This window comes from Pseudomonas sp. PVC-5-1, from assembly GCF_057444345.1.
The window spans coordinates 3,499,668-3,550,660 of sequence record NZ_CM172024.1; the positions used below are offsets into that span (position 1 = coordinate 3,499,668).

The following is a 50,993-nucleotide window of genomic DNA, read 5'->3' on the forward strand; positions in this document are numbered from 1 at the left end:
GCGCCTGGCCCTGCTGCGCAAGCGCTATGAGGCGGGGTTGCTGAGGTTGATCGCACCGCAGGCGAAGTTGCAGGGGGAGGCCCTTGTGGCCACGGCGCATGTGGTGGCGACACTGCTGAACCAGTTGCCGGGGCTGTTGAAGGCCTTGCCCGAAGAACAGGGGCTGGGGTTGATGGAAAGCATGCTGGTGGGTGGGCTGGAGCGGACACTGCGCTAGCCTGCACCGGCCTCTTCGCGGGCTTGCCCGCTCCCACAGGAAACCCGCAGGCTTCAAGATTTGCACAGAACCTGTGGGAGCGGGCGCGCCCGCGAAGAGGCAAACACAGTCAGCGCAGGAGCGACTGGATCTGCTCGTGCAAGGTATCCAGGTCGAACGGCTTGGCCAGGATCGGTGCCTTGCGGGTGATCGGGCTGCCGGACTCGAGAATCTCCGCCGGGTAGCCGCTGATGAAGATCACCTTCAGGTCCGGCCGCAACTTCACCGCCGGCTCGGCAATGTCCACCCCGGAAATCCCGCCCGGCAAGCGGAAGTCCGTCACCATCAGGTCGAGGTGCGGCTTGCTCGCCAGGATCGCGAACGCCTGCTCGCCATCCTCGGCCACCAGCACGTGGTAGCCCTCGCCTGCCAGGTAATCACGCAGGATCATGCGAATCGCCGGTTCGTCCTCGACCACCAGTACTACATCTTGTGCATCTTCACTCATGTCAACGCCTTGAAATACTTACAGCTGGCCATCAGACCCCAGGCTCACGCAGAGGTTGCCCTTGCCTGGTCGTTTTGTTGTTCGCAGGTTGCCAGTGGCAATTGCAAGGTGAAGGTGGCGCCTTTGCCCTCTTCACTCTCCACCAATATGCGCCCGCCATGGGCCTGGACGATCTGCTCCGATATGTACAGCCCCAGGCCCAACCCACCACTGGCCTGCTGGGTGGCGACCCGCTCGAACTGCTGGAATATGCGCTGCTGGTTGGCCACGCAGATGCCGATGCCATGGTCCTGCACCTGCACGCAGGCCTGGCCGTCCTGCTCGAACACCCGCACCTGTACCGGTTTGCGCTCACCATAACGCAAGGCATTGGACAACAGGTTGGCCAGCACCTGCTCGATGCGAAACTCGTCCCACTCGCCCAGCAGCGGCTCGCAGCGTTGCAACTCGATATGGGTGTCCAGTGCGCTGGCCTGGGCGGCAAAGTTCTCCACCAGGCCGCGCACCAGCAGGCCCAGGTCGAACGCCTTGGGCCGCAGCGACAGTTTGCCGGTGCGGATGCGCGATACATCGAGCATGTCTTCGACCAGGCGGATAAGGCTGTTGATCTGCCGCTCGTCGCGCTCGACCATGGCCTGCAGCTTGTCGACGCTGAAGGCGGCAAGGTTGCCGCGTGCCAGGTGCAGCTTGCGCAGCTGGGTTTCCAGGATCAGGCCATTGAGCGGGGTGCGCACCTCGTGGGACACGATCGACATGAAGTCATCGCGCATGCGCACGGCATGCTCCAGTTCACCCCGCGCCGTCTGCAGCTGGGCCAGCAGCAGCTCCTGCTCCTGGCGGCTGCGTTCCAGGGCCTGCAATTGGCGGTCGAGCACCTTGCGCTGGCGGTACAGGTCGACGAACACCGACACCTTGCTCTTCACCGCCAAGGTGTCGAGCGGCTTGTGCAGAAAGTCCACCGCGCCGCTTTCATAGCCTTTGAACGCGTAGTTCATCTCGCGCCCGGCGGCAGTGACGAACACGATGGGGATGTTGCGGGTCTTTTCCGTGCCGCGCATCAGCTCGGCCAGCTCGAAACCGTTCATGCCCGGCATCTGCACGTCGAGAATGGCCAGGGCGAACTCGTGCTCAAGCAACAGTGACAACGCTGCCTCGGCCGACTGGGCCTGGTGCACCTCGCGGTCTTGGCCCTGGAGCAGGGCGTCGAGGGCCAGCAGGTTTTCTGGCAGGTCGTCGACGATCAGCAGTTTGGCGATGGTGTGGCTTAGCATGCGCTGGGTTCCAGGGCGGCGAGCAATCGCTCGATGCCACTCAGAGAAAGAATATGGTCGGGCTGGTGCAGGGCCAGTGCGGCCTCCGGCATCAGCGCCACCTGTGCGTCGCAAGGGTCCTGGACCACGGTCCGGCCCCCGTTGCGCTTGATATAGGCAAGGCCTTCTGCGCCATCCTCGTTGGCCCCGGTGAGCAACATGCCTAGCAGGCCGGCACCATAGGCATCGGCCGCCGACATGAACAGGTAGTCGATCGCCGGCCGGGAAAAATGCACCGGCGGCTCCTGGCTCAGCGACAGGGTCAGGTCACGCTCCACCGACAGGTGATAACCCGGCCCGGCCACGTAGATCTGCCCGGGGCGCAGCGGCTGTTTGTCACAGGCCTCGCACACTGGCCGCCGCAGGCGACGTTGCAGCACCTCGGCCAGCTGGCTGTGGCGGTCATCCGGCAGGTGCAGCACGCATATCACCGGAATGGCGAAGCCGGCCGGCAACGCGCCCAGCACACTGAATAGCGCTGTAACGCCGCCGGCCGAGGCGCCGATCACCATCGCGCGTACGCCTTTCATGACTTGCGGTAGATCCGTTCGGGCTTGACCAGCGGCTCGAAGCGCTCGCTGTAGGCGGAGAAATCCACCGATTCCTTGCTGCCCAGCACCAGGAAGCCGCGGTGGCACAGGGACTCGTGGAACAGGCCCAGGGCGCGGTCCTGCAGTTCCTTGTTGAAGTAGATGAGCACGTTGCGGCACGACACCAGCTGGGTTTCGGAAAACACGCTGTCGGTGGCCAGGCTGTGGTCGGCGAAAGTCACGTTGTCCCGCAGGGTGCTGTCCATGATGGCGTTGCCGTAGGCTGCCGTGTAGTACTCGGCAAAGTCCCGTCGGCCACCGGCGATGCGATAGTTTTCGGCGTACTCGCGCATGCTCTGCATCGAGTAGATACCCTGCTTGGCCTTGTCCAGCGAATGCGGGTTGATGTCGGTGGCGTAGATGATGGTGCGCTCCAGCAGGCCCTCCTCGCGTAGCAGGATGGCCATCGAATACACCTCCTCACCCGTGCTGCAGCCGGCAATCCACACCTTGATCGACGGCCAGGTGCGCAGCAGCGGCACCACTTCGTTGCGCAGCGCCAGGTAGTGCCCCGGGTCGCGGAACATCTCGCTGACCGGGATCGTCAGGTACTGCAGCAACTGCATGAACATGCCTGGGTCGTGCAGCACGCGCTCCTGCAGCGCCGACACCGTCAGGCAGTCGAACTGGCGCAGCGCATGCAGGATCCGGCGCTTGATCGACGCGCCGGAATAGTTGCGGAAATCGTAGCTGTACTTGAGGTAGATGGCCTCGATCAGCAAGCGGATTTCGATATCGGTGTTACGTTCGCTAGTCAAATTCGCTCCAGTTGCGGCAGCCACACACGGATCAGCGAGAACAAGCGGTCCAGGTCGATCGGTTTGGCCAGGTAGTCGTTGGCGCCGGCCTGCAGGCAACGCTGCTGGTCATCCTTCATCGCCTTGGCGGTCACGGCAATGATCGGCAGCTTGCGCCAGCGTTGTTGCTGGCGGATCAGCCGGGTGGCCTCGAAGCCGTCCATCTCCGGCATCATCACATCCATCAACACCAGGTCGATGTCGTCATGCTGCTCCAGGCGCTCGATGGCCTCGCGGCCGTTGCGGCCGATTTCGACGATCGCGCCCTTGTGCTCCAGCGCGCTGGTCAGGGCAAAGATGTTGCGCACGTCGTCGTCCACCAGCAGCACCTTGCGGCCTTCGAAAACCTTGTCGCGGCTGCGCGCGGTCTTGAGCATGCGCTGGCGTTCGTTGGACAGCTGCGACTCGACCTTGTGCAGGAACAGCGTCACTTCGTCGAGCAGGCGCTCCGGCGAGCGGGCGCCCTTGATGATGATCGAGCGCGAATACTTGAGCAGGTCGGCTTCTTCTTCGCGGGTAAGGTTGCGCCCGGTATACACGATCACCGGCGGGAAGGCACGGATGTCTTCGGCGGTCATGCGCTTGAGCAACTCGTTGCCAAGCATGTCCGGCAGCTTGAGGTCGATGATCATGCAGTCGTAGATATTCTCGCGCAGCAACGCCAGGGCATCCTGGGCCATGGCCACAGCGGTGATCTCGACATCGTCGTCGCCGATCAGGCGGGCAATGCTCTCGCGCTGCAGGTCGTCGTCTTCCACCAGCAGGATGTGCTTGAGCTTCTGGGTCAGCTTGGCCTCCAGCCGGGCGAAAACTTCCTTGAGTTGTTCACGGCTGGTGGGCTTGACCGCGTAGCCGACGGCACCCATGTGCATGGCGGCCTCGACGCGGTCCTCAACGGAAATGATATGCACCGGGATGTGCCGGGTGCTCGCTTGCTCCTTCAGGCGTTGCAGCACGGTCAGGCCGGAATGGTCGGGCAGGCGCATGTCCAGCAGGATGGCATCGGGGATGTACTGCACGGCCAGTTCGAAGCCCTCGTCGGCGCCCTGCGCCACCAGGCAGCTGTAACCCAGCTCGTGGGCCAGGTCGAAGAGGATGCGGGCGAAGTTCGGTTCGTCTTCGATCACCAGGATGCAGCGGTTGCCGAACGGCGCGCGCTCACGGTCATCGGCAAACGCTGGTGTCGGGCGTTTCGGTGCCGCCACCACTGGTGCCTGCGGCGCGGGTGGCAGGCTATCGACCGCAGGGCGCAGGCTGAGCGGCTCGATATCCTGCTCCACGCGCTCATAGCGCTCCGGCAGGATCAGGCTGAATACACTGCCCTGGCCGGGGCTGCTGTCGACGCTGATCTGCCCACCCAGCAGGTGCGCCAGGTCGCGGGAAATCGACAGGCCCAGGCCGGTGCCACCATAACGGCGGTTGCTGGTGCCATCCACCTGGTGGAATGCGCCGAAGATCGCCTGCTGCTGGTCGGCGGCGATGCCGATACCGGTATCGCGCACGGCAAAGACGATGCCGGTGCCAGGCTGGTAACCGATGTTCAGGCTGACCTGGCCGCGCTCGGTGAACTTGATGGCGTTGGACAGCAGGTTCTTGAGAATCTGCTCCAGGCGCTGGCGGTCGGTGAACAGCGTGGCCGGCACCTGCGCCTCGGTGGTCACCTCGAAGGCCAGGCCCTTGTGCCCGGCCAACGGCTCGAACATGCCACGCAGGCCTTCGACCAGGCGTTCCAACTGGGTGCTTTCGGGGCGCACTTCGAGCTTGCCTGCTTCCACCTTGGCGATGTCGAGAATGTCGTTGATCAGGTTGAGCAGGTCGTTGCCGGCCGAATAGATGGATTCGGCGAACTTGACCTGCTCGTCGCTGAGGTTGCCCTCGCCGTTTTCCGCCAGCAGCTTGGCCAGGATCAGCGAGCTGTTCAGCGGCGTGCGCAACTCGTGGGACATGTTGGCGAGGAATTCGGACTTGTACTTGCTCGAACGCTGCAGTTCCTCGGCGCGCGCCTGCAGCTCGTCCTGGGCCTGGAGCAGTTCGTCGTTCTTGCGGTCCAGCGCCTCGGTGCGCTCCGACAGCTGCTCGTTGGTCTGCTCAAGCTCCGCCTGCTGGGTTTCCAGGTGGGCCTGGGACTCCTTGAGCACGCGGGATTGCTCTTCGAGCTCTTCGTTGGCTGTTTTAAGTTCTTCCTGCTGCACTTGCAGCTCTTCGTTCAGTTGCTGGGTTTCGGCCAGCACCTCCTGCAGGCGCTGCCGGTAACGGGCGCTTTCGATGGAAATACCGACGTTGCCACGGACCCGCTGCAGCATCTCTTCGTCACGCTCCTGCAACGGCCGCAGGAAGCCCAGCTCCAGCACGCCGTTGATCTGCCCGTCGTCGCTGGAGGGCATCAGCATGGCACTGCGCGGCAGGCCCCTGCCAAGGCCGGAACTGAGGTGGAAATAGTCTTCAGGCAAGTCGTCCAGACGCAGCAGCCTCGCTTCGCGCACGGCCTGGGCCAGCAGCCCCTCGTGGTCACCCAGTACCTGCTCGCGCGCCTGCTCCTCGGCATCTAGGCCATAGCTGGCAACACGCACCAGGCGGCCATGTTCGTCACGCACGTACAACGCGCCTACCACGCTGCCCAGGTAGCTGGCGAAGAAACGCAGGATGTTGTCACCGAGCATGGGCAGGGTCAGCTGGCCGAGCACCTGTTCGGACAGTTGCGTCTGCCCGTTGCGCAGCCAGGCCTGATGCTCCAGGCGTTCGGCGGCGCGCTGCTGGGCCTGGAAGTTTTCGTCATAGGTAGCGGACAGCGCCAGCAGGTCGCGCCGCCCGAGGTAGGCCAGCAAGGCGCTGAGGCCGACGATGAACAGCACGAAGGACGACATGACCGTGACGGTCACACTGTTGACCCGCTCGTTGCGCGCCATGCGCAATTGTTGTTCGCTGCCGATGAGGTTGTCGAACTCCTTGCGGATCTCGTCGGTCAGGCGCTTGCCGCGGCCGTTGCCGATCAAGGCGCGGTAATCACCCTGGCTGCGGCGCAAGTTGATCATCTCGCTGCCGAAGGTGTTCCACGCTTGCTGCAGGGCGATCAGCCGGTCGATGCGTTCGACCTGTTGCGGGTTGTCCTCGACCATGCCGCGCAGGCTCTGCAGGCTGCCGAAAATGCGCGGCTTGGCCACCTCGTAGGGGTCGAGGAAACGCTCATCGCCGGTGATCAGGAAGCCACGCATGCCGGTTTCCATGTCGATCGACAGTTTGACCGCTTCGTTGGCATTGCCGATCACCCGGTCGGTGTGCTCGACCCACTGCAAGGCCGAAAGCAGGTAGTTGATCACCGCAACGAAGGCCACGGCCCCCAGCAGGCCAACCCCCAGGGGTAGGCCGACGTTGCGGCTCAACAGCTTGCGGAAGCTTCGCTGGTCCATCGAGGCTGCTTGAATCATGTGAAAACGCCCGAGCTAAAAGTCCATTGAAAGGTGTGGCGGATCTGTCGTTGTCATTATCTGCCACTGCGCCGTCCTGTTAAGCGAGTCTAACCAGCTTTGCCGGGTCTGGCAGGGCATTTAGCCAGTATTTGAAGGCAGCGTGCGCCAAACGTTCCATCTGATTGCAGTGCCCGGTATCCTCGGGAACTTCTGCTGCCATCTGGAGCACAGATTAAAGACATTCATTAGCACAGGATCCGAACCATGCACCTTCTGGTAGTCGAAGACGACGACATCGTACGCATGCTGATGGTCGAAGTGCTCGACGAACTGGGCTACACGGTCATCGAGGCGGACAGTGCCGGCGCGGCGCTGCGCATTATCGAGGACCCGGGCCAGGAGTTGGCGCTGATGCTGACCGACGTGGGGTTGCCAGACATGGGTGGCGAAGAGCTGGCCGGCAAGGCGCGCGAGCTGCGGCCGCTGTTGCCGGTGCTGTTCGCCAGTGGTTATGCCGAGAACGTCAATGTACCGGAGGGCATGCACCTGATCGGCAAGCCGTTCAGCATCGACCAGTTGCGCGACAAGGTACAGGCCATTCTGGGTAACCCTTGAAATCGGTGTCGCCTGGTTCGCGGAATACCTGTGGGAGCGGGCGAGCCCGCGAAGAGGCCGGCACAGGCTGTAGCTGACTACAGCTCCCTGCGCAACAGGTAGCTATCCATGATCCACCCCTTGCGCGCCCGCTCCCGCTCACGCACCTCCATTATCTGTGCCTTCACCGTTTGCAACGGCCCGGCAATCAGCACCTCATCAGCAGTCCCAAGGTACGCGCCCCAGTAGATCATCAACGCCGGGTCATCGAGCCGGGCAAACGCGCACTGCCCGTCGAGCATCACCAGCACATTGTCGATCTGCCCCTGCCCGGCCAGGCGCCGCCCTGGCAATACGGTCAACGGCTCACCGATGCGGTTGAGCGGCACCTGATGGCGCGCAGCCAACGCCTGCACGCTGCTGATGCCCGGAATGACCTGCAGGCGCAGCGCCACACCACGCTCGCGGACCAGGCCAAGGATGCGCAGGGTGCTGTCGTACAGCGTCGGCTCGCCCCACAGCAGAAAGGCGCCGGTTTCACCGTCGCCTATCTCCTGTTCGATCAGTTGGGCATACAGCGCCGCACGCTGCCGGTGCCAGTCCTGCACCGCGCCCAGGTAGTCATCGGCCTGGCCATCGCGTGCAGGGTCGGCCACCTGCACCAGGCGGTAGCCGCCCTCGGGCCGGTAGCGTTGCAGGATGGCCTTGCGCAGGCGCAGCAGTTCGTCCTTGTCGCCGCCTTTGTCGAGCACGAAGAACACACTGGCCTGGCGCAGTGCATCGACCGCCTCGTAGGTGACCTGGCGCGGGTCACCCGGGCCGATGCCGATCAACAACAGGTCTTTCATTGCCCTGCCCTTTGCGGGAACCAGCAGCCATTGTCAGGTGGCTGCCGGTATTTGGCAAAGCGCCCCGTCAGAAGATGGAGAAGTTGTAGCTGACGATGACTCGTGTCTCGTCCATGTCACGCGCCCACTTTTCATAATTGCTGCGGTAAGTGGAATTACGCAGGCGCACGCTTACGTCCTTGAACGTGCCACTTTGCACCTGGTACTTGAACTCGGTGTCGCGCTCCCATTCTTTGCCTTCGGCCGTACTGCCCGGCACCTTGATATTGTCACCGTTGATGTAACGGGTGAAGAAGGTCAGGCCAGGCACGCCCAGGGCCTTGAAGTCATAGTCATAACGCACCTGCCAGGAACGCTCCTGGGCGGCGGCGAAGTCGTTGACCTGGGCGTAGTTGACCAGGTACGGGTTGGTGCCATCCAGGTATGGCATGGCACTGTCACCGTACATGCGCTGCCAACCGGCACTGAGCTTGTGGCCACCCAGGCTGTAGCCGAGCATGCCGCTGAACGCGCGATGGTCGATTTCGCCGGCGCGGGCATTGCCGATGTCATCACTCTTGATCAAGCGCAGGTCTGCCGACAGGCTGCCCACCGCCAATGGCTGGCTGGCCACCAGGCCGAGGAAGTGCTGGCGGTAGATGTTCTCCAGCTTGGCCACCTGGTACTGGGCGCTGAAGCGCTCGTTGAAACGGTAATCGACACCAGCCAGGTCAAAGTGATCAGCCTCGATATCGCAGGCATAGCGCTTGTTCTTGCAATGCACGCGAATGTCCTGGCGGTCGGTGGAGTCCCGTGCGGTGTACTTGTCCAGGCGGGCCAGGGTGAACTTCAGGTCGCGCACTTCTTCGGAAGTGAGCATGGCGCCATGGAACATGGTCGGCAGCAGGCGGCCATCGTTGTACTTGAGCAACGGTACATCCGGCATCATCGAACCGTATTTAAGCACGGTACTGGAAACCTTGACCTTGGCCGCCAGGCCCATCTTCGCGTACTGGTCGGCCGAGTGGCGCGGGTCGTGACCGGAAGACGGCAACAGGCCGCTGTTACTGTCCGCCGGGCTGGAGTCAAGTTTGAAGCCGAACATGCCCAGCGCATCCACGCCAAAACCTACCGGGCCCTGGGTATAACCCGACTGCACATTGAGGATGAAACCTTGTGCCCATTCTTCGCGTTTGGACGCACCCTGGCTGGAACTGCTGTGGCCGTCACGAAAATCCCGGTTGAAATAGACATTGCGTGCTTCGACCTTTGCACTGCTGTCTTCAAGAAAACCGGCGGCCTGGGCATTGACGCCGGCACACAACAGGAACAAGCCGGCAACACGACGCCCGGGGGCGAGGGGGAAAGGGGCAAACATGGGAGAAAACATCCAGAATCAAGGCGAGTAAACAACCTGTGGCACGTGCTGGCCACGGTACTGCGAGGGGGCCGAACAATAGCCGGCCATCATCTGAAATGATCGCGCGAAGGCTCTGGCACGGGCCATTGGACCATGGTCTAAGCGCGCAACAAGACAACCGCGGAAAAACCGGACAATACCGCACGCAAAACTAGGAAAGTTCCTTGCTTACTTACAAAAAGTTTGCAGTTTACCCAGTGCCCATGAATGACTACACTCGATATCAGCGAACAGCGGAACCCACCCGCGTGGCCGGCGTTTTTATTCTTCTTCAATGTTCGTCACGCCCTGCCACGACCGACGTACAGGAGTGATTACAGTGTCCAGACTTGCAGAGTTTCGTGCTGCCGAAAAAGCGCTCCAGGAACAGATGGCGCAACTGGAAGCGTTGAAAAAGGATGCCGGCCTCAAACGCGAAATCGAATTCGAGCAGAAACTAGTCGGCCTGATGAAAAGCTACGACAAGAGCCTGCGCGATATCATCGCCATCCTCGACCCAAAGGCAGTGGCCCGGGTTTCCAGTGCAGCACCCAAGCAACAGCGCCGCGCGCGCGTGGTGAAGGTTTACACCAATCCGCATACCGGCGAGCGGATCGAGACCAAAGGCGGCAACCACCGTGGGCTCAAGGCCTGGAAAGAACAATACGGAGCCGCCACGGTAGAAAGCTGGGTACGCTGATGAAACGTCCACACGTACTTCACACTTTTTTCACAAGGGCTGGCTCAGTATCGAGACAGCTAAAGGACTAGCGACCCCATCACGCGCCCGCACATGCGGGCCTCTAATTCCAGCGCCCTGCCTTGTGCAGGGCGCTTTCATTTGCGCAATCGGCACACTGCCGTATCATGGCCAGCCTGTCTGTTTTGCCGGTGCCCTGCGCCCGGCCCCGTCTCAGGAGTTCCCATGAGCCTGCACGATCTGCAAACCCTGCCTGGCGTCACCGCCCAACCGGATGCCGCCACCGCCCAGTTCGTCTTCAACCACACCATGCTGCGGGTAAAGGACATCGAAAAGTCCCTGGACTTCTACACCCGCGTGCTGGGTTTCCGCCTGGTAGACAAGCGCGACTTCCCCGAAGCTGCCTTCAGCCTGTACTTCCTGGCCCTGGTCGACCCGGCGCAGATCCCGGCCGATGACAACGAACGCCACCAGTGGATGAAGTCTATTCCGGGCGTGCTGGAACTGACCCACAACCACGGCACCGAAAACGATGCCGAGTTCGCCTACCACAACGGCAACACCGACCCGCGCGGCTTTGGCCACATCTGCGTCTCGGTACCGGACGTACGCGCCGCCTGCGCACGCTTCGAGGCACTGGGTGTACCGTTCCAGAAACGCCTGCAGGACGGGCGCATGAACCACCTGGCCTTCGTCAAGGACCCGGACGGTTACTGGGTCGAAGTCATCCAGCCGACCGAGCTCAAAGGCTGAGCATTCATCGCTGCTCGCTCGTCGGGCCGGGAACTCCCGGCCCGTTGCTGTGGTATATGAAGGTAACTGCTTCACATGCCACAGCGAGGTAAGGACGATGCAATCTCTTCACTGTGAATATCGCAAGCACACCATCACCGCCAGCGTGATGCCCCACCCCGATTCCCCCCTGCCCTATGCCGCCGGGTGCCTGATTACCGACCCCGACGGGCACACCAGCAGGCGCATGTCGATGCCGATGAAGTTCTTCTCCGACCTCGAGAACGCACAGCATGTGTCGCTGGCCCATGGCCGGGCACTGGTCGACCAGCAGCTGGATGAGGGGCACAAGGTATTTTGACCTTGTTTATGCCTGTTCCGGCCTCTTCGCGGGCTTGCCCGCTCCCACAGGTACTGCACAGATTTCAGATCCTGTGAGGTCCCTGTGGGAGCGGGCAAGCCCGCGAAAGGGCCGGCACAGGAGTAATCAGATATCCCGGGCGTACGCCACCGCCGCCTCCACCTGCGCCAGGGTGGGTCGCACCCCGGTGTAAAGCACGAACTGCTCCAGCGCCTGCAGCGCAATCACCTCCAGCCCGGTGATCACCGGCTTATCCAACGCCCGCGCTCGTCGGATCAACGGAGTGCTCTCCGGCATCGCCACAACATCGAACACCCGCGCCGCCGCGGCGATGGCGTTCTCGGAAAACGCCAGCTCCTCGGCCTCGGGCCCGCCCGCCATGCCGATCGGCGTCACGTTCACCAGCATGGGTGGGCACAGGTCGCCCAGCTCCGCCACCCAGCGATAACCACACACATCCGCCAGCTGCCGCCCCGCCTGCTCGTTGCGCGCAACGATGATGCCTTCGGCGAACCCGGCATCGCGCAAGGCACTGGCTACCGCCTTGGCCATGCCGCCACTGCCGCGCAGGGCAAACGCCGTGGACGGGTCGACCTTGTGCTGCGCCAGCAATTGGCGCACGGCCAGGTAATCGGTGTTGTAGGCCTTCAGGTGGCCATTGGTATTGACCAGGGTATTGACCGACTCGATGGCCGCAGCCGATGGGTCGATCTCGTCGACCAGGGCCATGCAGGCCTCCTTGTACGGCATCGATACCCCGCAACCGCGGATGCCCAAAGCGCGAATGCCCGCCACCGCCGCCGGCAGGTCATCGGTGCGCATGGCCTTGTAGTAGAAGTCCAGGCCCAGCTGCTGGTAAAGGTGGTTGTGGAACCGTACACCGAAGGTGCCGGGGCGGCCGGCCAAGGAAATGCACAGCACGGTGTCTCTGCTTGGAGTTGCCGACATAACCTGCTCCTTTGTCATAACTGAAACGTTTGTTCAGCGTAACAGAGGTAACCGCTGGTCGTCCCTTACACAACCTTTACCGTTCCCCCGTGCTCAGCTGACGAAGAGTGGAGTCATAGTAATAGGACCCCACACCTGGGGTGTCCTTGCGAGGGTTTCTTCATGAACCGTCACATTCCCGGAATCGCCCTGCTGGTCGGTGCCCTGGCCATCAGCGCGCCCGCTGTCGCCCACGGTGGCCATGGCCATGGCGGTTGGTATGGCCCCGGCCCGCTGCTGGGTGCGGCCGTGGTTGGCGCCGTGGTCGGGGCGACGGTTTATGGCGGGCGTGACCGTACCGTGTACGTCGAGCGCCAGCCGGTCTACTACGGGCCGCCACCCGTGTACGTGCAACCACCGCCACCGCCGGTGTACTACCAGCCGTACTACGTGCCAGCACCACCGCCCCCGGGCTACCGCACCTACTACGGTCCGCCACCGGTGTATTACGGCCCGCCGCGGTGGTAAATGTTGATGGAACCAATGACCACTATCGAGGAAGTTAATTTCAAACCGCCCCGGCTGCTGCGTAAGGTAGGGCCATGTTTTACAGGAGGTCCACATGGCCACTATCCAGATCATGTCCGTTGTTGGCAGTGCCGTCCCCGCTTCGCTGCGTGAGCAGGGCCTGCTCGCATGCTGGTACCTGGTGCGCAACGGCGAAGCCGTAAGCGGCCCGATGCCGACCCGCGCCTCGGCCCAGGCCCTGGTCGAACAGTTGCAACCAGGCACCATGGTCGCCTGACCCGTATTTGTTGTGCGTTGCTCCCTACGCCCTTCTGGCCCGCCTACCTGGCGGGTCTTTTTTTGCCTGGGCGTTACGCCTGCACGTCCCCGCCGCAGGCAATGAACATTGCCAACAACGCGGCCAACTGGTGCTCACGCTGACCGTAGCCCGCGCCAGGCAAGCTGGCCCAGATAGGCGCGGCCTTGGCGATCGCCTGGGCAATGCGGCCAGCCTTGATCAGTGCCAAGGCACCGCGTTCGCTCAGCAACTTGATTGCCGCCAGGTCCTGGGCCTCAGGGGTAAAGCGGCCATTGAAGCCATAGGTACTCACGATGGCATCCCAGGTACCGGCCAGAATCTGGTACCGCCCAGCCGCAGAACTGTGGATGCCGTAGCTGGGCAACCACACCTTCTGCTTCGGGTGCCCGCTGTAGTCATTGAACAGTTGGCCGCCTACCAGGACGTTGTAGCCATCGTCGCTGGCAGCGATGGTCGAGGTACCTTCGGACCAGGCCAGCATGTCCAGGAACGCGAGCACGTTCGCACCGCCGACAGCGGCAGAATCCAATCGAGCCATGTTGTCTCCATGCAGAAGAAGCCCATACGCATGGGCGTGAACAGAATTTGTCTTGCGGGCCGCCTCACTCACCCTGCTTCCCGCGCAGGCGGGCGACGCCCTCGCCCTGGACGGTGACCTGCCGGGGTGGATGGCCGCCCCGACTGGTCAGCGCTTCGATCTTGCCTTCCAGGCGGCCTACAGTGATCACCAGTTCATTGCGTTCCTTGGCAAACTGATCGGCCCTGGCCTGCGCTTCCCTTCGGGCATCACGCTCGATATCGAGCAACTCGTTCAGGCGCCGGACCACGCCAATATCAGCGTTGTCCATGGCACGGTCAGCCGCATCCCTGGACAGCCACTTGCGCAGCCAGAGGAATGCGCCCAGCAACACGGTGCCTGTTCCGCCCAGCCAGGTGATGGTGCCTGGGCCGAGGTCAGTCGGATCCATGAAAACCTCATAACGAATGGTGATGTCGTAAGCCTGGAGAACAGCTTCTCGGTGGCTTTCCTTGCTTGCATATTTAATTTAGCCTACAGCTAATATCATAACAAGGGAAATTTAGCCTTGAGCATATTTAGCAGCAAGCTAAACACTGGCATGCTTCGCCCCATGGACATCTACGAAATTCGCAAGCACAACCTGGTCAAGCTGATCGGCAACCAGAGAAAGGGATCCTGCGCGGAGCGCTGGGGGATGGCGCCTGCGCACCTGAGCCAGATCCTTTCGGACAAGACAGCGAAGAACCTGGGCGATGACGTGGCCCGCCGAATCGAGGGCATCGAAGGCTTGCCGCGGGGGTGGTTCGACGCGATGGCAGTGGGCGACCAGACGCAGTCGCCGGCCGAGGCGGGTGATAGCAAGCTTTCCGCAGCAGACCTGGTCAAGCAGATGCTTGCCAGAAGCGGCAGAGGCATCCCCGAAGAAACCCGGCAAAGGCTGCTGGCCGCCGCCGAGGAGCCGGCAGATTCGACACTGGTGGCCGCTGAACCTGCTCGGCCAGGCCTGGTGGGCGACGAAGTGTGGATTGCCCACTACGACGTCCGCGCAGCCATGGGTGGCGGGCAGATCCCCCACGACTACCCCGAGATGTTCAAGGATGTTCGCGTCAGCCCAAGCCACCTGCGCGAGCTGGGCGTGGAGTTCAGCGAGCACCACCACCTGAAGATGGTGACCGGTTGGGGCCAGTCGATGGAGCCGACCATCAAGCACCGCGACCCGCTGATCGTGGACGTCAGCATCCGCGAGTTCGTCGGCGATGGAATCTACTTCTTCTCCTGGGGCGACCACATCTACATCAAGCGGCTGCAAATTGCCGACGAAGAGCATTTCGAGATGATTTCCGACAACTCGCGGCACAAGGACCGCATGATTCGCCGGGAAGAGACCTACATCCAGGCCAGGGTGCTGCTGGTGTGGAATGCGCACCTTGTGTAAGCGTCATTGATCTGACAGGGCACTGTAGGAGCAGCCTTGTGCTGCGAAGAGGCCAGTACTGATAATGCATATCTGTTGCCTGTCCCGGCCTCTTCGCGGCACAAGGCTGCTCCTGCAAAGTGGGCATTTTCCGATGTTCAGAAAGGTGCCGCCTCCTCGACCTGCTGCTCGCTGTCCTGCTCGACGATAAAGTCGTCGCGCTCCTCCACGCTGCCGCGCTCCCAGCGTACCGTCACGCTCTCGTCGTCGTTGAAGGTCAGTTCCAACTCGGGCGTCTCGGCCAGCAGGCCCATCACCTCCTCCCACTCGGCATCACCGTCGGTATCCAGGCGATGCACCGTCACCCAGCGCTGCGTCTGCGCGAGCGGGTGGTTGATCATCGCTGACACGCGCAAGCTCAGCCGCTCCATTCCGGTCATTTCCTGGCGCTGATGGGGCGTCGACTTCATGTGCTTAGACATATTCTTATCCTGACAGCTGTATATTCGTACAGTATTCAAGGGAAGCTTATCTCACCGCCAAATCAAGCGTAAAGCCCCGCTGCGGAAAATTTTCGCCAACAGGTAATTTGTCGCCCGGCGAAATAATTTTAGCCATAAGCTATTGACGATGATTTAGCGTAAGGCTAAATTCCACTCCAGCAGCCGCCACCGTGCTGCTGCGGCACCAACCGACATTTCCATTCAGGAGTTCCCCCCATGAGCGTAGATATCAGCAACCTCACCATCGCCGTTCCGGTAGCCGAATCGTCGATCAGCACCGTAGCGGTCGAACTCACCGGCAGCGAAGCGATTGCCCTGTACCCGAACTACGTGAAAGTGCTCAGCGATGGTTCGGTCCAGTTGTCTGCCCCCACCAAAGGCGCTTCGAGCAAAAGCACCCGCAGGACCCGCTGCGAGTGGTCGGAGCCGGAATACTGGAGCCTGGGCGGCGCCTTGGATCACTGGAATCGCCAGGAAATGACACTGACCAAGGTCAACTGGGCGCAGAAGGTGGTTATCGCGCAGATGCACGTCTACGGGGACGACAGCCCGCCCGTGAAGGTGTTCTGGAAAAAGGGCGACATCACCCTGGGTTTTCGGCGGACCTACAACCAGACTGACCCGATCAACTCGACGGTGCTCAAGGGGGTACCGCTGGGGGCAAAGTTCGAGGTGAGCATCCATGCCACGTCGGCAGGCGTGGTCACCGTTACCGCCAAGTGCAACGGGATGACCGGATCGTCCGGCGATCTGCAGTTCGACAGCACCTGGGCTACACAGCTATTCGAGTTCCACGGCGGGGTGTACAACCAGGTGGACTACACCGATACCACGCCCGCCGATGACGGCTCGATCTGCATCATCAGCGACCTATCGTTGATCCATGCCTGAGCCCAGGCAGCCGGCGAGACATCCCGATGCCCTGCATCCCAGCGCAGGTTGCATCGGGATGCCGATTGGCGTTGAGCCGCCCCCAAGCGCTACATACAAGCTAAGCTCCACCTTCGGGCGCTTTTTCGATGGCCCCGGCACCATGCATCTACATCGTCGCTCTCGCGATCCATACCACCTGGCCAGATTTGGCCTTGAAGAGGATGCACCCATGGCGACAATCGAGACTCAAGCTCTTGCGCAAGGTCTCTCGCAAGTAGAAAGCAGCTGGCAAAAGTATGTAATTTCCCAAAAAAATACTGAAGGCCTAAGCGGATCCGAACTCAAGGCTGCCCTGAAAGCTAGTGCGCAAGACTATAAAAGGTTTCAGAATCACAGCCAGCAATTTTATGCAGAGGTTCGCAAACGGGTGACTGATGCTGAAAAACTGGAACAAGACAAGCAACTCTACCCTCACTATTACACTTGACGGGTTGATTTGATTTTCTTGTGAACCCAGGTTAGCTCTCAGCATTTCCTGGTAGTGCCCAGCATATAGCCGGGCATTTCCTTACAGGTTTTGCCCCCTATCTCGAGGCGGTGACAGGGTCTGCAGCGGGAGCGACCTCATCGGCGACTCGACGCGCGCGGCCAACTCCCCAAGCAAGCGCTCGGGCCATAGACTCATTTGGCCGGGAGTCGAAGGCCTCCTCGTGGAGTGCCATGCCGGACCGCGCATAGATACCGATGAACACCTGCGTGCTGCCGGTGCGCGAAAGCCTCACCCGCACATCGATAAAAGTGCCGTCAACAAGGGCTTCCTCGTGAGATCGGTGGTGGAGCGTAGGGTCCGCCCAGGCCCAGTACACATCGCCGCGCACGCGCATACAGCCCTCCTGCAACCGTTTGGTGGATGGTCATTAATCCAAAAAATAGCCAAGACGAAGCGGTGATCAAGGCTGTCCAACAGGTTTGAAAGCCAACCCGACAATTGGCTGTTTGCTCCCAGATTTCCCCCCCCAAATCACTGCTGCGACATGGCGAACTGGCGAAACTGGAGACAAACGTAATTGGTACAGGATTAAATTTCGTTCACGTTGCGCCCTTTAGTCATAAGGCATTCGACAGCAAATCAGCCATACTCCAGAAATGTTTTTTGCGCTTTGTTAAGTTTTCGTGGGTGGCGAAACCCAATGAATTCGGGGGTTTCGTCTCTCTCGACCACTCTGCACCACCCGCAAAAACTCGTCTATTGGTACAAAAAATGGTACCGCCTACCGCGGCGTTCTGCCGTCCACGATTCGTCTTGGCTCCCCCCTTTCACAATCCTCTGCAGATTCAAGCGTGAGCAGGCCACTCTTCCTGATCGAGCAGCGCCCACAGTCTGGCCGACTCGACGATCTCCAGCATGTCGACCAGATCGCCGTCATCGACCTCTTGCCGCCGGCGCGCGGCATAGGCCATCTCATCGAGCACTGCCGCGCGCCCATCAGGATCAGCCACCAGGGCAACCTGGTCGTTCAACTCGGCCAGCCAGGCCTGCGGAAGCTCAGTTGCCATAATCGCCCACCGCCCGGCACCACCACGACTGCGCATACAGCACGCCATCGATTTCCTCGACACCGTTGATGTTGATCCCGAGCTGGGCCATGCCATTGAGCTTGGCGTCGTGCAGCCGGGGGATGATGTCAGGCCCGGGGGACGGGTTGAACACCCACGCCTGGGTCGATACCCGGCCCAGCGGCTCACTGTGGTGGTCGCCTATGTGGATGTCGGCCCGCAGGGGCTGGACCTTCCTGAGGTGATCTGAAGGGATGGCCACGCCCTTCACGCGACGGCGAACGATGAGGAAATACATGCGGCACCGATACTGTATAGATAACCAGTATCGTATTAAATTTATTCCGAATAGACAATCAGGCGGCCGGCTCCCGCCGACTGTCGGTTAGGAGCGACGGGACGCTGAACTCCAGCACCAAAGCGCCCAGAAAGGAGAATCTCAATGGTAACTGGTATAAGCAGGCGGATTGAGCAGTGCTTCACTCATTGCATGGAGCAAAATTATGAAGGGGCATTAGTTAATCTTTTCCCAGCCTTAGACAAGACAGCAAAGCTCAGATACCCAAACGATGGCGTTGGCGAGCGCATCAGAGCCTTCCTTCGTGATGAGATGAGCTTTATCACGGCAATATCGACCGGATCCAAAATGCACCAAGTCATGTACGATGATCTGACCATGGAGCAGGCAATCTATAAATACGGGAGAACCTCAGTGATGCACGAGGGGGAGCTTGACCCTAGGCTAAAAGTAGGCCCAGAGGGAATGTTCTCTTTCGGAGCAGAGGGGATGATGATTCCTCCCAAATACGTAATTGGGCTCGCGGTTGCAGTGGTACTTGCCCCTGAAAATAAAACTGAGCGCATGAGCAGGTCTTTCAAAATTGATATCTTGGATACTCACTGTGATATTAATGACCACTGGGGCTCACCTGGTGTAATCAAAGGCTATGTCGATAGGTGGTTCGGGTTCTGAAGCCCCTAGAGAGAGTCGTTGTCTGTTTCACATTGACTCCCGGCTATTCGGGCAAGGTAATAAGCCGCCGCCAGCTCTTGATTCGTTTCGACAGACCGGTCGAGTAGATCGGAGCGCACCATTACGGCGCGGATGGCTGCAGGCCTAGGGTAGCTAGCTCAGTGAAGTGGAGGCAGGTTTTTGCCGCGCGCCTTGGCAATCACCCGAAGCTGGTAGTCGGAAACCACCTGGAACAGAGACTCTGCCAGAAGGCGTAGGCGCTCCACTTCCTCCGCTGGCGCGCCACTGTCCTGGGCTTGGTGATACTCCCGCATGGCGTCGACGGCCTGCTGGATCAGCGGCTCTCCGGCCTCAACCATCCCAATGAAGCTGCGCTTGTCCATTGCCCGCCTCCATTCCCCAATCACGAGATGAGCGCATTATAGGAGGTAGTCGCGGGAGACGACGATTCGCTGTTTCTTCCGTGCGGCCCTGCGGGAGGCGGAGCGCAGCCCCCCCCCGAGCGCGGATCTCCTTACCACAGATCAAAACCAATGGTATTCTAAGACAATTTTTTGAATATGAAGGACTCTAGATAATGGCACAAGGCTATCTTCACATCCAATATGATCAATATGGCGACCCGCAGGTGCTGTCAGAATTCAATATTCCTCTGGATTCTGGAGAGCTCGACATATTGCGTCATGTTGTATCAGTCGAGGTCAATGATGGCGACAAATCAAAGTCCGACAGTCTAACTATTGAATGCGCCAAGGAAGCACTGGCATCAGTTGGCATCCACCAAGTAACTTGGAAAGTAGTATAAATAATTTATGCTACACAGCTAAACAGGACAAGAAGTGCAGCTAATGGAAGAGATTGTATATAATGACAGCCATTTAGAGGTATATTTTTCCCAAGGGAAATCTGATATTCTTGTAGTAACTTTCAATGAGATGGGCACTAAGCCAGGTCGAGGCTCGTGGGGTGGTGGAGCGCTGCGCAAGAACGGCCTCTCCTACCTTGGCTTTGTCTCAAAGCAACCTAACTGGTTTCCTGAAAGTAGTGTGACTACAGCCCGGAAGGCTCTTTCAGAAATAATTGAGCGGTTCGCCAAAATCATCACCTACGGTCATTCCCAAGGCGGTTATGCATCAATAAGATATGCATCTACATTTGGCGCCTCAGCAACTATATCATTTTGCCCTCAATACTCTATTGCGCCAAATAGCATGGGAGGAGCAGATAAGCGATTCTCTCTTTATTTAAAAAACACCGTGGACCACCGCGAGATCATCGAGAGTGACCAAGGCGAAAACTGTATATCGTATGTATTCTACGACCCGAAGGACTACCTAGACAAAATCAATTTTACTCACATCCGCGACACAATCAGGAACGTCAGAAAAATTGAGATGTTTGGTACAGGGCACCAGTCTGTCCGAGCCATTGCAAATAGTGAAGCTATCGGGGACATCATACGATACGCTGCTACCAGCGACTTGCCAGGAATTTTCAAATCCGTCAGAAAATCCAAACGTAAATGGCCAGCTAGGAAAATATTCCTAGCTCGTGATCTGGCCTTACGCAACAAAGACACCGCGACAAAACTGGTCGATGACTACGAAGGCCCTCTCACATCAGATGTGACACCAGGCCTAGTTCGAAACCTCTTCATTTCATGTGCACTGGACTATCTCGCAGATAACGTCGAGCGTTTTCTGCCAAACGCCAGTCAAGGTGTGAAGCTGATTCTCCTTCGAGCGTTGATCGCTACTGACAAGCTAGATCTCGCCAAAAGCTACGGGGCAGAGTGGTCTCAACAGGAAGGGGCAAGCAAATCCATTCTTCGCTTGGTTTCCGATCTGGATAAAAAATCCACCATCCAAAACAAGAAAACAACACCATTCTCTGAGAACATTTCTTTTGGCTTTGGGTGGCATGCTGAGGAGTCATGGGGGCGATGGGGCGCAGCAACCCGGTCGAGAATATTTATCAAGTCAACCCTATTGACTGGAAAAACCCGCTCAATATCAATACCAGTGTCATGTCTTTCAAGATCGAAGCAAAGCATTAGGGCTAGATATTTAGTTGACGACCGGTGGATAGGCGTCAGGGTTCGCAAAGGCATGCTGACGTTCGAAAATTGTGGTCATAGCACAACTATCGACATATTTGTAAATACGGTACATTCACCGTATAGCTTGAAGCTGAATGACGATAGAAGGATAATGGGCGTTAGAATAGCCTGCCCAAGCAAGTGGATTATAAATCATTATGTAGGAGCAAGTGTAATCGCCAGGGTTTCCAGGTTTACTAAGTCATTAATCCCGAGAGTACCCACCACTAAGAAGCCTGGGAAGTCGACGCCACTACTGACAGGAAATTAATGCGGCCGACAAGAGTTTTTCATATCCAATGCGCTGCCGTCGCTCAGCCAGCAGCGCCCGCACCTTTAGGTCCAAGCTGTCAGTTTTGCGCAGGCCAGCAGATGCCCAAGGCGGGGTAGCAACATGGGGTGCACGGCACGGTACCGGCACCGGCACCTCGACGCGCACATAGCGGATCTCTGTCTCCGCCTTTGTCGCGCAACCGGCAAGGTACAGCAGGGTTACCACCACCCCGATCCCACAGGCAAGGCCCCGAATTACGCGGCGTACAGACCAGAGAATGCCCATTCCGCTCCCACAGGTCAGCGAGTTCACCACCACCGTCATAGCCCAAGCTCCTTGTCGATAATCGAGGTGGCTGCTGCGCACTGGTCGCCGCCGGTGCGCTCCTGCTGCAGGCGGTTTGCCGCGGCGTAGTCGACCTCCGCGCTGGCCTTCGCCTTGCCAACCGCCTGCTCAGCCCAGGCCTGGCGAGCCTTTGCCGCCAGGGTCAGGTCGCCCAAGGCCTTGCCCTGCTCCGCCGCCAGCCCGCTGAGGTTGTCGCGGGCAGCCTTGCAACTGGCGACCTGGTTCTGCTCGGCGTCCAGTAGCGGCCGGAAGTGACCGGTGGTAGCCCAGGCGCCAAGCGCAATACCGGCCAGCACCAGAAGACCGGGGCCAATCGCCCGGATCACCAGCTGCTCCATGACGCCTCCCAGTCCGGAAGATCGACCGTCTGGCCAGCCAGCCCATGTGTGCAGTCGCCCAGGCACTGGATGCGGCCGTCAGTGACGAAGGAATGACAGACCTTGGCGACCTTGGTCTGCACGATCTCGCCGCGCATGATCTTGTCGTGGTCCTCCAGCGTGGTAGCTGGCGGCTCCCACTGATCCCATCGAACCAGGACCGATGGCGTGAATGTCGGGGAATCGGCGTTGCCGTTGTAGCCCCAGCGCGGGCCCGGCCCCGAGTCGACCTTCAGGCTGTGCGGTTGGTCACAGCCCCTGCAGAAGAACCACAGCGACCCGTCATGGGCCTGGCCCAGGCAGCGGCCTATCGTTTTGATGGTCATGCCAGCACCCCGCCAAGCTCAACCCAGCGCCCGAGCAGCTTGTCCAGGCGATGCGGGTTCTGCCCATAATTGTTCCCTGGCAGCGATGCCCAGATGTTCGAGCACTTGGAGATGGCCAGCGCGATGCGGCCCGCCTTGATGTCCTCCAGCGCGCGCCGCTCTCGGATTTGCTGCAGCGCGATGCGGTCCTGGTTTTCCGGCGTGAATCCACCCCCCAGGCGAAGGCTGACACGGTACGCATCCCAGTAACGCTCGAGCAGCTGGTACCTGCCTGCTGCCGTGCTGGTCACCGGCTTGCCGTTGATGGGGAAGGTCAGCTTGCGCCGCGGGTGATCGGCATAGCTCTGAAACAGGCCGCCACCGTACAGAGCGTTGTACCCGTCGTCGCTCGCCTTGATGGTTGAGGTACCTTCGGACCACGCCAGCATGTCGAGGAAAGCGAGCATATTCGCCCCACCAGCTTGAGTTTCGGTGAGTCTGGCCATGTTTTCTCCAGGCAAAAAAAAGCCCGCACTGGGCGGGCTATTTAGTGATTATTCGATTTGCTATCGAAATTGGGCAGTTCGTTACTCGACCGGTTTGCCGTCAACAAAAACTGCTGTTTTTGGCTCAAGTGGCTTCAACCGCCCCTCTTCAATAGCACGCTCGATCGCGTCTAAGGACTCTGAGACCTTGGAGTAGTCAAGGTTTCCGAGAACCTGCTTGCTCAATGAATAGTTCCACCACTTCAATGCTTCCAGGCGCTTTATCGTTTCGTCGTCAAACCGTTTCCGGACCACCTTGGCTGGCGTGCCGGCCACGATAGTGTACGGCTCCACGTCTTTAACGACTGTCGCATTCGCAGCGATAATAGCCCCGTCGCCGATCTTCACGCCTCTGCGCACGAAAGCCCGGTATCCGATCCAGACATCATTGCCGATGACGTTTCGAACATTGTTGGACGCATAGCGGTTATCAGAAACGATATCGAGGAAATCTTGAGAATGGCCCAATGTTCCTCGATCATTAAAGACGAAGCAGTGAGAGGACATCCAGTCAACTGGATGCTCAGTCGGACCTACCATTACTTCATGGGCGATCGAGCAGTAACGACCTACATCAGCGTTGTACAGTGCAACACCAACATTCCCGTAACTGAAGGCGCCGAACTTGTTCAGCCCTCCGCGAAACAGAATTTTGTCAACCACGCAAGGCAGCTCAACCTCGAGCCTCCCTCTCCCCATCCTCACAGGCATCTCTCGCTGATGCAAATCTTCGCTCTTCATTCCCCGCCCTGATGTTCAGTAAAAAACCTTGCCAAGCTACCGGTCTTCACTTGGTATGACAACCTGACTTTTGAGCAAATGGATGGCTAATTCAGCGTACTTTGCTTGAATCGGCAGAACCTACCAGGGCCTACCGCGATCAGCGCCTACGCTTGCTGCCTGAACGCAGATGCGTGTGATGTCTTCCGCGCTTAGCACTCTATCGTACCGCGCGAACACCTCCGCCTCTTGGATTCCGCCATCGTAGACAGAGGTCGAGATGCCGATGGTTGGCTGTGCCAGAGGGCTGACGTTGCCGGCGTTGGTGGTCATGCCCACATCAGTAGCGGAAATGGTGACTATTCCAAGCAAAGCGCCGGTCTTGCTATAGACAGATGCGGTAACCGTGGCGCTGCCGTCGTACGTGAGCACCGAAACCATATGGCGATTGACCAGGCCGGTTACCCGCGGCTGCAGGTCCGAGGTTGCCCCGTCTGCCGTACCGGTCCACATGCGGGCCTGAACCGTCTGGTTACCGCCTGATTGGAATGCTCGAGCGAACATCACCGGGCCCCGAACAGCCGAGGTTGAACGGTCGCGGAATGCCAGCAGTCCGATGATTGCCTCGACAGCCCCGGAAACGTTGCCGGTGATCGCTCCACCCAGGACCAGAGAGAACGGCAGGGTTGGGTCAAAGCCAGGGAAGGAAGCGATCTGCGTACCCTGCAGGCGGACGCCGCCGCCGGTGAGCCATGCATAGCCACCGCCGAAGTCACCTTCCACCAACTTCTCCAGCGCGCCTCCAGGGCGACCTTCAATGGCGTTGGCCAAGGCCGTGCCGCTCGCTTCAGTGAACAGGAACAGGTCCTGCAGCCCATCTGCGGGGAAACCGTTTTTGGTGAAGATCAGCTTTTCCAGGCCGGCGGTCGAGGACAGAACGCCCGGCAGTTCAATCAGTACAGTCATCGTCAGGCTCCTTGAATCTGCATGCCATCGTATTGGCAGGCCCAGTTGTAGAGGGGGTAGAGCTTCCCGGCGCGGGTGCCTGTCGAGAAGGTGTTGATGGCCATAGCGTTGTCGCTGTCCCGGAAATTGGTGTAGGTGTTGAGCCGGCGGAAGCTGAGCGTCTCGCCAACCGAGAAGGGCGTAGTGAGCTCGCGCACCTCGCCGGTCATGACAGTATTTGCACCGTCATAGGCAACGCTGCGCACGATCCCACGTCCGTTGTTGGACGAAAGAAGGAATGCTCCCTCGTCAGTCAGCGGCTTCAGCGTGGCGCGAAGGTCGCCTGTCACCGAGATGGTGAAGGTCGGGAAACCGTTTGGCGTTGCCGGGCCAGTGCCGATGGCGGCCACGTTGTAACTGCCCAGGTCACAGAAAGCTTGGCCAACCGCAAGCAATGCGCCGGCCGGCACGGAGGGGAACGTCATCCGCACAGTTCGCCCGTCCGCCTGAATAGCCGCAGCCGTAGCGTACTGCCGATCCGTGGGCGCGTTCAGCGTCCCGCCATAGATGGAGATCCCAAAGCCGCGCGCCTTCGCCAAGAACTCGGTGTCGATAATCAGCGGCGGCCGGGGCACATGGAATGTCAGGTCAACGTGGGTGGCATCAACCTTCCTGGCCGACAACACTCGGAGCGGCTGCCAGTCCTCACCCTCGTTCAGGACGCGGTACATCACTTTCGCGCACATATCGCCAATCCAGCGCTGGCCATCGGCGTTGTAATGGATCTCGTCGCCCCACTCCTGCGCAGAGCCCGTCAACCCATTGCTGGCATTCTTGGCGGATGCCATCTGATAGCGCGGCCCAACAAGGAAGACCAGAGGCGAGGCGTCCGCGACATCCTGCCAGGCAGTCGAGGTCAGCATGTTGTAGCTGGCCGGCGTCACGAACAGCGGTATGGGACGAGTCTGCCCGACAATGTTCCTGGCGGTGACGTCAAACTCGGTCACCATTGCCAGGGCTTTGGTAGTGTAACTGGCGACCAGGTCCGACGGCAGCAAGGTATCCCCGCTGTAGTACATGGTCATGTCGCCTTCGCTTTCACCCTGGTCGAAGATCCAGGCCGGCAGCTGGTAGGTCGCACCAATGGCCGTCGCGGCTGCTTTGGCGCGCCGAATGTCATCGATAAGCGTCGGCCAGTGGCCACCAGGCGTGCGCGCTCCGGGCCGGCCACTGGCGCCGTCGTTCTCCGGGCCAAGCTCCGTCAGCTTTCGCCCGCCAAGCCCGGAGAAGCTGATCAGAATGCGCTCAGCCAGTCCCGGGGACTCTGGCGAGAACCGAGAGGTGTTGGTGATTCGGGCCTTGTAGGCATCCGCAAAACCATTGGCGCGGGTCTCAACGGAAGCAGCTACCAGGTCAACCAACTGGAAGCCACCGGAAGCCCTGTTTTCAGGGGTATTGGGGTTGTCGGTGGCGATCCAGGTGGCCACCCCACGGGCGAACATCAGGTTGCCCCAACCAGTGGGAGCCACTGACAGCGGAGGTTTGGCCTGGTCACCAGCGATGTTGGATTGCCCAAGAAACGGCACATGCAGGATCTTCGAGGAGCCGCCCTGCCCCACACCAGGCGCATAGAACGACCCGTCGGCCCGAGACCCCGTTACGGCGTATAGGTCGCCGTTCGCATCCCGCTGGGCGAACACATAACCGCCCCATCCCTTGATCTCGACATCCTGCATGGTGGTACCACCCATACCCTCAACCATGAAGGTGCGCAGGGGCGTGCTGCGGATGGTGCCGTCAGGCATGAACGCCATCAGGTTGAGCAGATTGCCTTGGGCGTCACGGCCAGCAAAGACGCCAAGGGGGTCACCACCATCCATCCCGACGGCGGCGTTTTGGTAGGGGGACAGTTTTTGTTCGAGGCTGTCGAGATTCTCTCGGGTTTCTCGAACCGCCTGGGCGTTCGGGTAGCTGTCTACGAATACCGCAGAACCGGATTCATTCCTGTACACATTGACGTATTCGTCCTGCGCGCTGGACAGAACGCTGAAGTTGGTGCCGTCCACCGTCCCGGCCAGGCCTTCTGCCACGGAAACATAAGGCATCGCGCCGCCCAACAAGGTTGCCAGGTTGGTCATTACCATGGCGTTGGTCGGCCGCATAACGCCGCCACCAACGTCCATCATTTTCACTTCGGGCGAAAGCAGTAGTTCGTTCGTCGTCCCGACAATCCGGTCCAGCTCCTGAATGGTCTCTTGGCCGCTCATCAAATATTCCTCAATAAAAAGCCCGCACTCGGCGGGCTTGGTAACTGCTGCGGCATCATGCCGGCGGGAACTGGTCGTCGTAGGTGTACACGCGGGCGTCGTAGGGCATGCCCTTCATCGCCGTGTTGCCGTTGGCTGGGTCGGAACTGGTGATCAGCACCGGGTAGGCCCAGCGCGCGGCCGGGCCGAACAGGATATGTGGCGGTTCCAGCGGACCATCCACTACCGGTGTGAAGTCGAGCGAGTCGACCCTCACCGTGTACTGGTCCACCTGGGTGGCAGTCCATGGACCGGATAGCGTGCCGTCCAGCTTGCGCACGCCTATCCGATGCTCGCCGCCGGCGCTGAAGTCCAGCGGCTCCGACGAGGTCAGGAGCGTTCCCGACCCAGTCACCTCGAAGGCCAGCAGAATCGCGCTCTGGCACCGCTTCGGCGCGTCATCCGCAACGGCTGCAAAGCTCAAGTAGCCGCTGTTGCTGCCATCCATCTCGGTTTCCCAGGTGTAGATGTCGGTCCGGAACTTCTGATGGCCACGCCGGCGCATGCCGACCCGCCAGGCCCTGGTCCTATCGCTGACTCCCGGCATCTTGATCTTCTCGACCTTCGTGCCAAGGTCACCAGGCCACCGGCACTCGACCGTTTCCCACGCCCAAGTGATGTGGGAGAAGAACTCCACATCCACGCCGTCGAAGTCGTTGATCGACGGCATGGCGCCGCTGATCTTGAGCATCTTGGTCATGTTCTGCGGCGAGTAGGTCTGGGTCTTCGGGCCGTAGGTCACATCGAACGCGGCCCGGGCACTATCACGAACCGGGCGCAGCAGGCCCCGGAAGGTCACCAGTTCGCCGAAGCTGCACGCCAAGGCATTGTTGATCATGTCCTTGACCGTGATCGTAGACTCAAGCGTTTCGTCGTAGGTGTCGCCGCGGGCAACGCAGATGCTGTGGAAGGCCTGCCACTCGGGCAGATCCAGATCATCGTCTGTATACCCGCGCCGCTTCAGCTGGTAGATGCACCACGGCACGATGTCGCGGCTTGGCCCGGTACCGCCCTCCATAAGAGGCAGGATACGGGTTGCCTCGACGCTGACCTGGCTCTCCGACTGCGCAGACAGCCGGTCACCGCCACGGATGTTGCAGGTCATCACCGTCAGTCCCGGGTAGCTGGTGGGCGAGTTCTGCAGCCTCCCTCGAAAGTCAGTCCAAGTTGCATCATCGCGCGCCTCATCGTTGATCCTTCCTGGCCTATCTACGTAAAGCTTGCGAATACGCCCTTCTGGTCTCATGGGGTACGGAGCAGTGGTTCTATTCGTAAACCCCTGGGCATCCAGCGACCCGCCATAATGGACTTTCTCAAGAACGGTCCATTCTCCTGCGGTATTCATATCCCGATATTCGAAGGCATGGTAGGCCGGAATCTCGTAAATCTGACCCTCCCGCCCTATTCCGCACAAACCATTGGCATAAGTGACAGTCCATTCGATATCGGTGACCAGCTCACCTTCTGGGCACAGCGCGAACGGGCCGCGGTAACCGCCCTGCAGGTTCGAGGCGTCCAGCGTGATCAGACCGTTTACCGTCTGCATGGCGTTGAAGCCAGGCCAGCCCGCGTCAGTCGAGCCGGACGAGGTCAGGCGCTCAACCTCGAGAAAGCTCGTGCTGAAGGCCGTGATCCGGTACCGAAGACCACGGGGCCCTATGGTTGCGAGGCCTTGGCCCAGCGCCAGGCCCACCACAGGCGAACCGCCATCGTAGTCCAGCGTCATTTCCGCTGGCTGCTCGGGAATGGCACTGGTCGTGGCCGTGCCAGTCACCCCGACCGGAGACGATCCCAGGATGGTGGATGCGCCGGTCGCCGTGATGGCCTGGCCAGCAAATGGTGTCAGCTCAACGAAGCGCAGCATCCCGCTGCTCTGCTGCGCCTGGAATGGCGTACCGCTGAGCAGGGTATTCAGGGCAGAAACCAGGCCGGTGAGGTCAGTCGTTGCGGTGTTGAGTGTTATCGGGTAGCTGGACGCACCGCGGATCAGGCTAAAGCTCAGCGGCGTGACATCGAAGTCGTACCGGCTGGGCGCAGCAGAGCCGGTGAGCGTCGACGCAGTACCGGGGTTGGCCGGCACTGCTGGGCTGTACGGTGTGTAGCTGTGCACCACATACAGGCCAGCGTTCGCCCCTGCCACCTCGATGAGCATCCCAGCCGTTGGGTTCAGCATTTCCAGCGGGCCACGGATGATGTCGCGCCCGGCTCCACCGTCGATCACCGTGTAGGTATACGGCGCAAGCACCCGAACGATGATGCCGTTCGACCAGTCGGCCGGGAACTGGCCTGAGCCGGCCGGCACGCTGATCGTATCGCCGACGAACTGGTACGCCGAAGCCGTGGCCGACCTGGTGAGGTCGGTGGCCATGGTCAGTTCCAGGCCGGCCGAGCCGCTGGAGCTTGCCCCTACCTCTGGAACGTTGAACCAGTTGATATGGGCAGGATCTGCCGACAGGTCGGCACCTGGCGGATAGATCGTGAACGTCGCGTCGGCGCCCAGGGAGATCAGCGGGGTTTCGCCCACCTTCACCTTGGCCAGCGGCACGTCGTACTCGCCTTCGCCAATGTACAGCAGCATTTCCACGCGCTGGTCACGCGGTGCTACGTGCGCCCGGCGCGGCTGGGTCAGGTAGGACGGATAGACCCGCTGGTGCCCGGCGATCTGGCGAACTGGCTCGCCCAGCTTGACCTTGTTGCCCTTGGCGCTGGCCTCGGTCAGGGGATCCCCCTGCTGAGTGCCGGCGCTGGATGGCATGCCGGGCATTTTGGGCATGATCGACTTCAGCACCGCCTTGGCGCCCTTGAACAGGGCGAAGGTGATGGAGAATGGATCGGTGCCCTTTGGTTCGCGGTAAATCTGCAGCAGGTCGGCAGGCTTGAACTTCACCTTGTGCCACAGGTGCTGCTCGATCAGCTCATCATTGAGCACAATGCTGATTGGCGGGCTTTCCCGGCGCTCATACGACGGCGCCAGCGACTTCAACCACTCCTCGATGGACATACGGCGGTCGGTCTTCCAGGTGCCGAGCGGCGCCGTGTCACTCAGCTTGTTCGGATAGAACTCGATCATCGGTAGTACACCACTTTCGGGTGAGCGGCCTCGAACTCGCCGGTCGTCCGGAGGCAGGCGCCGCCGGGGTTTGTGTCCAGCACCTTCAGGCGCCCTTCGCTCTTCACCACTACCCCGACATGCAGGCAGAGCGAACCGCGGAACACGGCAGCAATGGCTCCTGGCTCCGGGGCGCACTCTTCCATTCCCTGGCGCAGGTCGTGATAGGCGGCGGTATTTGCCCTGAGCTTGTCCTTGCCCACGGCGCCGAGGCTGGGCAGCAGCGGCAGGCCGAACACCTGGTGGCGCACCGCGATGCACAGCCCCCAGCAATCGAAGGCAATAGGCCCCCGTGCACCCTCGCGATACGGGGCGCGCATGAATTTCTCGATCATGGTTAGAGGTACTTCAGGCCAGGTGCCAAGGTTGTGGTCAGCACGGTGCGCAGACCGTTGGTGTTGAGCAGGTCGAAGAAGCCGGCGGTCAGCTTGGCTACGTCGTCCTCATACTCCCGGCTGAGCAGCGTCATGCGGTACCGCTCTTGCGGGAACGACAGGTCTTCGGCCAGGTAGCGCCTGAAGGTGATGATGAAACGCTCATCGGCCGCCTTGGCTTCCTCAACGACTTCCTGCACCTCGCCAGTGACGTTGTCCAGGCCCAGCACCAGGTTCTGAAACGCGCTGTTGTCGTTCTTGGGCAGGGCCAGGTCCATGGCCATCGCGATGAAGGTCAGCGTTCGGCCGTCCTCGGTGGTGCACACCCGGTCTTCCCAGCCCGAGCAGTACAGGTGGGAGATGGTGCCGCCTTCCTTCCTGGCTTCGATGGTGTCCACCAGCTCCCCGCGCCCCGAGGCGTAGCACTCTTCGATCAGGCTCATCCGAAGTACTCCGTGTGCCACTTCTCAAGGATGGATTGCAGGCCGGCGTTGAACTGGTCAAGCGGCATGCCCAAGTACGCACCGAGGTACTGGTCCTCGGTGTAGACCGGGCGCTTCTTGAACTCCAGGCGAGCAGAGAACCGCCAGCGCTTGATCTGCGCCAGCTCGCCACCGGTGTAGATGCCTTTGAAGTGCACCAGGTGCACCTGCATCCCCAGCGGGGTCTGAAGCGGCATCTCGAACCACTCGACGCCAAGGTTCAAAGCCCAGGTATACCAACCCTCGAAAAGGGCGGCTTCTTCCTGGCTGAAGTTGAATGTGAACTGAGCGGAGGCCGGAGGATTGCTGGTTACCCGTCGGTACCGCGACCGCCCGGTGACCATCGGCGTAGCCCGCATCGGATCAACCGTGCTCAGGCCATACCCCTCCTGCAGAGGAAGTGGCAATTCTGCCGGGTATTGAATCATTGCCGTTCCTCAGCTGAGGTTTGCGTTTAGGTGAGAGGGCTGAGGCCCAGCGCTTCCTCGATGCGGGCGAGCCGCCTTTGCAGCAGTAGCTCTTTCTCATCAGGCGGAACAACGGGATCGGGCACAGTTGCGCCCGCCCCGATGTCGGCCTCTTCGGTTTCGGTGGTCATGGGATTTCCCTACGTTGGATTGCGCGAAAGCCCGTACGCCGCCTCGATCGCCTGGGCCCGCTCGCCCCCGCCCCAGATGTCAGCCACGAAGGCGTCGATCTGCAGCTGGCCATCGTCTCCGGTGCGCTGATCAACAGTGCCGGCTCGGGAGCGGTCTTCGATCAGGTTGACGGTGACATTGGCCGGAGCGGCCTGCTGCTGGGCCTGGCCGTTGGCCTGCACCTTGTTGAGCGAGATGTTTTCGCCGGCGAAGGAGACCCGCTCGTTCGAGTTGATCGCCTCCAGCAGTTCGCGATTGCGCGCGGTTGCCTTGGCGTTCACTACAAACTCGCCGTTACTCAGGCGCGCGGGAATGCTGTCGGATGTGCCAGAGCCTGGGCCAGACACGTATCCACCGGTAGCGAAGCCCTTGATGAGCGCAAACGCAGCCAACAGCGCGGTACCGCCGACCACCGCCGCGGCACCGAACGAGCCGATGGAGGCGACCAGTGCCGCTGGCAGCCATGCGCTAGCGGTTGTGGCCGCTGCCGCTGTCTGGGCTGTGGTCGTGGCGGTTGTGGCGGCAATGCTGGATGCGGTTGCAACACCATCCGCAGCGACCTTGGCGGTGGCCACTGCGGCAGCACCTGATGTCTCGGCGGCTGTTACGGCGCCAACCTGGGCGATCTGTTGCGCGGCGACTGCCGCCGAGGTCTTCCCGAATGCCACCTGCATGGCTTGATTGACCGCCCATTGCGCAGCCATCTGCCCGAGCGAGTTGACCACGCTGCCGACCAGGCTGCGGGTAACGTTCGTGACGGATTCGCCGAAGGTTTGACCTTCTAGTGTCATGGCCTGGAACGCGCCGCCGACACTGGACTGGATGCTGCTGAAGGCACCGCTGAACAGGGCCTGGCTCTGTCCGGCGACGTTAGCTGCGGTTGTCTGGAAGTTGGCCAGTGCCGCGTTCCAGCCATTGATAGGGCTGGAGACGGCCGCGTCGTACTGGGCGAACCCAGACTGCAGCGCCTCCAGCCGCTTGGGCAGATACTCCTGCTCGAGGTCGATCTGGGCCTGCAGTTCCTGCCGCTGCTTCTCCGTCGTGGCGTTGGCCAGTTCGGTGCGCAGTTGCAGTATGCGGTCGTTGGCCTGCTGCTCCAGCTGCACACGCTGCTGCATGCGTTGGGCTTGCTGATCACCCATGCCAACGCCAGAGGCAGCAATGCTGTACTCGCTGCGCTGCGTTGAAAGCTGCTTCTCCAATTGGGCGCGGTATTGCTCGGCCTGGGTCAGGCCCTGTGCGCCCTTGATGGCTGCCGCGTAGTTCAGAGAGGCCTGGGCCAGCGCCTTGCCGTACTCGTCCTGGCTGATCTTCCCCTTGTCCAGGGCCAGCTGAAGTTGGGTTTGTTCTTTGGTAAGGGTGCGTGCGGCCTGGGCAGCCGGGTCGTACTGGCCATACAGGCGAGCGAACGTATTTTCCGCCTCGGCCACGCCACGATTGACGTTCTTCGGAGCATTCTTCTTCGCCTCACGCTCCTTGATGTCGGAGATTTCCTTCTCGATGTTCTTGCGCGACTGGGCGTATTTCGCTTCCTCTGCAGCGGTGAACACCCCGGCAGCCACAGCCTTAGCGCGCGCTTTGTCGAGGTCGGTCAGTTCCTTGTTCAGGCGCTGGGTTTGGGTCAACGAGCTTTTGTAGGACGCATCCAATGCGTCCAGGCCCTTGCGCCCCTCCTCCTGTATGCGACGGCGCTGTTGTTCCTCTTCAAGGGTTTTCGCGTTGGTCTGCTGGATGTCTTGCCGCTGCTTCAGTTCAGCCTGAAGGCTGGCGATGCGATCGCGGGCGTCGTTGTCCTCGTAGGCGGTGTCCAGCGTGCTCTGCAGGTAGGCAATCTTCTGCTGCAGCTGAGTGATGGCCTTGCCTTCGCTCTCGACGCTATTCCTGCCGATGCTTGCAAAGGCGTCAAGAACCTCGTTGGTGGCGTCCTTGATGTTGAGCCAGCCGCGTTCGATCAGCCCCAGGTTCTCGCGGATCTTGCTGGTTCGCTGACCCATCGCTTCCGCGTATGTGCGCTCAGCCAGGTCGGCGGCAGCCACAGCATTTCCCTGATCGGACAGGGCCTTGATCTGGGCGTACACAGAGGCAGTCAGGAATCGGTATTTCTCATCCAGTTCGACGATTCCGGCCACCGGGTCCTTGCCCAGCTTGATGAACTCGGCGACCGTGTCCTCTACTGCCTTTCCGGTGACGCGCTGCATCTCGACAGCCGTCGTGGTGATGAGCTTCAGGTTGCCGGTAGTGTTCGCGCTCGCGGCGGTGAGTTGCGCCAGTGCGCCGGCCGCCTGTCCAAAAGTACCTGTAACCTTGTCCGCAGACTCGGCCAGGCCGATCAACTGGGCCTCGGAGGCTTTCGAGAAGTTTCCGGTCAGGATCAGGCTGTCGCGCAGGGCATCGGATTGCTCGGACCCTTTGTAGTAGGCCAGGGCCAGCGCACCTGCGGCGGCGGCCGCAACAGTGAATGGGTTCACCAAGCCCAGGATGTACCCGCCAAGCGCCTGTGCTGCAGGTCCGATACCGCCGAACATGTCCTTGAGCTGGCCGCCCTGTTGCAGCAGCACAGTAAGCGGAGCCTGCCCACTCTGGAGGCTCACTGCGATATCGGTGAACTGTGCCGGGACGCCGCGCAGTGCAGCCTGGTAGGCCTTGGCCGACATACCCGCCTTGTTCATGCCTTCGGCAGTCTCACCAAGGGCATCTCGCATCGTGTTGATGCGCTGCGTGTACTCGACGAACGTGTCACTCTCGACGATTCCGGCCTTCTTGAACTTGGCCAGCTTCTCCTGCATGTCGTCGAGTCGCCCCAGAGCAGCAACAGTGGGGTTGATCTGCCCCAGCAGCTGGGAAAGCTCTTTGCGCTGATCGTCGAGGCTGCTGCTCACGCCATCGGCCGAAGTCGCTGCAGCATCGCCAGCACGTTCCATGCGCTCGAGCGAACTGGTCAGGTCGTCGGCATTGCGCTTGGCGCCCCGCGAGTCGATGGTTACCGCCAGGCGGGATTCCTGCGCCATGTCATTCTCCAGGCATAAAAAAACCCGCTCGAGGCGGGTTCTTTATCGATTCGTTGTTCAGTTGTGAGCGTCGTAGCACTCTCGGTAGGCTGCATTCTGGAATTCGGAGATTGCGGTGGCCCGCTCCCTGGCGTCATCAAAAACCCGAACCTGGTAAGCCTTCATAACCATGGCTTCCGAGAACTTGCTGCCGTCTCCCACCGAGTTGACAGCATCCTTCAGCAGATCGCCATCCTGCCGCGCTTTCATGGCCTCAGCCGCAAGATCCGATATTTTCTCGCACTGATCAGGCGCTTTCGCCAAGGTAGTGCCGGTCGGCATCAAGGCAATGGCGGCAACTAGCAGCAGTCGATTCATGGCTTCCTCCAATAGATGGCCAGAATCTAGCACAGCGCTGTGCCTATCAACGCGTCTTACGCCTGCCCTTACCTTCGGATTCGGCCAGGGCCTCTTCCTGTTGCTCATCCCACCGCCGGCGGAACTCGTCGTCCAGGGCGAAGATGGCGGCATCGAACTCTTCGCGGCATATCACCGAGGGGCAGCGGTCGAGATATTCGGCAATCGCGGCCGGCGAAATAGGAGCCGGCGCGCCGACCATGCCGACGTACTGCCGGGATCGGCCGATGTGACCGTAGGCCTCGAGGATCTCGGCCACCACATCGTCGATCTCGGGCGGCTCTTGGGCCTTCAACCCGAGGCGCTCATGTTTCCAGCGCTTCTTCTCGTTCTCCGGCCCGGCCCAGTCCCTACCCCAGCGATATGCCGCTACTGCTTTTCCGCAGTGGCCTGGGCCTGCTCCTCGATGCGCTTGGCGATGTCCAGGGCGGTGCGCAGGGCCAGGAAGTAGACGCTGGGCAGCTGCTCGATCAGCGCCTTGCACAGCTGCGGGGTGTACTTGGCTGGCTCGCCCGGGCGTTCCTCGACATCGATGCCCTGCCAATCCTTGATCAGGTGCTTGGCGGCCAGGTCGATGAACAGATCGTCGTCGGTTTCGAGTTCTACATCGGGGATGGAGTCGACGGTGAAGCCAGCGGTGCCCACGCCGGCCTGCTGGTTCAGTGCGGCGAGATGTCGGCGGATCACGGCCTGGTGCGACTTGTAGATCGGGTTGGCGATGGATGCGACCAGAATCGCGGCAGTGTCCGGCCCCTTGTCGCATTTCACGGCCAGGCCGTCCGGGCCGACCTTGAAGTGCACCCAACGCTCGCCGTTGATATCCAGTTCAGGCTTTCGTGCAATGGTGATACCCATGGAATTCCTCTGCGGTAAAAGGCCCGACGCACACCGCAGGACGCGCCGGGCAAAGGTTTAGGCGGTGACGGTGACAGCGCAGGTGTCGGTCTTGGTGCCATCTGCGGCGCTGGTCGCGGTGATGGTGGCGGTACCGGCAGCCAGTCCGGTGACAAGACCGGTCTCGCTCACGCTGGCGATGGCCGGGGCGGAGCTGGTCCAGGTGACTTGCTGGCTGGCACCGGCCGGGGCTACCACCACTTCCAGGTCGCCGGTGTCGCCCACTGCAATGCTGAGGGTGGCCGGAGTGACGTCCACGGCAGCCACAACGATAGGCGCCGGCAGGCGGGTGATTGTCGGCGCCACGCGGCGGGCGGTGTAGTTCAGTTCCACCTGGATGATGTCGGTCGAGCCGCCATCCGGCCAGTCAGCGGTCACTTCCATCTCGGGGATCAGGAACTTGTAGCCGCCGTCGGCATTGCCGATGGTGAATTCCAGGCTGATCGCGTCGTTGGTCTTCTGCGCCTTCCACAGTTCGTAGGCCATTTTCGACCAGCTGATGGTGATCGCGCCGGACGGGGTGAACGTGGTGGCGATGATGTTGCCCGGGTACGGGTTGCCGTTGCCGATGCAGCGCTGGGTCTGGACGGCGTTGTCGAACTGCAGGTTGAAGCTGTCGACGCAGGCGTTGTCCTCGCCCACCTGGACGCCGTTGATCTTCAGGCCGCTGATGTCCTTGAAGCTGAAGCGGCGCTGGCTGGCCTCGGGCTGGGCGTTGATGATGAACGAGGTGTTGTCGCCCTTGTCATCCTAGGCTCGCGCGGCCATGGTCGTGGTGACTGTGACCTCGTTGTCGCCCGGGAAATCGAAGTTCATGGTGGCGACTTGCACGCCGCGGGCGATGGCCGACACACCGATGTCGGTCGCGTAGGAGGCGATCGAGAAGGTGATACGGTCGTCGCCCATGGTGAGCTGGTTGCTGGCCCAGGCCTTGCCGAAGCAGGATGCCATGAACTCGTCCAGCGCACCGAAGCGCCACTTGGTTTCGATATCGCCGCCCACGTCCACGGTAGTCTGGGCAGTGCCCTGCGACATGCGGGTGAAGCCGATTTCGTTGTTCTCTTCCGAGTTGAAGGTCGGCATCAGGCCGTTGCTGATGCGCGTCAGCACGTTCCAGTCGCCGGCCGGCGTCACGCCGGGGGTTACTTCTTTGATCCAGGCCAGCTGGACCTTGGCTCCGCTCGACATGCGGTTTCTCCTATCGATAGGCGTAAAAAAACCGCCATGTGGCGGTGGATGTTGAGGGCTCAGTAGGCCCGGTATGGGATCGACACGTTCACCTGGTACCAGCCGTGCCCGTCATCGCCGATGGTATTGGCCGAGGCCGCGTAGCACTCGAATGGCCCGGTCGGGTCGCTGTAGAACTCGAAGTGCTGCACCAGAGTGTCGGCGGCCTTGGTGATGGCCAACGTGCCCTTGCTGCTGGGCACGAACAGCTGAACCATGATGATGCCGGTGCGGCGAACGCAGGGGCCGATGCCGATCTCTGGCGCGCTGGACAGGCCTGGAACGTCCGCCAGCCTGGCCCAGATGGGTTTGCCGGATGGGTCGAACGGCCCCTGCGAGTTGTTCGGGTAGTCGACAGCGGATGCGGGAATGCCCACCCACTGCGTCATGCGGCCAGTGACGATGGCCCGGATTTGTTCGAAGGTCATGAGTAGGCCTGCGAGACGCTGTTGAACGACACCGCGTAGATGCCGGCGGGCGCTTGCTGGGAATGGCCGTCCTCAAGCGGCACCGCATAGATAAGGTTGTTCTGGATGAACACCTGCGTGTAAGGCTCAAGCCCGGTCATCACCCTTACGCCCTGCTGGATGGTCTCCGAGCCGGTAGGGTCGACATTTGCGCTGCTGGTGTACACAGGCGCGCCCACGCTGACGATGTTGTTGCCACGGAACCGCCCTGTGTCGACGGGCGAACGCAGCACGATTTCGTTGAGCATGGCCAGGGCAATGACCCGCACGCGCTGCGTCAGGGCCTCTTCGACCAGCCCGGTGAACAGGCTTGGCGGTGTGCTCCATCCCCTGCTCTTGGCCATGGCTACTTCCTCAGCTGCAATCGGTAGGTGGCTGAAGCCGGGTCGGAGCGTACCGATTTGACCAGGTAGACCACCTGCTTGGAACGGTCCATCAGGTCGGGCGCGGTGATCTTGTGCCCAACATCCGGGGTATCGGTGACCTCGTTGGCAAGCGCGGTGAGGCGCAGGTCTCCGACGAGGATATTGACGTTGTCGATCCGGCTATCTTCGTAGCGCGACAGCACGCCACGGCCCGTGTACGTCACTGCCTGGGCGGTGGTTTCTTCGGTGACAGGATCAACCACGCCTGGCCCAATGTACTCGCCCGTGAAGGCAAGTACCGCGTCGGCCAGGTCCGTATTGAACGCCTGGGCCAGGTCGGCCTGCAGTTCATCGCGAAGTCCCATATCAGCCCCTCACGATCTTGGTTTGGCCGCTGCTGTTCAGGTAATGCGCCAGCAGCGCCAGGGCGAACGACTCGCCCGCGCTGATGGTGCGGGAGGATTCTGAGTAGGTTTTGCTGCTGGAGACCCCGTCAGCGTTGACCGACTTGCTCAGCACGCCGGTCTCCTTGCTGCCGTAGATGTTCCCTGCCGCTGCCTCTCGGGCAATCTCGGCGCCGGCCTGAATCACATCGTCCGGTACCGGATCGAACTCAGGCAGGCCGAGATTGGTTAGCCAGGTGTTGGCCATCAACACCGCCCGGGCCTTCTGGTCGTCGGGCGCCCAGGTCGGCCCAAGCAGGGCGTCTACCTGCTCGACGGTGATGTAGGTGGTCATTACGCGGCCTCGTCCAGCAGCTTTTGCAGGTCTTCCAGGGTGACGGCGGCAGCGAAGTCGACGCCTTTTTCGGTCAGCTTGGCCTTCAGGTCGTCAGCCTTGACGGCATCGTCGAGCAGCTTTTGCAGTTCTGGCTTGGCAGCCTTTTCGCCGTAGGCGATGCCCTTCGCATCCAGCGCTGCACGGATCTCATCCACCTTCAACGGGCCGCCGCCCTTGGACTTCTCCTCCTTCGCCGGCTCAGGGTGCTCGTAGCCATCGGGCGCGAAACGCGCATCGATGATCTTGTAGCCCTTCTGACGCAATTCGGCCTTTCGCTCAGGGCTGACCGGGTGTTTCTCGTAAATCACTTTCTCGCTCATGGCGATCTCCTGGGAAAGCGCCCCGGAGGGCGCGGTACCGGTTACTTGGTGGCGTCACCGATGGTCAGCACGCCGGCCGAGGCCTTGATGCTGTTCGCCACCAGATCCCAGTTGGTGCCGGTGGACAGCTCGGCGTTAGTCGGCGACTTGCCGCCGTTGGCGGTGTCCCAGGTGTAGCCCTTGAGGCCCAGGCCGAAGGTGTAGTCGGCCTGCATGGTGGTCTCGATACGCTCCTTGCCGTTGGAGGTCTCGATGTTGGTGATCAGGTCGGAACCATCCATCACCACCGCGGCGCCGTCGGCCAGGCTGAGCACCTTCTGCTTGTTCGGGGTGCCGGCCTCATACAGCGCGGGGGCGTCAGTGATGATCACGGCCTTGCCGAGGATGTCGACCACCTGCACGCCGGAGAACTGGAACAGGCGCTCGGCGTTGGCCAGGTTCTGGCCGACCAGCTTGTGGTACATGGCACCGGTCATGACCTGGGCCACCAGGCGCTGCGAGGCGTCACCGAACAGGGCATGGGCGTTGTTGATCGCGACGTAGGTCACGCCAGCAGTCGCCGAAACGTCGTTGGTGGCGGTCGGCTGGTTGCCAATGGCGCCGGCCAGGGCCGAGATGGCGGTGTTCAGCTGGTCCGCCATGATGGCTTCGGACAGGTTGCGGCTGATCACTTCCAGCGCTTCCTCCGGGTTCTTCTGGATCCAGGAGAGCTGGGAAGGCTCCCACAGGATCGGACCGAAACCGCCGGCGATCTTCACCGAGTCGTATTGCTTCTGGGCCAGCGGGGTGGACGCCTGGGCGCCGTTGGCAGCGTAGCGGTCGACGCGACGCTGGGCGCCGTGTAGACCTGCCCAGAACGATTCCTGCAGGAAGTCGCCGTCGATGCCCTGGGTGGTCAGGCGGATGGCGCCGGCCGAGGATGCGTTGAACTTCTCGACATCCTGAGCCAGGGTCTCGATGGTGGTGCGCTTGAGGTATTCGTTGAATACCTTCATGTTCGAAAGGGCCATTGGGCCTCCTTATTCGCTTGCGGTCAGGCCCTTGATGGCTTCCAGGCGTTCAGCCTTGGTGCCACCGAAGTTGCCCTTCGTGGTTTTGTGCTGGCCACCGCCGTTCGGCGCGCCGCCGCCATTGGCGCCGGAGCTCTTCAGGATGTGGTCGCGATGGGGGTACTGCGAGACGAGGGTTTCGAGCGCTTCGTTGAAGTCGGCCAGTTCACCCGGGCGAGCGCGGCTGAAGATCTTCTGGCCTTGGGTGTCGTAAGCGACGACCTTGCCTTCCTCGATCTTGAAGTTGCTGCCGAAGGCGGCCTGGACCATGTCAGCGGGAACAGCCATCTTCTCGGCGATGAACTGGGAGCGCGCGAAGCTGCCGCCGATCTTCTCGGCATACAGCTGCTGCTCGAAGGTCTGCGCCTTGCCGTTGGCTTCATCCAGCTGGGTTTGGAAGGCCTTGCTGATTTCGCCTTTCACCTTCTCGATCTCGCCGGCATCCACCAGCTTCTTGGCGTCGAGGTTGGCGACGATCTCCAGGGCTTTCTTGGCGGCCGCAGCATCTTCGATGCCTTCGAACGCCTTCGCAGTTTTCTCGAAGCTGTCCGCGCGCTCGCGATGCGACTTCGCCTCGGCATTCAGCCGGGTGATGGTGTTGCGAGTGCCGACCGCATCGAAGGCGACGTCCTTGCCGTCGTCATCGGTGTAGACGGGCTTACCATCTTCGATAACTGCATACTGCTTGCCATCCACTTCAACAGTCTTGAGTTTCATTTCGTCTCTCTGGGCCATCCGGCCTGTTGGTGAGCCATCCGGCCCCAGGTCGCCCCGTCCATCCGAACCGCAGGCATAAAAAAGCCCCGCGCTGGGCGAGGCTTTGCAATTGCGCGCCACGAAATGGCGCTTTGGTGTTTTGTGGCGCGGACTACAACAGTCGATCCCGCAGCTCATCGAGCGTCAGGAACTTGCCCTTGTCGTTGTAGAAGTCCTGCAGCTTCAGCTTGTCCTGGCGCAGCAGCTTCCCCCGCTCCGGGCCGAGGATCTCGTCCTGGCGGGCGGCAGGCTGGCGTGCAAGCCATTGTGCGTACGTGGTCTGCTGCGGTACTTGGCCGTCCATGCTCGCCCGGGTCGCCGCGTCACTGATCCCCAGCGACAGAGCGCTCTTGAGGATCGGCAGCTTGGTCGATCGGCAGCAGAAGTGGATACGGCCCGGGCCGGCCAGCCACGGCACCTTGTGCCCGATCGGTCGGTAGGTGCCCAGCGTGTACGGCAGGCGGTCACGGATTCGGCAGGTCGTCGATGTCCGGTTATCCAGCGTGCTCAGCCATTCAACGTGGCTGATGATGTCGCTGTTGGCCTCGAATGCCTTGTCGCTGGCCGTCTCAGCCGTGCTGGACACAGCAGACCGGACAACCGCCTCCACCTCCCGGCGAGACCTCTGCAGGATACCGTCAGCGTACTTCTCCGCCTTGGTACCCATGATCTGTCGGACGATCTCCGGCGTCGTGCGCCCTTCAAGCACGCCAGAGCGCACGGCATCGCGGATGGACGCAGCGCGGTCAGCCTCAATGCCGGCCATCCACTCGCTCAGCAGCCGCCCCTGGAATGGCCTTGCCAGCGCAATGGAACGCATCTGGCTGAACTCAGCCACAGCAATCGGGAATCGCGCCTGCACAAGCTCAGGAACAGCCGCTGTAAGCGCAGCAGCCTGAAAAGCAATCTCGTAGCTGGCTACTCCGTCAATTACGCCTATAAGCGCCTGCTGCAGGCTAAAGAACGTCGATTGATTGATCCGCAGCACGGGCGCCAGAGCGGCATCGATCGCTGCAACGGACGCGCCGGCATCCAGGCTGTCGATGGCAGCAATGAGCGCTGCCCTCAGTTCAGGGTCCGAACTGTTCAGGATCCTGATGATCGCCACGACCTGGCTGTTGCTCAGCCTGGAGAGATCAACTTCATGGCCGATCAGCTCGTCCAGCAGCTTCTCGTTGGCGGTCTTCATCACAGCGTACCGAGAGCCGGGCCCTGGGCCTCAATCTTCGCCAGCTCCTCTTCCCAGTCGTATTCGTCACTGATCACACCGCGCCGCTGCATCTCGGTGAACAGCGTCTCCTTGCTGATCATCCCGGCATTGGCCATGGAAACCAGCGTCGGCAGCGACACCTCAGGCATGTAGTCGACATCGAAGTTGCCACGCATCTCAACCGTACCGCCCTCGCCCAGGCTTCGATAATCGGCCATGAACTGAAGCAGCTGCGCCAGGCAGTCGGCGAAGTGGTGCGCCATACGTGCCAGCGGGGACAGTTCCTGCGCCGCCTCCTCCTCCGCCTGGGTGGCGGTCTTGGTTGCCGTTTTGTCTGGCGTCAGAAGCTTGGCCCCGGCCATGCGCATCTCGTTGATCAGGTCCTGCAGCGCGGTGCGACCAGCATCGACGGCCTGGCCGGTGTGCTCGACGTATTTGAGGTCACCGTCCTTCGGCAGATCGGTAAGCTGGCCTGTGCCAACCTTGAACTCTGGCGGGATCACTTTCCCCTGGTTGTCGTACTGGGCCTGGATGCCGATGCGCACCAGGATCGGCACGCGGATAACGTGTAGGATGTTGTCCTGGTCGCTCTGGCTCTGCCAGTGCTTCACGTTCAGGTGTGCCAGTTCGATCAGCGGCGGCTTGGCCGTCATGAAGCTGGTTCGGCCGGTGTAAAAGGTGACCCACGGAATCGCGGTCAGGCTATTGGTGCCTTCCTCGTGCAGTTCCCAGGTACCGCCGGCTGCGGCCTGCTTGCCACGCACGGCCTTGGCCGACCTGCGATAGGTTCGCCAGGCGCCCGGCTCCAGCACGCGAATCTGCTCGACGCACTTGGCGCCGAACTCCCCATCCTCCTCCTCGACCACCTCGATGTAGCGGACCATGGTCAGCACGCCGCCCTTGGAGCGCCAGCCCAGCACCTGCTCAGGCCTCACCATCACCACATAGGGGCGCACACCAGCGGCCTGCTCGTCTGCTTGGGTCTTCAGCTCACCCGCTGGCGGGTGATCGACGAAGGCATGGCACAGGCCATGGCTCAGCCCCTCGGTGAAGAACCCGACCGCCCAGGAGTTGAGGTCATTGCCAGCGTGATCGATGTCCCTGGTCATCTCGACAATGGCCTCTGGCACATCGTCGCCCACCTGCAGCGGCTCAGCGAACACGCGGGAGGTCATGTTGCCCACGGTTTCGGAGTACGCCGGCAGCAGGGTCGAAAGGCGCAGGCGCTCTTTGTAAGCCTCGTCGTCTTCGGCTGGGTACTGCGGAAGCAGGGTTTTGCCCGCGTCGCGCATTGCCATTGTCCCACCCATGAGCGGCGAGATCACGGCCCAGTAGGCGCGCATCGCGTCGACAGCGGGCAGCGTGATGCTCGGGTTATCGCTCATGGTCACATTCTCAGGGATTGGGTCGTGAAGACCGGTCGTTCAATTGGGTAGTCGTGGTGGATGAAGTAGCCGCCCGCGTCGTTCGCGTGGTCCACACCGGATTTCTTGTCAGGTTCGCCGTTGGCCGCCCATACCTGCTGCTCCAGGCCGTCCGCATAGGTCGGGCAGCGCAGCGGGTTGATCAGGTAACGCCGCTCGCCATTCGCGTTGCAGAACATCGCGTTCATGGCGTTGATCCGGTCCTTCACTGGCGGGTTGGCATCGGGTGCGATCACGCTGAAGCCAGCCTGCCGCAGGATGGCAATGTCCGTCTCGCTGGCGTTCACCGACTTGCGTGACCCTCCAGAGGCGTCGGGGTAGATCCTGATCTCGCAGGTCTTCTCGTACCCGTTGCCGTTGTGCCGCCAGTAGCGCTCCTTGATGCGCCGGATCATGTCCGGGGTATCGAAGCCATCAATGAGCTCATCCACGGCCCTGGGCTTTCCGTCAGGCCGTTTGACATGGACGATCGCCGCCATCTTGCCGACGTTGAAGTCCATGCCGATGAACAGGGGCTCTCCAGGCTCTACGGTGTCGAAGCAGGAATTCAGCTTCCGGTCGTAGGCGTGGTAGATCGACCCGGAGTTCAGGTTGACGAACTGGCCGTTTAGGTAGGCCAGGATCAGCTGGGCCGGGTACGACTCCATCAGCGACGGGATGTAGTCGGGCGGCAGGTTCAGCTCGTTGTCGAACGTGCTGGCTTGCACCAGGCCATACATGCCCTGCAGGGTCGGCTTTTCACGCAGCTGCTTCACGAACTGCTGGTAGACGAACTTGAACCCCTCAGGGGTCGTCGTCACGTCCACGCCGTTCTTCAGCCCAGGCACGTTGTAGCGCATCCGGGCAATGATCTTGCGCCAGGCGTGTTCGGCCTTCAGCGCGGGCAGAACGTCGAGTTCATCGACCAGGGCATGGCCGATCTTGAAACCAACGATGGTCTGCGGCTTCTCCATTGAGCGGCAAATGGTCGTGCTGCGGTACTGGCCGCCGCTGTAGAACTCGACCTCCTTGTCGCTCTCCTTCGTCTTGACCTTCAGACCCCAGTCGAAGGCGACCTCCTCGATGGTCGGGAAGAAAATGTCGCGGATCTGCGGGTACGTCGGGGCGAAGTAGCCGGAGTCGATCCGGGGCCACTCCCACACGTGCTTGCAGAGCGCCGCGCATCCCACCCAGGTCTTGCCCGAGCCGAACCCGGCAACGAAGCCGCGGAACTTGTTCTCCATCCGAAGGAAGCTGGCCTGGGGCACGTTAAGTGACGGCATCAGGCTTCCTCGCATCCACCACATCAACCTGCACCCGGGTGGGCGGCACGTTGTCGTGGGGATTCTCGTTCTTGGTCTGGCGGTTTACGTAGACATCGCCGACCTCCTTGGCCGCCTGCTCCAGCAGCTGGGCAGTCAGGGCCATGTTCTTCATCGACTCGGCCTTCTCAGCCATCCGACCAAGCACCCGAAGACGAAACGCCCGGTTGGCAATCGGTATCTCGGCCGTCTCCTCGCGGAAGCGCTTACGAGTGTCTTCGAACAGGGTAACCCAGCGCTTGGCCAAGTCACGCCCAGCACGCTTGGTCGGGTCGTGCGCCTCACACTTCTGCCGGGTAACCTCAAGGCCGAATTCTTCTCGGACGGCTGCCGCGACTTGCGAGGGGGTATCGAAACAGGCCAGGGCCTGAACGATGAAGGCTTTCACCTCGTTGCTCAGGGCCGCCATAGGTTTTCATCCGTCGTGGGTCTGTCAGGGGTCAGGCAGACTTGAGCAGACAGGTTCCGCAGGCCCTCGAAATGTTGATCTTGGCCACCTCAGGCGGCCGGCTTGCAGCGTCGATCAGCTGCTGGACTTCTTCGCTGGCACCGTAGCGCCTCACCACCCCGACAAACTCTTCGACGTCATGGCCACGCAGGCAGAGCTTGGGCATTCCGTCCTGCCTGAACTTGGGTGCGCCGTACTCATCGGCCGCCTGGGCGATGTGGTAAAGCTCGTGTTCGACCAGGGCGCAGAACTCAGCGTCGGAGCACTGGGCACAGTAGTCCGCAGCCAGGGTGATAAGGAAGTCGGGCTCCTCATCGAACCACTCCCGCATCTGCTGCTCTTGGCGGGCTTTCTGCCATCCGCCGGCGCGGAACATCAGTTGCTCGGCCTGACCAAGAACAACCCGCCCCTGCTTGGCGAACCCGGACGAAGCCCAAAGCACGCCAATGTTGGCGTCCATCAGGTGGGCGTGTTCAGGGTTATGGATGCTGCCGGTGTCGGCAAGAATCTCGGCCTTAAGCCAATCCCATATTTCAGGGGCAGGAGCCAAGCGGATACCGAAGTCGGATAGCTCGGACAGTTCAAGCAGTGACGATGGAGGATACGGCCTATCCATAGGTCACCTTGTGTTTGAAATGATGTTGCGGTGCCGGGACGGCAGGAGTCTATTCAGTGCAGGAGGGAATACTAAGCCGAAAGGCGATTGGCTCAACGCAAGCTATGCATGGTGATTGCCCATGTGGCTGCCATGCGGCATTCCATTTCAAGCGTTCGCACGAGAGGCCGACCCGATTAGCTCTTATCATCATGCACAGTGACCCTCACACCCGTAGCAACGATCTCGTACTCCGTTTCGGAGATCTTGTTCACGGCACCACCCATTTGCATTTCGAAATGCTTCAAGCCTTCATGTCGAACCATTCCGCTCGAAGAGCGCTCGACCGTCTCGTCTTGGTAGATGTAGATGACGTACTCGACATTATCCGTGCCAAGCCCAACTATTCTTCCAACATATTTATCTGCCATGTCCGGACTCCTTGCGTGAAGCCTCAAGGTAGCCGGTGCCAACAGATCAATCCACTGCATTGGAGTGATAATCATGAATATGATGCTGGTCTGAGCGTGAGCACGCTCATGCAGCAAGGGGCGACCCGACCCGGTAGGCTCGTTCCATCGCCTCCCAGTCGGGTTGCTTGATGGTCATTCGGAAATCCTGATGCTTGAAATGGTGGCGGGTTGCCGGTATTCAATACCATCCACTCATCGCAAGGAGAGCAATATGGCAATTTTGGACCACGTTAAATACGCGACCGGGGACGCACAAGATAAGCGAGCCCTAGCGGTAAACGCCGCGCTTGAACTGATCTCTGTCCGAATCGGAGCGACTTCCCCCAATGGAAATCATCTAGACCAGGAACTGGGCAAGCTCTCAACCTATGCCGACCTGATTCAACAGGCGCTCAAGAAAGTCGAGTAAATGGCTCGTGCCGCACTCACCTGCGGCACACCTCACTTGAACCAGCCAGTAGCCTCTACTCCACAGCCACGGCAGTGAACCGCGCCGCTGGCTTGGCCTGGCTCGCGCATGATGAAAAATGTTTCGCTACCGCAGTTGCACTGGAATGACTCGTCACCTGGTTGAGGGCCGAATGGATACTTGAACGCGCCGCGATGGGTGCCGCACTCCGGACACTCCATCTGCGTGACGCCTACCGGGGCAGCCGCTACCCATTCATGCCGACAGTTCGCGCAGATGCACTCACCGGAGGCGTGCGGCTCCTCTCGCTCTCGCGGTTTCAGCTCAACCACGTTCATTCGGCCACCATCTTGTGGGTTTCGGCGTGGGCGTGGCCGTGCAACAGGCCGACCAGCAGCCCCTGCGGAAGGCCGGCTACCTTGGAGGCATCAATCGCCTTCACCAAGGCCGCATCGAACTCGGCCACCGCGCGGACGATATCCAAGCTTACCGGCAGCTCATGGCGAATTCGTGTGACGTTGCTCATGGCTACTCCCGCGCCACGAAACGGCGCATCTCTATTTTGTGGCGCGGATCAATCAGCCTTGCGGGCCGGCAGCTTGAAGTCAGTAACGCGGTCGGCAATGTTGCGCACCTTCTCCACACCCAAGAAGCCGACCCATCCACCTACAAACGTGGACATGCTCTGCGGCAGACCGAAGAACTCCAGGCCGCTGATGATCGTCAGGGTCAGGCCGCCGCATATTGCACCCTCGACCAACATCTGGCGACGGGTGCCACCTCCGTAGGTGATTCGCAGGACAGCCATGGCGCAGGAAAGGCCTGCCGCGTACAGGAGGGGCGAATGCTGGCTCAACCACGCAAGAGCAATCGCCCAGGTGTCTGGTTTATCTGGCATGTTGGACATACTCGATATCCCCTGAGGGGCGGCAAGAAGAAAAGGCCCGCTGAGGCCCTATTCAGGGACCGGGCAAACGTGCGGAGCAGCACATAACGAAAAACCCCGGAAGTTCCGAGGCTTAGAATGATAAGCGTACATCCGTTAATCTGATGGGAAGACAATTCGCCTGAACAAAAAACCGCCCGAAGGCGGCTAGCTAGTGATTTATTAGCGCTTTCCCAATTTATTGGGCGCTTCAATCAGCTCAAATGTTCTACTTCACGACTTTCGCGGATCATTTTTGACATCTTTCTCAGCAACCTTGTCGTGCCGACTATAGAGCTCTGCCTTTGAAGCCCGCTCGGTGTTGGCACCCTTACTTCCCTCCGCCCTTGGGCCTTGGGGAGATGTATTTTCGCCAGAACTTCTTTCACCCTGGCGCGATGTTTTATCTGTCATATAAACCTCTGATGAGCCCGGTTATCCGAGCTCAAATAAATGAATTACTCAGCGAGTGATCCATCATGTGTACGCATCTGCCCCCAGTCATTCTCCGGACCTTTATCAAGGCCTGGCTCGTCATCATCTGGGGTGTATCCCAGTGGATCATCAGCCTCGAGGAGCGTATGTGGCGAAAGAGCCGTACGTGCTGGGGCGCCTTTACCAACGGCGCCCAGGATGAGTCCAGCCAGTATTCTGACTACTGAACTTTTCCATATTTGAAGCTTTTTGACGTTCAGGGGACTCAGGCTCTTGTTCAGGCGTAGCGTCGGGATCTATATAATCGTCCCTATCCTCTGGGCTAGATTTGTCCAACCCCTCACGCTTTTCTGTACCTTCTTCAACTTCCGATTCAAGTCCCGGAGATCCATTTGGTTTGGTAATGTCACTAGACATAAGTACCTCTCAATAACTCAGAAAATCTGAGCTAAAGGGAGTATGCGCCCTAAGTCTGTCATAGGGTAAAATAACAGACCACCGGGACAATTAATAAGACCGGCGCAGTGCTGGGCCTCTTGAGGCCCTCTTCGGGCAATAAAAAACCCGACTCAGTGGTCGGGTTCTTTTGTGCCAATCCTCAACGTGCGCAGGAATGACAGGATGGACGCATATTGGCTCATTGGCTCAGTCGCAGTCAAGCGACATTTGCTACCAAAAGGCCTTCATGATCGAGAATGTGCTGCGCCTCCACCAGCGCGGCGTCTACCTCACGCTCCAGAGCTCGCCGAATGTCCCGCCTCCAGCGCTCCTGAGTCTTGACTGGGTGCGGGTCGTCGCTCCAGTTGTCCATCTCGTACCAAGCCGCTGGCAGAACGCTCGTACTACGCTTGCCATCGACTCCGGGCAGTTTGGGCATGGCCCAAGTCAGGATGGCGCACTGGCGGAAGCGATCCGGGGCCGGCGAGCGATGGGTGCGCGTCAGCTCCTCGATGGCCGCATGCTTGCGGTCCACGTGGGTGGAGTACTTCGCCACCAGGTGGCGCCAGTGCGATGCGCTCAGGTTCTTGTGCAGCCGGCTGAACACCATGCAGTCGATGAGGAATGCCGCTTCCTTGCCCACGATTGCGCCTTTCTGCTTAGCGGCCTGGACCTTCGGTTTGAAGTCGCATCCGCCGGCGCTGTTGATCGTCTCGGCCGCCAGTGCTCGAACCACTGCTGATACCACGTTCTGATAACTCACTGCTCACCCCCCTGCCCGCTTGGCCTTGCTCAAAATCAATTCTTCGTAGCTGCGCTTGCGGCGCACGGCGCCTGCCCATGACAGCGCCACACCAGCCACCACCATGAGGGCGGCCATAATCAAAAACCCCCACGCTGGCGTCATGCCGCGGCCCTCCTCAGGTCTTTGAGTTTTTGCCTGTACAGGGCCTTGATGGCCTGCAGGTCTTCGATGATCAGGCGCTGGGGCTTATGAGGCCCTTCGAGCCAATCCACCTGGTCGGCGCCGATGCGCTTCACCAACCGGATGCGGTACTCGATCGCGTTACCCGACAGGCTCCGGTTGCACTTCACGCACTGGCGGTGGACGTTCAGCGGCTCGAAGCGCAGCTCCGGGCAGGCGCCCACAGACCGGTAGTGGCCGGCGTCCCAGCGGCTGCCGGTGATGAGGTCGTGGTCGCTCGGGTTAGAGTCGCAGCTGATGCACGGCAGGCCGGCGTCGCGCTCGCGGATGTAGGCATTGAACGCGGTCTGTGCCTCGGCCATGTGCTCGCGACGGGTCTTCAGCTTCTCCCGGCGCTCCTTGAGGTCTTCCCGGGCCTGCTTGGTGATTGCCTTGGCCGCGACCTTCTGCAGCTTCGGGTCCTTGGCCATGGCCTTGGCACAGGCGATGCTGCACACCTTCTGCGTGGTCATGGACGGTTTGAAGGACTTGCCGCAACCTGGCGCCTTGCACTTCTTGGGCTTGATCTCCTTGATCGCAGTCATCAGCGATCCTCCCGTTTCTGCCGCTGGTAGAAGCTCGTGACTACCTCGGCCAGGAACCGGCAGCCCATCTCACTAAGCCCGCTGGCAAAGTCCGCCGCGGCACCGGCACGCCCGGCGTACTCTTGATCCAGTCGCTGAGCCACTGCGGAACAGAAGGAGCCAATATCCTCGGCGTCCATCTCTTTCACGACCTTCTCGGCCGAGAGGAACACTGTGGTTTGCGTTGTGATTCCAAGTCCGTCGCTCATGCCGCCTCCTCGCTCAGCAAGTCACTGAACACCACGCCCTGCGGCGCGAACTCGGCCACGATGCGGTCTGTGTACTGGCAGCCCTGGGCCCGATCGAACAACCGGGTCACCGGGAAGCCATCCGGCCCGAACATCGCGCACGGCCCCATCAGGCGAAGCTTCACCTCATACGGCAGATGGATGAACGACTCGGCCCAGCCGGTGCGGAACTCATCGCAGCCGGCGCGCATGATCGGCACGCCGAAGTGCAGCTTGCAGTACCGGCGCACATCCTCGATGTCGCCCATCTCGGTGCTCTTGGCGATTCGGTCGTACATGGCAAACCACAGGGCGTTCTGATCCAGGGTCCGGTCCTTGCCCGGGCGCATGGTAACCACGACGAACTTCTTGTCGCGGAACAGACGGGTGAGCATGGTCACGGCCTCGGAGAGCTTGGCCTGGCTGTTCACGCTGATCTTCTCAGTCATGCCACCACCTCCTGCAGCTGCTTATCCGCGGCACGAACCCGAGCGGTGAGCTGGCTGATCTCGTCGAGCAGACCAAGGGCGACTTCCTCAACCGTGGTCTCGCCGAGGAACTCGTCCAGCGCGTCCGTGTGGCGTTCGAGGGCATCACTGCCGGCGCGCCAGGAGGCGACAACCGACCACAGCAGGGGCTGAAGCTTTTGCTTGTCGATTGTCATGGCGCCACCTTCAGACCCTGAGCTTCGATGACCGCACGGACATCAGGGAGCCGAGCAAGGCCAACAGGGTCATGCTGTGCGAGTTCGTATGAAAGCTCGATC

67 protein-coding genes and 2 pseudogenes (2 of these 69 cut by a window edge) are annotated in these 50,993 nt (G+C 60.8%); 14 read left to right on the top strand and 55 right to left on the bottom strand.

The window, feature by feature from the left end:
* Positions 1-217 carry the final stretch of a TetR/AcrR family transcriptional regulator gene (locus AC2T3R_RS15795; RefSeq protein WP_013973110.1) on the top strand. Its footprint begins 365 nt before the window's first position, so the window shows 217 of its 582 coding nt (coding positions 366-582); its start codon lies beyond the left edge, outside the window; it ends in the stop codon at positions 215-217.
* Between the two features lie 109 nt (positions 218-326).
* Here AC2T3R_RS15795 and AC2T3R_RS15800 read toward each other — a convergent pair whose 3' ends face one another.
* From AC2T3R_RS15800 to AC2T3R_RS15820, 5 genes are read right to left on the bottom strand one after another with little or no spacing between them, the layout of a single operon-like run.
* Positions 327-704 carry a response regulator gene (locus AC2T3R_RS15800; protein WP_003256176.1) on the bottom strand — a complete coding sequence of 126 codons (378 nt, stop codon included), beginning with the start codon at positions 702-704 and terminating at the stop codon, positions 327-329.
* 44 nt (positions 705-748) lie between these two features.
* On the bottom strand, positions 749-1,975 hold the full coding sequence (locus AC2T3R_RS15805; protein ID WP_015270804.1) for a hybrid sensor histidine kinase/response regulator: 1,227 nt from the start codon (positions 1,973-1,975) through the stop codon (positions 749-751).
* On the bottom strand, positions 1,969-2,544 hold the full coding sequence (locus AC2T3R_RS15810) for a chemotaxis protein CheB (protein WP_013973112.1): 576 nt from the start codon (positions 2,542-2,544) through the stop codon (positions 1,969-1,971). Before AC2T3R_RS15810 ends, AC2T3R_RS15805 begins: the two co-directional genes overlap by 7 nt.
* The gene (locus tag AC2T3R_RS15815) at positions 2,541-3,362 is read right to left on the bottom strand and encodes a CheR family methyltransferase (RefSeq protein ID WP_003259474.1); all 822 of its coding nucleotides are present in this window, start codon (positions 3,360-3,362) and stop codon (positions 2,541-2,543) included. The genes AC2T3R_RS15810 and AC2T3R_RS15815 overlap by 4 nt, the downstream gene beginning before the upstream one ends.
* Positions 3,359-6,826, bottom strand: coding sequence for a response regulator (locus tag AC2T3R_RS15820; RefSeq protein ID WP_486743910.1), 3,468 nt, complete (start codon positions 6,824-6,826; stop codon positions 3,359-3,361). Before AC2T3R_RS15820 ends, AC2T3R_RS15815 begins: the two co-directional genes overlap by 4 nt.
* Positions 6,827-7,072: 246 nt before the next feature.
* Here AC2T3R_RS15820 and AC2T3R_RS15825 point away from each other — a divergent pair, with 246 nt between their 5' ends.
* A complete protein-coding gene (locus tag AC2T3R_RS15825) occupies positions 7,073-7,423 on the top strand; it encodes a response regulator (RefSeq protein ID WP_015270807.1) in 351 nt (116 codons plus the stop codon).
* Positions 7,424-7,500: 77 nt separating this feature from the next.
* On the opposite strand, the gene cobF is transcribed toward AC2T3R_RS15825, so the two are convergent.
* Positions 7,501-8,250: a precorrin-6A synthase (deacetylating) gene (gene cobF, locus AC2T3R_RS15830; RefSeq protein WP_486743911.1), complete on the bottom strand. Its 750-nt coding sequence runs from the start codon at positions 8,248-8,250 to the stop codon at positions 7,501-7,503.
* Between the two features lie 67 nt (positions 8,251-8,317).
* Positions 8,318-9,607: an OprD family porin gene (locus AC2T3R_RS15835; protein ID WP_015270809.1), complete on the bottom strand. Its 1,290-nt coding sequence runs from the start codon at positions 9,605-9,607 to the stop codon at positions 8,318-8,320.
* 361 nt (positions 9,608-9,968) lie between these two features.
* Between AC2T3R_RS15835 and AC2T3R_RS15840 the strand changes: the two genes are divergently transcribed.
* The 3 genes from AC2T3R_RS15840 to AC2T3R_RS15850 all read left to right on the top strand — a co-directional run bounded on the left by AC2T3R_RS15840 (position 9,969) and on the right by AC2T3R_RS15850 (position 11,421).
* Positions 9,969-10,328 (top strand): histone-like nucleoid-structuring protein, MvaT/MvaU family, encoded by a 360-nt coding sequence (locus AC2T3R_RS15840; RefSeq protein ID WP_015270810.1) that lies wholly within the window; start codon positions 9,969-9,971, stop codon positions 10,326-10,328.
* Between the two features lie 225 nt (positions 10,329-10,553).
* The gene (gloA, locus tag AC2T3R_RS15845; protein ID WP_061551716.1) at positions 10,554-11,081 is read left to right on the top strand and encodes a lactoylglutathione lyase; all 528 of its coding nucleotides are present in this window, start codon (positions 10,554-10,556) and stop codon (positions 11,079-11,081) included.
* Positions 11,082-11,178: 97 nt separating this feature from the next.
* On the top strand, positions 11,179-11,421 hold the full coding sequence (locus AC2T3R_RS15850) for a hypothetical protein (protein WP_013973119.1): 243 nt from the start codon (positions 11,179-11,181) through the stop codon (positions 11,419-11,421).
* Between the two features lie 126 nt (positions 11,422-11,547).
* Here the strand turns inward: AC2T3R_RS15850 and AC2T3R_RS15855 are convergent, their stop codons facing one another.
* Complete coding sequence (locus AC2T3R_RS15855; protein WP_015270812.1) at positions 11,548-12,369, bottom strand: shikimate 5-dehydrogenase; 822 nt, start codon at positions 12,367-12,369, stop codon at positions 11,548-11,550.
* Between the two features lie 162 nt (positions 12,370-12,531).
* Here AC2T3R_RS15855 and AC2T3R_RS15860 point away from each other — a divergent pair, with 162 nt between their 5' ends.
* Both AC2T3R_RS15860 and AC2T3R_RS15865 read left to right on the top strand, forming a co-directional pair.
* On the top strand, positions 12,532-12,876 hold the full coding sequence (locus AC2T3R_RS15860; RefSeq protein ID WP_025338687.1) for a hypothetical protein: 345 nt from the start codon (positions 12,532-12,534) through the stop codon (positions 12,874-12,876).
* Positions 12,877-12,970: 94 nt separating this feature from the next.
* Entirely contained in the window at positions 12,971-13,153 is a 183-nt protein-coding gene (locus AC2T3R_RS15865) for a hypothetical protein (RefSeq protein ID WP_003259487.1), read from the top strand.
* Between the two features lie 73 nt (positions 13,154-13,226).
* On the opposite strand, the gene AC2T3R_RS15870 is transcribed toward AC2T3R_RS15865, so the two are convergent.
* Positions 13,227-13,712: a glycoside hydrolase family 24 protein gene (locus tag AC2T3R_RS15870; RefSeq protein ID WP_486743912.1), complete on the bottom strand. Its 486-nt coding sequence runs from the start codon at positions 13,710-13,712 to the stop codon at positions 13,227-13,229.
* A 64-nt stretch (positions 13,713-13,776) separates the two neighbouring features.
* The gene (locus AC2T3R_RS15875) at positions 13,777-14,142 is read right to left on the bottom strand and encodes a hypothetical protein (RefSeq protein ID WP_013973123.1); all 366 of its coding nucleotides are present in this window, start codon (positions 14,140-14,142) and stop codon (positions 13,777-13,779) included.
* Positions 14,143-14,304: 162 nt separating this feature from the next.
* On the opposite strand from AC2T3R_RS15875, the gene AC2T3R_RS15880 reads away from it, so the two are divergent.
* Positions 14,305-15,129 carry a S24 family peptidase gene (locus AC2T3R_RS15880; protein ID WP_486743913.1) on the top strand — a complete coding sequence of 275 codons (825 nt, stop codon included), beginning with the start codon at positions 14,305-14,307 and terminating at the stop codon, positions 15,127-15,129.
* 137 nt (positions 15,130-15,266) lie between these two features.
* Here the strand turns inward: AC2T3R_RS15880 and AC2T3R_RS15885 are convergent, their stop codons facing one another.
* Positions 15,267-15,590, bottom strand: a complete 324-nt coding sequence (locus tag AC2T3R_RS15885; protein WP_039614851.1) for a DUF1654 domain-containing protein — start codon at positions 15,588-15,590, stop codon at positions 15,267-15,269.
* Between the two features lie 237 nt (positions 15,591-15,827).
* Between AC2T3R_RS15885 and AC2T3R_RS15890 the strand changes: the two genes are divergently transcribed.
* The gene (locus tag AC2T3R_RS15890) at positions 15,828-16,502 is read left to right on the top strand and encodes a polysaccharide lyase family 7 protein (protein ID WP_061551721.1); all 675 of its coding nucleotides are present in this window, start codon (positions 15,828-15,830) and stop codon (positions 16,500-16,502) included.
* A 211-nt stretch (positions 16,503-16,713) separates the two neighbouring features.
* Complete coding sequence (locus tag AC2T3R_RS15895) at positions 16,714-16,971, top strand: hypothetical protein (protein WP_015270818.1); 258 nt, start codon at positions 16,714-16,716, stop codon at positions 16,969-16,971.
* Between the two features lie 97 nt (positions 16,972-17,068).
* Here AC2T3R_RS15895 and AC2T3R_RS15900 read toward each other — a convergent pair whose 3' ends face one another.
* From AC2T3R_RS15900 to AC2T3R_RS15910, 3 genes and pseudogenes are all read right to left on the bottom strand, one after another.
* The gene (locus AC2T3R_RS15900) at positions 17,069-17,368 is read right to left on the bottom strand and encodes a hypothetical protein (RefSeq protein ID WP_085720590.1); all 300 of its coding nucleotides are present in this window, start codon (positions 17,366-17,368) and stop codon (positions 17,069-17,071) included.
* Between the two features lie 387 nt (positions 17,369-17,755).
* Positions 17,756-18,041 (bottom strand): annotated as a pseudogene (locus tag AC2T3R_RS15905) (hypothetical protein).
* A complete protein-coding gene (locus tag AC2T3R_RS15910; RefSeq protein ID WP_486743914.1) occupies positions 18,031-18,339 on the bottom strand; it encodes a hypothetical protein in 309 nt (102 codons plus the stop codon). The pseudogene AC2T3R_RS15905 and the gene AC2T3R_RS15910 overlap by 11 nt, the downstream one beginning before the upstream one ends.
* Positions 18,340-18,483: 144 nt before the next feature.
* Here AC2T3R_RS15910 and AC2T3R_RS15915 point away from each other — a divergent pair, with 144 nt between their 5' ends.
* A complete protein-coding gene (locus tag AC2T3R_RS15915; protein WP_486743915.1) occupies positions 18,484-19,014 on the top strand; it encodes a hypothetical protein in 531 nt (176 codons plus the stop codon).
* A 5-nt stretch (positions 19,015-19,019) separates the two neighbouring features.
* Here the strand turns inward: AC2T3R_RS15915 and AC2T3R_RS15920 are convergent, their stop codons facing one another.
* Both AC2T3R_RS15920 and AC2T3R_RS15925 read right to left on the bottom strand, forming a co-directional pair.
* On the bottom strand, positions 19,020-19,148 hold the full coding sequence (locus AC2T3R_RS15920; RefSeq protein ID WP_486745293.1) for a DUF2514 family protein: 129 nt from the start codon (positions 19,146-19,148) through the stop codon (positions 19,020-19,022).
* A 24-nt stretch (positions 19,149-19,172) separates the two neighbouring features.
* The gene (locus AC2T3R_RS15925; RefSeq protein WP_486743916.1) at positions 19,173-19,397 is read right to left on the bottom strand and encodes a hypothetical protein; all 225 of its coding nucleotides are present in this window, start codon (positions 19,395-19,397) and stop codon (positions 19,173-19,175) included.
* Positions 19,398-19,591: 194 nt separating this feature from the next.
* On the opposite strand from AC2T3R_RS15925, the gene AC2T3R_RS15930 reads away from it, so the two are divergent.
* Together AC2T3R_RS15930 and AC2T3R_RS15935 are read left to right on the top strand one after the other, a co-directional pair.
* Positions 19,592-19,819, top strand: a complete 228-nt coding sequence (locus AC2T3R_RS15930) for a hypothetical protein (RefSeq protein ID WP_486743917.1) — start codon at positions 19,592-19,594, stop codon at positions 19,817-19,819.
* Positions 19,820-19,862: 43 nt separating this feature from the next.
* Positions 19,863-21,383: a hypothetical protein gene (locus AC2T3R_RS15935; RefSeq protein WP_486743918.1), complete on the top strand. Its 1,521-nt coding sequence runs from the start codon at positions 19,863-19,865 to the stop codon at positions 21,381-21,383.
* Here AC2T3R_RS15935 and AC2T3R_RS15940 read toward each other — a convergent pair.
* From AC2T3R_RS15940 to AC2T3R_RS16085, 30 genes and pseudogenes are all read right to left on the bottom strand, one after another.
* Positions 21,366-21,710: a hypothetical protein gene (locus tag AC2T3R_RS15940; protein ID WP_486743919.1), complete on the bottom strand. Its 345-nt coding sequence runs from the start codon at positions 21,708-21,710 to the stop codon at positions 21,366-21,368. The genes AC2T3R_RS15935 and AC2T3R_RS15940 overlap by 18 nt on opposite strands.
* A complete protein-coding gene (locus AC2T3R_RS15945; protein ID WP_486743920.1) occupies positions 21,707-22,069 on the bottom strand; it encodes a hypothetical protein in 363 nt (120 codons plus the stop codon). The genes AC2T3R_RS15940 and AC2T3R_RS15945 overlap by 4 nt, the downstream gene beginning before the upstream one ends.
* Entirely contained in the window at positions 22,054-22,434 is a 381-nt protein-coding gene (locus tag AC2T3R_RS15950) for a ubiquitination-like system serine protease family protein (RefSeq protein WP_486743921.1), read from the bottom strand. Before AC2T3R_RS15950 ends, AC2T3R_RS15945 begins: the two co-directional genes overlap by 16 nt.
* The gene (locus tag AC2T3R_RS15955) at positions 22,431-22,919 is read right to left on the bottom strand and encodes a glycoside hydrolase family 24 protein (RefSeq protein ID WP_486743922.1); all 489 of its coding nucleotides are present in this window, start codon (positions 22,917-22,919) and stop codon (positions 22,431-22,433) included. The genes AC2T3R_RS15950 and AC2T3R_RS15955 overlap by 4 nt, the downstream gene beginning before the upstream one ends.
* Positions 22,920-23,000: 81 nt before the next feature.
* Entirely contained in the window at positions 23,001-23,699 is a 699-nt protein-coding gene (locus AC2T3R_RS15960) for a CatB-related O-acetyltransferase (protein ID WP_486743923.1), read from the bottom strand.
* A gap of 120 nt (positions 23,700-23,819) precedes the next feature.
* Positions 23,820-24,644, bottom strand: a complete 825-nt coding sequence (locus AC2T3R_RS15965; RefSeq protein ID WP_486743924.1) for a hypothetical protein — start codon at positions 24,642-24,644, stop codon at positions 23,820-23,822.
* 2 nt (positions 24,645-24,646) lie between these two features.
* Positions 24,647-26,890, bottom strand: a complete 2,244-nt coding sequence (locus tag AC2T3R_RS15970; protein WP_486743925.1) for a hypothetical protein — start codon at positions 26,888-26,890, stop codon at positions 24,647-24,649.
* Positions 26,891-26,945: 55 nt separating this feature from the next.
* Positions 26,946-29,999, bottom strand: a complete 3,054-nt coding sequence (locus AC2T3R_RS15975; RefSeq protein ID WP_486743926.1) for a host specificity factor TipJ family phage tail protein — start codon at positions 29,997-29,999, stop codon at positions 26,946-26,948.
* The gene (locus tag AC2T3R_RS15980) at positions 29,996-30,373 is read right to left on the bottom strand and encodes a hypothetical protein (RefSeq protein ID WP_486743927.1); all 378 of its coding nucleotides are present in this window, start codon (positions 30,371-30,373) and stop codon (positions 29,996-29,998) included. The genes AC2T3R_RS15975 and AC2T3R_RS15980 overlap by 4 nt, the downstream gene beginning before the upstream one ends.
* Before the next feature lie 2 nt (positions 30,374-30,375).
* The gene (locus tag AC2T3R_RS15985; RefSeq protein WP_486743928.1) at positions 30,376-30,855 is read right to left on the bottom strand and encodes a DUF1833 family protein; all 480 of its coding nucleotides are present in this window, start codon (positions 30,853-30,855) and stop codon (positions 30,376-30,378) included.
* The gene (locus tag AC2T3R_RS15990) at positions 30,852-31,322 is read right to left on the bottom strand and encodes a transposase (protein WP_486743929.1); all 471 of its coding nucleotides are present in this window, start codon (positions 31,320-31,322) and stop codon (positions 30,852-30,854) included. The genes AC2T3R_RS15985 and AC2T3R_RS15990 overlap by 4 nt, the downstream gene beginning before the upstream one ends.
* 26 nt (positions 31,323-31,348) lie before the next feature.
* Complete coding sequence (locus AC2T3R_RS15995; RefSeq protein ID WP_016487752.1) at positions 31,349-31,492, bottom strand: hypothetical protein; 144 nt, start codon at positions 31,490-31,492, stop codon at positions 31,349-31,351.
* A 9-nt stretch (positions 31,493-31,501) separates the two neighbouring features.
* Positions 31,502-34,453 carry a phage tail length tape measure family protein gene (locus AC2T3R_RS16000; protein WP_486743930.1) on the bottom strand — a complete coding sequence of 984 codons (2,952 nt, stop codon included), beginning with the start codon at positions 34,451-34,453 and terminating at the stop codon, positions 31,502-31,504.
* A 144-nt stretch (positions 34,454-34,597) separates the two neighbouring features.
* Positions 34,598-34,897: a hypothetical protein gene (locus tag AC2T3R_RS16005; protein ID WP_486743931.1), complete on the bottom strand. Its 300-nt coding sequence runs from the start codon at positions 34,895-34,897 to the stop codon at positions 34,598-34,600.
* Positions 34,898-34,943: 46 nt separating this feature from the next.
* The gene (locus tag AC2T3R_RS16010) at positions 34,944-35,231 is read right to left on the bottom strand and encodes a hypothetical protein (protein WP_486743932.1); all 288 of its coding nucleotides are present in this window, start codon (positions 35,229-35,231) and stop codon (positions 34,944-34,946) included.
* 74 nt (positions 35,232-35,305) lie between these two features.
* Positions 35,306-35,791 (bottom strand): hypothetical protein, encoded by a 486-nt coding sequence (locus AC2T3R_RS16015; protein ID WP_027907112.1) that lies wholly within the window; start codon positions 35,789-35,791, stop codon positions 35,306-35,308.
* Positions 35,792-35,848: 57 nt separating this feature from the next.
* Positions 35,849-37,018 (bottom strand): annotated as a pseudogene (locus tag AC2T3R_RS16020) (phage tail tube protein).
* Positions 37,019-37,077: 59 nt separating this feature from the next.
* On the bottom strand, positions 37,078-37,485 hold the full coding sequence (locus AC2T3R_RS16025; RefSeq protein WP_486743933.1) for a phage tail terminator-like protein: 408 nt from the start codon (positions 37,483-37,485) through the stop codon (positions 37,078-37,080).
* Positions 37,482-37,868: an HK97 gp10 family phage protein gene (locus AC2T3R_RS16030; RefSeq protein WP_486743934.1), complete on the bottom strand. Its 387-nt coding sequence runs from the start codon at positions 37,866-37,868 to the stop codon at positions 37,482-37,484. Before AC2T3R_RS16030 ends, AC2T3R_RS16025 begins: the two co-directional genes overlap by 4 nt.
* A 2-nt stretch (positions 37,869-37,870) precedes the next feature.
* Positions 37,871-38,254: a glutamate 5-kinase gene (locus AC2T3R_RS16035; RefSeq protein ID WP_486743935.1), complete on the bottom strand. Its 384-nt coding sequence runs from the start codon at positions 38,252-38,254 to the stop codon at positions 37,871-37,873.
* A 1-nt stretch (position 38,255) separates the two neighbouring features.
* Complete coding sequence (locus AC2T3R_RS16040; protein WP_486743936.1) at positions 38,256-38,627, bottom strand: hypothetical protein; 372 nt, start codon at positions 38,625-38,627, stop codon at positions 38,256-38,258.
* Positions 38,627-38,989 carry a hypothetical protein gene (locus AC2T3R_RS16045; RefSeq protein WP_486743937.1) on the bottom strand — a complete coding sequence of 121 codons (363 nt, stop codon included), beginning with the start codon at positions 38,987-38,989 and terminating at the stop codon, positions 38,627-38,629. Before AC2T3R_RS16045 ends, AC2T3R_RS16040 begins: the two co-directional genes overlap by 1 nt.
* Positions 38,990-39,030: 41 nt before the next feature.
* Positions 39,031-39,999 carry a major capsid protein gene (locus AC2T3R_RS16050; protein WP_013972416.1) on the bottom strand — a complete coding sequence of 323 codons (969 nt, stop codon included), beginning with the start codon at positions 39,997-39,999 and terminating at the stop codon, positions 39,031-39,033.
* Between the two features lie 9 nt (positions 40,000-40,008).
* A complete protein-coding gene (locus tag AC2T3R_RS16055; protein ID WP_070086169.1) occupies positions 40,009-40,755 on the bottom strand; it encodes a DUF6651 domain-containing protein in 747 nt (248 codons plus the stop codon).
* Between the two features lie 151 nt (positions 40,756-40,906).
* Positions 40,907-41,983, bottom strand: a complete 1,077-nt coding sequence (locus AC2T3R_RS16060; RefSeq protein ID WP_486743938.1) for a hypothetical protein — start codon at positions 41,981-41,983, stop codon at positions 40,907-40,909.
* Complete coding sequence (locus AC2T3R_RS16065) at positions 41,983-43,389, bottom strand: DUF4055 domain-containing protein (RefSeq protein ID WP_486743939.1); 1,407 nt, start codon at positions 43,387-43,389, stop codon at positions 41,983-41,985. The genes AC2T3R_RS16060 and AC2T3R_RS16065 overlap by 1 nt, the downstream gene beginning before the upstream one ends.
* 2 nt (positions 43,390-43,391) lie before the next feature.
* The gene (locus AC2T3R_RS16070; RefSeq protein ID WP_198748563.1) at positions 43,392-44,690 is read right to left on the bottom strand and encodes a terminase large subunit domain-containing protein; all 1,299 of its coding nucleotides are present in this window, start codon (positions 44,688-44,690) and stop codon (positions 43,392-43,394) included.
* The gene (locus AC2T3R_RS16075; protein ID WP_486743940.1) at positions 44,677-45,138 is read right to left on the bottom strand and encodes a DUF2280 domain-containing protein; all 462 of its coding nucleotides are present in this window, start codon (positions 45,136-45,138) and stop codon (positions 44,677-44,679) included. The genes AC2T3R_RS16070 and AC2T3R_RS16075 overlap by 14 nt, the downstream gene beginning before the upstream one ends.
* A gap of 31 nt (positions 45,139-45,169) precedes the next feature.
* Complete coding sequence (locus tag AC2T3R_RS16080; protein ID WP_486743941.1) at positions 45,170-45,793, bottom strand: putative metallopeptidase; 624 nt, start codon at positions 45,791-45,793, stop codon at positions 45,170-45,172.
* 176 nt (positions 45,794-45,969) lie between these two features.
* Positions 45,970-46,203: a hypothetical protein gene (locus AC2T3R_RS16085; RefSeq protein WP_026031959.1), complete on the bottom strand. Its 234-nt coding sequence runs from the start codon at positions 46,201-46,203 to the stop codon at positions 45,970-45,972.
* 253 nt (positions 46,204-46,456) lie between these two features.
* Here AC2T3R_RS16085 and AC2T3R_RS16090 point away from each other — a divergent pair, with 253 nt between their 5' ends.
* Positions 46,457-46,654, top strand: coding sequence for a hypothetical protein (locus tag AC2T3R_RS16090; RefSeq protein WP_486743942.1), 198 nt, complete (start codon positions 46,457-46,459; stop codon positions 46,652-46,654).
* A 334-nt stretch (positions 46,655-46,988) separates the two neighbouring features.
* On the opposite strand, the gene AC2T3R_RS16095 is transcribed toward AC2T3R_RS16090, so the two are convergent.
* The 9 genes from AC2T3R_RS16095 to AC2T3R_RS16135 all read right to left on the bottom strand — a co-directional run.
* On the bottom strand, positions 46,989-47,180 hold the full coding sequence (locus AC2T3R_RS16095) for a hypothetical protein (protein ID WP_486743943.1): 192 nt from the start codon (positions 47,178-47,180) through the stop codon (positions 46,989-46,991).
* Between the two features lie 48 nt (positions 47,181-47,228).
* Positions 47,229-47,561: a phage holin, lambda family gene (locus AC2T3R_RS16100; RefSeq protein WP_054830717.1), complete on the bottom strand. Its 333-nt coding sequence runs from the start codon at positions 47,559-47,561 to the stop codon at positions 47,229-47,231.
* A gap of 1,108 nt (positions 47,562-48,669) precedes the next feature.
* Positions 48,670-49,215 carry a hypothetical protein gene (locus AC2T3R_RS16105; RefSeq protein ID WP_486743944.1) on the bottom strand — a complete coding sequence of 182 codons (546 nt, stop codon included), beginning with the start codon at positions 49,213-49,215 and terminating at the stop codon, positions 48,670-48,672.
* A 3-nt stretch (positions 49,216-49,218) separates the two neighbouring features.
* Positions 49,219-49,359 (bottom strand): hypothetical protein, encoded by a 141-nt coding sequence (locus tag AC2T3R_RS16110; RefSeq protein ID WP_486743945.1) that lies wholly within the window; start codon positions 49,357-49,359, stop codon positions 49,219-49,221.
* Positions 49,356-49,961 carry a recombination protein NinG gene (locus tag AC2T3R_RS16115; RefSeq protein ID WP_486743946.1) on the bottom strand — a complete coding sequence of 202 codons (606 nt, stop codon included), beginning with the start codon at positions 49,959-49,961 and terminating at the stop codon, positions 49,356-49,358. The genes AC2T3R_RS16110 and AC2T3R_RS16115 overlap by 4 nt, the downstream gene beginning before the upstream one ends.
* Positions 49,961-50,209 carry a hypothetical protein gene (locus AC2T3R_RS16120; protein WP_039615284.1) on the bottom strand — a complete coding sequence of 83 codons (249 nt, stop codon included), beginning with the start codon at positions 50,207-50,209 and terminating at the stop codon, positions 49,961-49,963. The genes AC2T3R_RS16115 and AC2T3R_RS16120 overlap by 1 nt, the downstream gene beginning before the upstream one ends.
* Entirely contained in the window at positions 50,206-50,676 is a 471-nt protein-coding gene (locus tag AC2T3R_RS16125; RefSeq protein WP_027907135.1) for a NinB/YbcN family protein, read from the bottom strand. Before AC2T3R_RS16125 ends, AC2T3R_RS16120 begins: the two co-directional genes overlap by 4 nt.
* Positions 50,673-50,891: a hypothetical protein gene (locus AC2T3R_RS16130; protein WP_486743947.1), complete on the bottom strand. Its 219-nt coding sequence runs from the start codon at positions 50,889-50,891 to the stop codon at positions 50,673-50,675. Before AC2T3R_RS16130 ends, AC2T3R_RS16125 begins: the two co-directional genes overlap by 4 nt.
* Positions 50,888-50,993, bottom strand: partial view of a phiTE_015 family protein gene (locus AC2T3R_RS16135; RefSeq protein ID WP_486743948.1) — the final stretch only. The gene runs 221 nt beyond the window's last position; the window shows 106 of its 327 coding nt (coding positions 222-327); its start codon lies beyond the right edge, outside the window — the gene reads right to left on this strand; it ends in the stop codon at positions 50,888-50,890. Before AC2T3R_RS16135 ends, AC2T3R_RS16130 begins: the two co-directional genes overlap by 4 nt.

What these genes read in the sequence shown, in the direction of transcription:
- AC2T3R_RS15800 (WP_003256176.1), bottom strand. Translation starts at nt 704, where the DNA reads ATGAGTGAAGATGCACAAGATGTAGTACTGGTGGTCGAGGACGAACCG.
- AC2T3R_RS15805 (WP_015270804.1), bottom strand. Translation starts at nt 1,975, where the DNA reads ATGCTAAGCCACACCATCGCCAAACTGCTGATCGTCGACGACCTGCCA.
- AC2T3R_RS15810 (WP_013973112.1), bottom strand. Translation starts at nt 2,544, where the DNA reads ATGAAAGGCGTACGCGCGATGGTGATCGGCGCCTCGGCCGGCGGCGTT.
- AC2T3R_RS15820 (WP_486743910.1), bottom strand. Translation starts at nt 6,826, where the DNA reads ATGATTCAAGCAGCCTCGATGGACCAGCGAAGCTTCCGCAAGCTGTTG.
- AC2T3R_RS15825 (WP_015270807.1), top strand. Translation starts at nt 7,073, where the DNA reads ATGCACCTTCTGGTAGTCGAAGACGACGACATCGTACGCATGCTGATG.
- cobF (WP_486743911.1), bottom strand. Translation starts at nt 8,250, where the DNA reads ATGAAAGACCTGTTGTTGATCGGCATCGGCCCGGGTGACCCGCGCCAG.
- AC2T3R_RS15835 (WP_015270809.1), bottom strand. Translation starts at nt 9,607, where the DNA reads ATGTTTGCCCCTTTCCCCCTCGCCCCCGGGCGTCGTGTTGCCGGCTTG.
- gloA (WP_061551716.1), top strand. Translation starts at nt 10,554, where the DNA reads ATGAGCCTGCACGATCTGCAAACCCTGCCTGGCGTCACCGCCCAACCG.
- AC2T3R_RS15850 (WP_013973119.1), top strand. Translation starts at nt 11,179, where the DNA reads ATGCAATCTCTTCACTGTGAATATCGCAAGCACACCATCACCGCCAGC.
- AC2T3R_RS15855 (WP_015270812.1), bottom strand. Translation starts at nt 12,369, where the DNA reads ATGTCGGCAACTCCAAGCAGAGACACCGTGCTGTGCATTTCCTTGGCC.
- AC2T3R_RS15860 (WP_025338687.1), top strand. Translation starts at nt 12,532, where the DNA reads ATGAACCGTCACATTCCCGGAATCGCCCTGCTGGTCGGTGCCCTGGCC.
- AC2T3R_RS15865 (WP_003259487.1), top strand. Translation starts at nt 12,971, where the DNA reads ATGGCCACTATCCAGATCATGTCCGTTGTTGGCAGTGCCGTCCCCGCT.
- AC2T3R_RS15870 (WP_486743912.1), bottom strand. Translation starts at nt 13,712, where the DNA reads ATGGCTCGATTGGATTCTGCCGCTGTCGGCGGTGCGAACGTGCTCGCG.
- AC2T3R_RS15875 (WP_013973123.1), bottom strand. Translation starts at nt 14,142, where the DNA reads ATGGATCCGACTGACCTCGGCCCAGGCACCATCACCTGGCTGGGCGGA.
- AC2T3R_RS15880 (WP_486743913.1), top strand. Translation starts at nt 14,305, where the DNA reads ATGGACATCTACGAAATTCGCAAGCACAACCTGGTCAAGCTGATCGGC.
- AC2T3R_RS15885 (WP_039614851.1), bottom strand. Translation starts at nt 15,590, where the DNA reads ATGTCTAAGCACATGAAGTCGACGCCCCATCAGCGCCAGGAAATGACC.
- AC2T3R_RS15890 (WP_061551721.1), top strand. Translation starts at nt 15,828, where the DNA reads ATGAGCGTAGATATCAGCAACCTCACCATCGCCGTTCCGGTAGCCGAA.
- AC2T3R_RS15895 (WP_015270818.1), top strand. Translation starts at nt 16,714, where the DNA reads ATGGCGACAATCGAGACTCAAGCTCTTGCGCAAGGTCTCTCGCAAGTA.
- AC2T3R_RS15900 (WP_085720590.1), bottom strand. Translation starts at nt 17,368, where the DNA reads ATGCGCGTGCGCGGCGATGTGTACTGGGCCTGGGCGGACCCTACGCTC.
- AC2T3R_RS15910 (WP_486743914.1), bottom strand. Translation starts at nt 18,339, where the DNA reads ATGTATTTCCTCATCGTTCGCCGTCGCGTGAAGGGCGTGGCCATCCCT.
- AC2T3R_RS15915 (WP_486743915.1), top strand. Translation starts at nt 18,484, where the DNA reads ATGGTAACTGGTATAAGCAGGCGGATTGAGCAGTGCTTCACTCATTGC.
- AC2T3R_RS15925 (WP_486743916.1), bottom strand. Translation starts at nt 19,397, where the DNA reads ATGGACAAGCGCAGCTTCATTGGGATGGTTGAGGCCGGAGAGCCGCTG.
- AC2T3R_RS15930 (WP_486743917.1), top strand. Translation starts at nt 19,592, where the DNA reads ATGGCACAAGGCTATCTTCACATCCAATATGATCAATATGGCGACCCG.
- AC2T3R_RS15935 (WP_486743918.1), top strand. Translation starts at nt 19,863, where the DNA reads ATGGAAGAGATTGTATATAATGACAGCCATTTAGAGGTATATTTTTCC.
- AC2T3R_RS15940 (WP_486743919.1), bottom strand. Translation starts at nt 21,710, where the DNA reads ATGACGGTGGTGGTGAACTCGCTGACCTGTGGGAGCGGAATGGGCATT.
- AC2T3R_RS15945 (WP_486743920.1), bottom strand. Translation starts at nt 22,069, where the DNA reads ATGGAGCAGCTGGTGATCCGGGCGATTGGCCCCGGTCTTCTGGTGCTG.
- AC2T3R_RS15950 (WP_486743921.1), bottom strand. Translation starts at nt 22,434, where the DNA reads ATGACCATCAAAACGATAGGCCGCTGCCTGGGCCAGGCCCATGACGGG.
- AC2T3R_RS15955 (WP_486743922.1), bottom strand. Translation starts at nt 22,919, where the DNA reads ATGGCCAGACTCACCGAAACTCAAGCTGGTGGGGCGAATATGCTCGCT.
- AC2T3R_RS15960 (WP_486743923.1), bottom strand. Translation starts at nt 23,699, where the DNA reads ATGAAGAGCGAAGATTTGCATCAGCGAGAGATGCCTGTGAGGATGGGG.
- AC2T3R_RS15965 (WP_486743924.1), bottom strand. Translation starts at nt 24,644, where the DNA reads ATGACTGTACTGATTGAACTGCCGGGCGTTCTGTCCTCGACCGCCGGC.
- AC2T3R_RS15970 (WP_486743925.1), bottom strand. Translation starts at nt 26,890, where the DNA reads ATGAGCGGCCAAGAGACCATTCAGGAGCTGGACCGGATTGTCGGGACG.
- AC2T3R_RS15975 (WP_486743926.1), bottom strand. Translation starts at nt 29,999, where the DNA reads ATGATCGAGTTCTATCCGAACAAGCTGAGTGACACGGCGCCGCTCGGC.
- AC2T3R_RS15980 (WP_486743927.1), bottom strand. Translation starts at nt 30,373, where the DNA reads ATGATCGAGAAATTCATGCGCGCCCCGTATCGCGAGGGTGCACGGGGG.
- AC2T3R_RS15985 (WP_486743928.1), bottom strand. Translation starts at nt 30,855, where the DNA reads ATGAGCCTGATCGAAGAGTGCTACGCCTCGGGGCGCGGGGAGCTGGTG.
- AC2T3R_RS15990 (WP_486743929.1), bottom strand. Translation starts at nt 31,322, where the DNA reads ATGATTCAATACCCGGCAGAATTGCCACTTCCTCTGCAGGAGGGGTAT.
- AC2T3R_RS15995 (WP_016487752.1), bottom strand. Translation starts at nt 31,492, where the DNA reads ATGACCACCGAAACCGAAGAGGCCGACATCGGGGCGGGCGCAACTGTG.
- AC2T3R_RS16000 (WP_486743930.1), bottom strand. Translation starts at nt 34,453, where the DNA reads ATGGAACGTGCTGGCGATGCTGCAGCGACTTCGGCCGATGGCGTGAGC.
- AC2T3R_RS16005 (WP_486743931.1), bottom strand. Translation starts at nt 34,897, where the DNA reads ATGAATCGACTGCTGCTAGTTGCCGCCATTGCCTTGATGCCGACCGGC.
- AC2T3R_RS16015 (WP_027907112.1), bottom strand. Translation starts at nt 35,791, where the DNA reads ATGGGTATCACCATTGCACGAAAGCCTGAACTGGATATCAACGGCGAG.
- AC2T3R_RS16025 (WP_486743933.1), bottom strand. Translation starts at nt 37,485, where the DNA reads ATGACCTTCGAACAAATCCGGGCCATCGTCACTGGCCGCATGACGCAG.
- AC2T3R_RS16030 (WP_486743934.1), bottom strand. Translation starts at nt 37,868, where the DNA reads ATGGCCAAGAGCAGGGGATGGAGCACACCGCCAAGCCTGTTCACCGGG.
- AC2T3R_RS16035 (WP_486743935.1), bottom strand. Translation starts at nt 38,254, where the DNA reads ATGGGACTTCGCGATGAACTGCAGGCCGACCTGGCCCAGGCGTTCAAT.
- AC2T3R_RS16040 (WP_486743936.1), bottom strand. Translation starts at nt 38,627, where the DNA reads ATGACCACCTACATCACCGTCGAGCAGGTAGACGCCCTGCTTGGGCCG.
- AC2T3R_RS16045 (WP_486743937.1), bottom strand. Translation starts at nt 38,989, where the DNA reads ATGAGCGAGAAAGTGATTTACGAGAAACACCCGGTCAGCCCTGAGCGA.
- AC2T3R_RS16050 (WP_013972416.1), bottom strand. Translation starts at nt 39,999, where the DNA reads ATGGCCCTTTCGAACATGAAGGTATTCAACGAATACCTCAAGCGCACC.
- AC2T3R_RS16055 (WP_070086169.1), bottom strand. Translation starts at nt 40,755, where the DNA reads ATGAAACTCAAGACTGTTGAAGTGGATGGCAAGCAGTATGCAGTTATC.
- AC2T3R_RS16060 (WP_486743938.1), bottom strand. Translation starts at nt 41,983, where the DNA reads ATGAAGACCGCCAACGAGAAGCTGCTGGACGAGCTGATCGGCCATGAA.
- AC2T3R_RS16065 (WP_486743939.1), bottom strand. Translation starts at nt 43,389, where the DNA reads ATGAGCGATAACCCGAGCATCACGCTGCCCGCTGTCGACGCGATGCGC.
- AC2T3R_RS16070 (WP_198748563.1), bottom strand. Translation starts at nt 44,690, where the DNA reads ATGCCGTCACTTAACGTGCCCCAGGCCAGCTTCCTTCGGATGGAGAAC.
- AC2T3R_RS16075 (WP_486743940.1), bottom strand. Translation starts at nt 45,138, where the DNA reads ATGGCGGCCCTGAGCAACGAGGTGAAAGCCTTCATCGTTCAGGCCCTG.
- AC2T3R_RS16080 (WP_486743941.1), bottom strand. Translation starts at nt 45,793, where the DNA reads ATGGATAGGCCGTATCCTCCATCGTCACTGCTTGAACTGTCCGAGCTA.
- AC2T3R_RS16085 (WP_026031959.1), bottom strand. Translation starts at nt 46,203, where the DNA reads ATGGCAGATAAATATGTTGGAAGAATAGTTGGGCTTGGCACGGATAAT.
- AC2T3R_RS16090 (WP_486743942.1), top strand. Translation starts at nt 46,457, where the DNA reads ATGGCAATTTTGGACCACGTTAAATACGCGACCGGGGACGCACAAGAT.
- AC2T3R_RS16095 (WP_486743943.1), bottom strand. Translation starts at nt 47,180, where the DNA reads ATGAGCAACGTCACACGAATTCGCCATGAGCTGCCGGTAAGCTTGGAT.
- AC2T3R_RS16100 (WP_054830717.1), bottom strand. Translation starts at nt 47,561, where the DNA reads ATGTCCAACATGCCAGATAAACCAGACACCTGGGCGATTGCTCTTGCG.
- AC2T3R_RS16110 (WP_486743945.1), bottom strand. Translation starts at nt 49,359, where the DNA reads ATGACGCCAGCGTGGGGGTTTTTGATTATGGCCGCCCTCATGGTGGTG.
- AC2T3R_RS16115 (WP_486743946.1), bottom strand. Translation starts at nt 49,961, where the DNA reads ATGACTGCGATCAAGGAGATCAAGCCCAAGAAGTGCAAGGCGCCAGGT.
- AC2T3R_RS16120 (WP_039615284.1), bottom strand. Translation starts at nt 50,209, where the DNA reads ATGAGCGACGGACTTGGAATCACAACGCAAACCACAGTGTTCCTCTCG.
- AC2T3R_RS16125 (WP_027907135.1), bottom strand. Translation starts at nt 50,676, where the DNA reads ATGACTGAGAAGATCAGCGTGAACAGCCAGGCCAAGCTCTCCGAGGCC.
- AC2T3R_RS16130 (WP_486743947.1), bottom strand. Translation starts at nt 50,891, where the DNA reads ATGACAATCGACAAGCAAAAGCTTCAGCCCCTGCTGTGGTCGGTTGTC.